The sequence below is a fragment of the Allochromatium palmeri genome, assembly GCF_009720725.1.
Classification (GTDB): Bacteria; Pseudomonadota; Gammaproteobacteria; order Chromatiales; family Chromatiaceae; genus Thermochromatium; species Thermochromatium palmeri.
Genome location: NZ_WNKT01000022.1, coordinates 1 through 57,671 on the forward strand (window position 1 = coordinate 1; position 57,671 = coordinate 57,671).

General features: G+C 63.1%; 44 protein-coding genes (1 of these 44 running past the window's edge). 24 read left to right on the forward strand and 20 right to left on the reverse strand.

Annotation, left to right across the window (positions count from 1 at the left end; all coding sequences use genetic code 11):
* Nucleotides 1–242: 242 nt before the first annotated feature.
* Complete coding sequence (locus GJ668_RS11105) at nucleotides 243–2,300, forward strand: response regulator (protein ID WP_155450221.1); 2,058 nt, start codon at nucleotides 243–245, stop codon at nucleotides 2,298–2,300.
* 19 nt (nucleotides 2,301–2,319) lie between these two features.
* Here the strand turns inward: GJ668_RS11105 and GJ668_RS11110 are convergent, their stop codons facing one another.
* The 4 genes from GJ668_RS11110 to lon form a co-directional block, all read right to left on the reverse strand.
* Entirely contained in the window at nucleotides 2,320–3,996 is a 1,677-nt protein-coding gene (locus GJ668_RS11110) for a methyl-accepting chemotaxis protein (RefSeq protein WP_155450222.1), read from the reverse strand.
* Between the two features lie 226 nt (nucleotides 3,997–4,222).
* A complete protein-coding gene (locus tag GJ668_RS11115; RefSeq protein ID WP_186343044.1) occupies nucleotides 4,223–5,188 on the reverse strand; it encodes a diguanylate cyclase in 966 nt (321 codons plus the stop codon).
* A gap of 195 nt (nucleotides 5,189–5,383) precedes the next feature.
* Nucleotides 5,384–5,641, reverse strand: a complete 258-nt coding sequence (locus GJ668_RS11120) for a hypothetical protein (protein WP_155450224.1) — start codon at nucleotides 5,639–5,641, stop codon at nucleotides 5,384–5,386.
* Nucleotides 5,642–5,772: 131 nt separating this feature from the next.
* Nucleotides 5,773–8,226: an endopeptidase La gene (gene lon, locus GJ668_RS11125; protein ID WP_155450225.1), complete on the reverse strand. Its 2,454-nt coding sequence runs from the start codon at nucleotides 8,224–8,226 to the stop codon at nucleotides 5,773–5,775.
* A 124-nt stretch (nucleotides 8,227–8,350) separates the two neighbouring features.
* On the opposite strand from lon, the gene GJ668_RS11130 reads away from it, so the two are divergent.
* The 3 genes from GJ668_RS11130 (at nucleotide 8,351) to GJ668_RS11140 (ending at nucleotide 14,556) form a co-directional block, all read left to right on the forward strand.
* Nucleotides 8,351–11,032, forward strand: coding sequence for a calcium-translocating P-type ATPase, PMCA-type (locus tag GJ668_RS11130; RefSeq protein ID WP_155450226.1), 2,682 nt, complete (start codon nucleotides 8,351–8,353; stop codon nucleotides 11,030–11,032).
* A gap of 104 nt (nucleotides 11,033–11,136) precedes the next feature.
* On the forward strand, nucleotides 11,137–12,825 hold the full coding sequence (locus GJ668_RS11135; protein WP_155450227.1) for an ATP-binding protein: 1,689 nt from the start codon (nucleotides 11,137–11,139) through the stop codon (nucleotides 12,823–12,825).
* A 63-nt stretch (nucleotides 12,826–12,888) separates the two neighbouring features.
* A complete protein-coding gene (locus GJ668_RS11140) occupies nucleotides 12,889–14,556 on the forward strand; it encodes an ATP-binding protein (protein ID WP_155450228.1) in 1,668 nt (555 codons plus the stop codon).
* A gap of 15 nt (nucleotides 14,557–14,571) precedes the next feature.
* Here GJ668_RS11140 and GJ668_RS11145 read toward each other — a convergent pair whose 3' ends face one another.
* From GJ668_RS11145 to sucC, 4 genes are all read right to left on the reverse strand, one after another.
* Nucleotides 14,572–15,618 (reverse strand): ABC transporter permease, encoded by a 1,047-nt coding sequence (locus GJ668_RS11145; RefSeq protein WP_155450229.1) that lies wholly within the window; start codon nucleotides 15,616–15,618, stop codon nucleotides 14,572–14,574.
* A gap of 3 nt (nucleotides 15,619–15,621) precedes the next feature.
* Nucleotides 15,622–16,503, reverse strand: coding sequence for an ABC transporter ATP-binding protein (locus tag GJ668_RS11150; protein ID WP_155450230.1), 882 nt, complete (start codon nucleotides 16,501–16,503; stop codon nucleotides 15,622–15,624).
* A gap of 87 nt (nucleotides 16,504–16,590) precedes the next feature.
* Nucleotides 16,591–17,463, reverse strand: a complete 873-nt coding sequence (gene sucD, locus GJ668_RS11155) for a succinate--CoA ligase subunit alpha (RefSeq protein WP_155450231.1) — start codon at nucleotides 17,461–17,463, stop codon at nucleotides 16,591–16,593.
* Nucleotides 17,460–18,668 (reverse strand): ADP-forming succinate--CoA ligase subunit beta, encoded by a 1,209-nt coding sequence (gene sucC, locus GJ668_RS11160; protein WP_155450232.1) that lies wholly within the window; start codon nucleotides 18,666–18,668, stop codon nucleotides 17,460–17,462. The genes sucD and sucC overlap by 4 nt, the downstream gene beginning before the upstream one ends.
* Before the next feature lie 132 nt (nucleotides 18,669–18,800).
* Between sucC and GJ668_RS11165 the strand changes: the two genes are divergently transcribed.
* The 5 genes from GJ668_RS11165 (at nucleotide 18,801) to amrS (ending at nucleotide 28,387) form a co-directional block, all read left to right on the forward strand.
* Nucleotides 18,801–20,381 carry a sensor histidine kinase gene (locus GJ668_RS11165; RefSeq protein ID WP_155450233.1) on the forward strand — a complete coding sequence of 527 codons (1,581 nt, stop codon included), beginning with the start codon at nucleotides 18,801–18,803 and terminating at the stop codon, nucleotides 20,379–20,381.
* A gap of 483 nt (nucleotides 20,382–20,864) precedes the next feature.
* Nucleotides 20,865–23,369: a glycogen/starch/alpha-glucan phosphorylase gene (locus GJ668_RS11170; RefSeq protein ID WP_155450234.1), complete on the forward strand. Its 2,505-nt coding sequence runs from the start codon at nucleotides 20,865–20,867 to the stop codon at nucleotides 23,367–23,369.
* Nucleotides 23,370–23,893: 524 nt separating this feature from the next.
* Nucleotides 23,894–24,328 carry a type II toxin-antitoxin system VapC family toxin gene (locus GJ668_RS11175; protein WP_155450235.1) on the forward strand — a complete coding sequence of 145 codons (435 nt, stop codon included), beginning with the start codon at nucleotides 23,894–23,896 and terminating at the stop codon, nucleotides 24,326–24,328.
* Nucleotides 24,329–24,444: 116 nt separating this feature from the next.
* The gene (locus GJ668_RS11180; RefSeq protein ID WP_186343045.1) at nucleotides 24,445–27,246 is read left to right on the forward strand and encodes an AMP-binding protein; all 2,802 of its coding nucleotides are present in this window, start codon (nucleotides 24,445–24,447) and stop codon (nucleotides 27,244–27,246) included.
* Nucleotides 27,247–27,289: 43 nt separating this feature from the next.
* Complete coding sequence (gene amrS / locus GJ668_RS11185) at nucleotides 27,290–28,387, forward strand: AmmeMemoRadiSam system radical SAM enzyme (RefSeq protein WP_155450237.1); 1,098 nt, start codon at nucleotides 27,290–27,292, stop codon at nucleotides 28,385–28,387.
* Between the two features lie 268 nt (nucleotides 28,388–28,655).
* Here the strand turns inward: amrS and GJ668_RS11190 are convergent, their stop codons facing one another.
* Both GJ668_RS11190 and GJ668_RS11195 read right to left on the reverse strand, forming a co-directional pair.
* Nucleotides 28,656–29,087: a type II toxin-antitoxin system HicB family antitoxin gene (locus GJ668_RS11190; RefSeq protein WP_155450238.1), complete on the reverse strand. Its 432-nt coding sequence runs from the start codon at nucleotides 29,085–29,087 to the stop codon at nucleotides 28,656–28,658.
* Between the two features lie 3 nt (nucleotides 29,088–29,090).
* Nucleotides 29,091–29,237: a hypothetical protein gene (locus tag GJ668_RS11195; RefSeq protein ID WP_155450239.1), complete on the reverse strand. Its 147-nt coding sequence runs from the start codon at nucleotides 29,235–29,237 to the stop codon at nucleotides 29,091–29,093.
* A gap of 124 nt (nucleotides 29,238–29,361) precedes the next feature.
* Here GJ668_RS11195 and nifV point away from each other — a divergent pair, with 124 nt between their 5' ends.
* From nifV to nifM, 5 genes are all read left to right on the forward strand, one after another.
* Entirely contained in the window at nucleotides 29,362–30,516 is a 1,155-nt protein-coding gene (gene nifV, locus GJ668_RS11200; protein WP_155450240.1) for a homocitrate synthase, read from the forward strand.
* A gap of 11 nt (nucleotides 30,517–30,527) precedes the next feature.
* Complete coding sequence (locus tag GJ668_RS11205) at nucleotides 30,528–31,049, forward strand: hypothetical protein (protein ID WP_155450241.1); 522 nt, start codon at nucleotides 30,528–30,530, stop codon at nucleotides 31,047–31,049.
* A 62-nt stretch (nucleotides 31,050–31,111) separates the two neighbouring features.
* Nucleotides 31,112–31,450, forward strand: coding sequence for a nitrogenase-stabilizing/protective protein NifW (nifW, locus tag GJ668_RS11210; protein ID WP_155450242.1), 339 nt, complete (start codon nucleotides 31,112–31,114; stop codon nucleotides 31,448–31,450).
* Nucleotides 31,440–31,892 (forward strand): nitrogen fixation protein NifZ, encoded by a 453-nt coding sequence (locus GJ668_RS11215; RefSeq protein WP_155450243.1) that lies wholly within the window; start codon nucleotides 31,440–31,442, stop codon nucleotides 31,890–31,892. The genes nifW and GJ668_RS11215 overlap by 11 nt, the downstream gene beginning before the upstream one ends.
* Nucleotides 31,893–31,991: 99 nt before the next feature.
* Nucleotides 31,992–32,873 (forward strand): nitrogen fixation protein NifM, encoded by an 882-nt coding sequence (gene nifM, locus GJ668_RS11220; RefSeq protein ID WP_155450244.1) that lies wholly within the window; start codon nucleotides 31,992–31,994, stop codon nucleotides 32,871–32,873.
* Here nifM and GJ668_RS11225 read toward each other — a convergent pair.
* Nucleotides 32,870–33,316, reverse strand: coding sequence for a hypothetical protein (locus GJ668_RS11225; protein ID WP_155450245.1), 447 nt, complete (start codon nucleotides 33,314–33,316; stop codon nucleotides 32,870–32,872). The two genes, nifM and GJ668_RS11225, sit on opposite strands and share 4 nt — an antisense overlap.
* 364 nt (nucleotides 33,317–33,680) lie before the next feature.
* Between GJ668_RS11225 and GJ668_RS11230 the strand changes: the two genes are divergently transcribed.
* Nucleotides 33,681–33,872 (forward strand): Trm112 family protein, encoded by a 192-nt coding sequence (locus GJ668_RS11230; protein ID WP_155450246.1) that lies wholly within the window; start codon nucleotides 33,681–33,683, stop codon nucleotides 33,870–33,872.
* 23 nt (nucleotides 33,873–33,895) lie between these two features.
* Here GJ668_RS11230 and rapA read toward each other — a convergent pair whose 3' ends face one another.
* Together rapA and GJ668_RS11240 are read right to left on the reverse strand one after the other, a co-directional pair.
* Complete coding sequence (gene rapA / locus GJ668_RS11235) at nucleotides 33,896–36,676, reverse strand: RNA polymerase-associated protein RapA (RefSeq protein ID WP_155450247.1); 2,781 nt, start codon at nucleotides 36,674–36,676, stop codon at nucleotides 33,896–33,898.
* A 45-nt stretch (nucleotides 36,677–36,721) separates the two neighbouring features.
* The gene (locus GJ668_RS11240; protein ID WP_343032209.1) at nucleotides 36,722–39,283 is read right to left on the reverse strand and encodes a CHASE domain-containing protein; all 2,562 of its coding nucleotides are present in this window, start codon (nucleotides 39,281–39,283) and stop codon (nucleotides 36,722–36,724) included.
* 135 nt (nucleotides 39,284–39,418) lie between these two features.
* Between GJ668_RS11240 and polA the strand changes: the two genes are divergently transcribed.
* Nucleotides 39,419–42,142, forward strand: a complete 2,724-nt coding sequence (gene polA / locus GJ668_RS11245) for a DNA polymerase I (RefSeq protein ID WP_155450249.1) — start codon at nucleotides 39,419–39,421, stop codon at nucleotides 42,140–42,142.
* Nucleotides 42,143–42,168: 26 nt separating this feature from the next.
* Here polA and GJ668_RS11250 read toward each other — a convergent pair whose 3' ends face one another.
* Nucleotides 42,169–42,387, reverse strand: a complete 219-nt coding sequence (locus GJ668_RS11250; protein WP_155450250.1) for a hypothetical protein — start codon at nucleotides 42,385–42,387, stop codon at nucleotides 42,169–42,171.
* Between the two features lie 91 nt (nucleotides 42,388–42,478).
* On the opposite strand from GJ668_RS11250, the gene GJ668_RS11255 reads away from it, so the two are divergent.
* On the forward strand, nucleotides 42,479–42,790 hold the full coding sequence (locus GJ668_RS11255; protein ID WP_155450251.1) for a hypothetical protein: 312 nt from the start codon (nucleotides 42,479–42,481) through the stop codon (nucleotides 42,788–42,790).
* A gap of 161 nt (nucleotides 42,791–42,951) precedes the next feature.
* Nucleotides 42,952–43,311 carry a PilZ domain-containing protein gene (locus GJ668_RS11260; protein WP_155450252.1) on the forward strand — a complete coding sequence of 120 codons (360 nt, stop codon included), beginning with the start codon at nucleotides 42,952–42,954 and terminating at the stop codon, nucleotides 43,309–43,311.
* Nucleotides 43,312–43,323: 12 nt separating this feature from the next.
* On the opposite strand, the gene GJ668_RS11265 is transcribed toward GJ668_RS11260, so the two are convergent.
* A complete protein-coding gene (locus GJ668_RS11265) occupies nucleotides 43,324–43,578 on the reverse strand; it encodes a DUF2782 domain-containing protein (protein WP_246194802.1) in 255 nt (84 codons plus the stop codon).
* Nucleotides 43,579–43,788: 210 nt separating this feature from the next.
* Here GJ668_RS11265 and GJ668_RS11270 point away from each other — a divergent pair, with 210 nt between their 5' ends.
* From GJ668_RS11270 to GJ668_RS11280, 3 genes are all read left to right on the forward strand, one after another.
* Entirely contained in the window at nucleotides 43,789–45,798 is a 2,010-nt protein-coding gene (locus tag GJ668_RS11270) for a UvrD-helicase domain-containing protein (RefSeq protein ID WP_155450253.1), read from the forward strand.
* 61 nt (nucleotides 45,799–45,859) lie between these two features.
* Entirely contained in the window at nucleotides 45,860–46,828 is a 969-nt protein-coding gene (dusA, locus tag GJ668_RS11275) for a tRNA dihydrouridine(20/20a) synthase DusA (RefSeq protein WP_155450254.1), read from the forward strand.
* On the forward strand, nucleotides 46,825–47,700 hold the full coding sequence (locus tag GJ668_RS11280; protein ID WP_155450255.1) for a DMT family transporter: 876 nt from the start codon (nucleotides 46,825–46,827) through the stop codon (nucleotides 47,698–47,700). Before dusA ends, GJ668_RS11280 begins: the two co-directional genes overlap by 4 nt.
* 33 nt (nucleotides 47,701–47,733) lie before the next feature.
* Here GJ668_RS11280 and GJ668_RS11285 read toward each other — a convergent pair whose 3' ends face one another.
* A complete protein-coding gene (locus GJ668_RS11285) occupies nucleotides 47,734–48,963 on the reverse strand; it encodes an EAL and HDOD domain-containing protein (RefSeq protein ID WP_246194804.1) in 1,230 nt (409 codons plus the stop codon).
* An 88-nt stretch (nucleotides 48,964–49,051) separates the two neighbouring features.
* Nucleotides 49,052–50,665: a bifunctional aminoglycoside phosphotransferase/ATP-binding protein gene (locus GJ668_RS11290; RefSeq protein ID WP_155450257.1), complete on the reverse strand. Its 1,614-nt coding sequence runs from the start codon at nucleotides 50,663–50,665 to the stop codon at nucleotides 49,052–49,054.
* Nucleotides 50,666–50,827: 162 nt separating this feature from the next.
* Between GJ668_RS11290 and GJ668_RS11295 the strand changes: the two genes are divergently transcribed.
* Nucleotides 50,828–51,028, forward strand: a complete 201-nt coding sequence (locus GJ668_RS11295) for a YgaP family membrane protein (protein WP_155450258.1) — start codon at nucleotides 50,828–50,830, stop codon at nucleotides 51,026–51,028.
* 12 nt (nucleotides 51,029–51,040) lie between these two features.
* Here the strand turns inward: GJ668_RS11295 and rimO are convergent, their stop codons facing one another.
* Nucleotides 51,041–52,408 (reverse strand): 30S ribosomal protein S12 methylthiotransferase RimO, encoded by a 1,368-nt coding sequence (gene rimO / locus GJ668_RS11300; RefSeq protein WP_155450259.1) that lies wholly within the window; start codon nucleotides 52,406–52,408, stop codon nucleotides 51,041–51,043.
* Between the two features lie 172 nt (nucleotides 52,409–52,580).
* Here rimO and GJ668_RS20135 point away from each other — a divergent pair, with 172 nt between their 5' ends.
* Nucleotides 52,581–52,718 (forward strand): hypothetical protein, encoded by a 138-nt coding sequence (locus GJ668_RS20135; RefSeq protein ID WP_186343047.1) that lies wholly within the window; start codon nucleotides 52,581–52,583, stop codon nucleotides 52,716–52,718.
* Between the two features lie 131 nt (nucleotides 52,719–52,849).
* Nucleotides 52,850–55,237, forward strand: a complete 2,388-nt coding sequence (locus tag GJ668_RS11305; protein ID WP_155450260.1) for a phosphoketolase family protein — start codon at nucleotides 52,850–52,852, stop codon at nucleotides 55,235–55,237.
* A gap of 6 nt (nucleotides 55,238–55,243) precedes the next feature.
* Here the strand turns inward: GJ668_RS11305 and GJ668_RS11310 are convergent, their stop codons facing one another.
* Nucleotides 55,244–56,743 (reverse strand): helix-hairpin-helix domain-containing protein, encoded by a 1,500-nt coding sequence (locus GJ668_RS11310; RefSeq protein WP_155450261.1) that lies wholly within the window; start codon nucleotides 56,741–56,743, stop codon nucleotides 55,244–55,246.
* A gap of 2 nt (nucleotides 56,744–56,745) precedes the next feature.
* Nucleotides 56,746–57,671: the 3' portion of a PP2C family serine/threonine-protein phosphatase gene (locus tag GJ668_RS11315; protein ID WP_246194805.1), read on the reverse strand. Its footprint extends 931 nt past the window's final position; only the last 926 of its 1,857 coding nucleotides appear in the window; its start codon lies beyond the right edge, outside the window; it ends in the stop codon at nucleotides 56,746–56,748.

Below are 57,671 nucleotides of genomic sequence, written 5' to 3' on the forward strand. Positions count from 1 at the left end.
AGAGGACTTGTCTACTCCAACTGTATGTGAGCGAACGATTTTTGCCAGCTGGTAAGATACTTTGTCCAAAGTCCAAAGTTTAGCCAACGCATCAGTTATGGTCGCACCCCGCTCATCGTCCCGAGATGACGAAGCGGGTCGACTTGATTATAGTGAGTCGTTGAATAGGCTCGACGGGCGCGCTCAAGCGCCCGGAGCCATCCGAACATCGCGCAACGCCCCCGCTCGGACCATCGACGACCATGACCCCTTCCAACGCTTACGAGCTGCTGCACGAGTTGTCGCGAGTGATCGATGACTCCATCGCGCTGGAGCCCATGCTCCAACATTTTCTAAGCGCGCTGCTTCGCGTGCTCGGTGGCAGCGGTGCCGCCGTGCTGGAGTCTCCAGCGAGCACCCCGCCCGGACAGACACCCACCGTCTGCCTGAACCCCGAGCATCTGCCGCGCGACCCACTCTATGGCGCGTTCTGGGAAGACTGGTCGCCTGCCACGCTGGAAACGGCGCTGGCCGAGCGCCCGCCTGGAGGCCCCGTCATCCTGAGCCGCGAAGCCGGCCAGGTGCTGGCCTTGCGACTCCCTGGATTTGGTCTGTTGATCCTCGTGCGTCCAGAGACGGTTGGCGTGTTGCCGCCTGAGCTGCAACAGGGCTTGGGCCTTGTAGCCACAACCCTGGCCATCGCCGCACGTGGCGCGCGGCGCGCGGCTGAGACTCGATACCGGGCCGAAAACATGCATCTGGCCAAGAGCCGGCGAATCGCCGATATCAGCCGTGAGATCCGCGTTCCGCTCAAGGACATCCTGGAGCTCAGCGAGTTGACACTGCACACGCCAGTCGACCCGCCCCAGCGCGATTACCTGCACCTCATCCGCTCATCGGCCGCCAGCTTGCTTGTTCAGATCGACGACCTGCTCGATTTTACCCACATTGAGACCGGGCAACTGACCATCGAGCAGATTCCCTTCAATCCCTCGGTGTTGATCGCTGATCTCGTCGACACGCTTGCGACCGCCGCCCAACGCCAGGGACGCGAACTCCACTATGAGCCAATCGACGCGCTGCCGACACATAGCCAGGGCGATCCAGGCCGAATCCGTCAGGTGTTGACCACGCTCTGGAATGCCGCGCTCGCCTTCGGCCACAGCGACAGGCTCTGTCTTCGAACACAGTCGCTCGCGACCGAGGATTCGGAGCTGGACGTGGACTGGCTCCAGGTCTCGTTGCTAGTGGATCTCGGGCTTCAGCAGGCCGAGCTCCAGGCCCTGATCGATCCGGACACGACCGCTGGCGAGATCAGCGCGCATCGATTCGGCGACACTGGATTACGTCTGACCACCTGCGCGCGTCTGATCGAGTACATGGGCGGACGGATCTGGCTCGACACCCAGGACGCTGGCGGTCTGCATTTCACGCTTCCGCTCCCCCGACTGAGTGCCAGTGGCACTACACCACAGCCGCAAGCGAACTGGCCGGGTCGACGCGCGCTGCTCGTCGACAACCAGGCTGTCACACGACGCACGCTCGCCTATTGGTTCAGGCACTGGGGATTTGAGGTCCAGGAAGCGAGTACCGGACGTCAGGCACTCGAACTGGCACGCACCTACCAGCAGCGGGGACAGGAATTCGACGTCTATGTCTTCGACTCCACACTGCCTGAATTCGATGGATTCGAGCTGGCAGCACGGCTGAGAGAGTCGGTCACGATCGAGCGGAGGGCGCTCTTGATGCTGGCATCGATTGGTCAGCGCGGCGACGCTCAACGCTGTCGCGCGGTCGGCATCGACGCTTTTCTCACCAAGCCCGCCTCGCCACGCGAGCTGCGCGAGTTGCTCACGCGCCTGCTCGCGCCTGGGGACTCGCCCCAGGAACACGCGCTGCTGACACGACACAGGCTGATCGAGGACCGTCAGCGCTTACGCATCCTGCTCGTCGAGAGCGGTCTACTGCACCAAAAGCTGGCCAGTACGCTTCTCCAGGAGTGGGGGCACGAGACGCTGATCGTCAATAGCGGTGGACTCGCCGTGGAGCAATTTAGATCCGAGACCTACGATCTGGTCTTCCTGGATCTTTATTTGCCGGACGTCGATGGGATCGAGGTCGCGCGTGCCATGCGCCGACTGGAAGAACCAGGCGCCTACCGCACACCCATCATCGGCATGAGCACCCTGGGCCTGGACAGCGAGCGCGCGCGTTGCCTGGAGTCCGGACTCGACGAATACATCACCAAGCCACTCAATCCAGTGGTGCTGGAGGCCTTGATCCAGCGGCTCGTGAAGCGCGGCGACGAATCGCCGCTGTGACTGACTCCACGAACGTTCGCTAGAGCCTGAACTGAGCGACCCGCTCCTGAAGCATGCTGGCCAGGCGCGCGAGTTCTTCGCTGGCACTGGCGATATGTGCCGAACCTGTGGCGGTTTGATCGACCGTGGCCGAAATCGTGTGGATGTTGCGATTGATCTCCTCGGCGACCGCGGTCTGTTCCTCGGCGGCGCTGGCGATCTGGCGGTTCATGTCAGTGATGCTGGTAATGGCGGCGCTGATGGCCTGGAGCGATTCGCCCGCCCGCTGAGCCTGAGCCACGCTCTCGCGCGCCATCTCCTGCCCCTTGGCCATCACCGCGACCGCGCCCGCCGAACCGTTTTGCACCCGCTCGATCTTTTCCTGGATGTCCTGGATCGAGGACTGCGTCCGGCTGGCCAGGGTGCGCACCTCAGCGGCCACCACGGCGAAGCCGCGTCCCTGCTCGCCGGCGCGTGCGGCCTCAATCGCCGCGTTGAGCGCCAGCAGGTTGGTCTGCTCGGCCACGCCCCGGATCACATCCAGCACGGCGCCGATCTCGGTGCTGTCCTCGGAGAGCCGCGTGATCACCTGCCCGGCTGATTCGACCTCCTGGGCCAGTAGATCGATCGCCGAGATCGTCTGCGCGACCACCTGACCACCGGCCTCGGTCTCGCGGTCGGTCTCCTGAGCCGCATGCGCGGCGGAAGCCGCATGACGCGCGACCTCCTCGACGGTGGCGGTCATCTCGTTCATGGCGGTCGCAACCTGATCAGTCTCGGACTGCTCGACGCGTACCTGCTGACTCGTCTCTTCACTGGTGGCCGAGAGCTCGACCGCCGCCGCCGACACCTGCGAGCTGGCGCTCGACACATCGCGCAGGACACGTCGCATATTCTCAACCATGCGCGACATGGCCGCCATCAGGCTGGTCTGGTCTCCAGAACGCAGATGGATGTGCGTCGTCAGATCGCCCTCAGCGAGCTTGTTGACAACGGCGACGACCTGCGCGGGCTCACCACCCAACTGTTTCAGTGTCCCGCGAGTGATGAAAACGCCGAGGATCAAGGCCAGCGCCAGGCCCAGGGCCATGGAGATGCCATAGAGCATGACCATGAAGTTGCTTTCATGCTCGGCTTTGGCCAGCGTATTGGCAGAAGACGTGTTTTTGAGCGCGACCAGGGATTCGATCAGCACGGCCACCCGGTCTGAGACTAGAAAGATCTCGTCGACCTGCTGCGCAAACTGCGCCAGCACGGCTGAATAGCTCTCCTGACTGGGCGCATTGAGCATCGCGCGTGTCAAGCGATCGAGCTCAGTGTAATACTCGCGCCAGCTCGCGTAGTCGCTCTTGAGTACCGAGAAGATCGCCTGCTCGTCGACGGACTGAGGGAGCTGTTCAAATTGAGCGAGCGCGTCCTCAATGACGTTCCATGAGGCAACACGCTGGCGCATGATCTGCTCGATCAGCTCGCGGGTGCGAGCACTCCAGGTCGTCAGCCCCTTGAGCTCGTACGTTTGACTGCGAATCTGGACACGTTCGTAATTGAGCCGATTGAGCTGCACGATCGCCGGCAGGCTTTCCTGGCTCATGGAGATGAGATGGTCGCGCATACTCAGCTCACCCCGAATCCCAAGGAGACCGAGGATCAACACAATCGCCGCCATCGCCAGAAAACTGGCGGCCAGCTTCACGCTCAATCGAATGTTCTTCAACATGCTGCTTGCTGTCCCGATGCTTATTGTCTAGGAGATGGCCCGAACGCCAAGCGCCCCGGAAAAACGCGGGTTCAGCGACGGGGCAGCCACTGTAACGGCGCTGATTTCGTGTCGTCGAGGCGCGCGGGTCGATGATAGACCCAAACTGTCGAGCACTGAAACCGGCACGGCCGCTCAGCCAGCGGAACAGTTTAAACGAAGTCGCTGTCGAGAAGTGTCGATCCGGTCACTCTGCGCGTAATGTTTCGGCGGCTGACGCGCGCCTGGATGAAGCACTACGGCTCGTCGCTTGGCAGGTCCGCACTGGACGATCGTGCGCTGATTTGGCGACATACAGCGCCTCATCGGCCTGACGATAGAGCTGCTCGAAGTCCATGCCTGAACGGTAGGCTGCCGCGCCAATGCTGGCGCTGATCCCGATGTGATGATCGGACTCCGTCTCGACGAACTGTTGCGACAGGGCATGCTGGATGCGTTCGGCGCATTCCAGGGCATTGGTGAGATCACTATCGGGCAAGAGTACGACGAACTCGTCGCCGCCCAAACGCACGCAGAGATCGGCTGTGCGCGTCACGGCCAGGAGCGTTTCGGCAACCTTGCACAACACGCGGTCGCCGACTGGATGGCCATAGGTGTCGTTGACCGCCTTGAAGCGATCCAGATCCAGCACCAGCATCGAGATCGGATGCCGATGACGCAGACTATCGGCCAGCCACTGTTCGCCCTGAACCGACAGGGCGCGACGGTTACCGAGTCCCGTCAGTGGATCGCGCTCCAACTGACGGTTGACCTGCCAGAAGCGCAAGGCGTTCTGAATGGCGGGCGTGGCCAGGGCCAGCAATCCTTCGATGCGACGCTGATCCTCCTCACTGAAGCGGCGCCCACGCTTGATCCTGAACACGCCGAGATTCTGGGCGTTGAGCGTGAGGCTATATTCGACGCGGTGCGGATCACTCTTGCCGCCCGAAAAACAGGGTTCTCCGGTCGGACACTGGTACTCCCATCCGCTGTGGGCCACCAGGTCGTATAGGAAATCATTGAGCGCGTTCAATACCTCATCCAATTCGAGCGACGCCGTGACAGCTTGCAGAAAGCGGATGGTATCGATCGGCTCGGAAGGTTGCCGATGGCTCGGACCCGCCGTGGAAACGAGCGTCAGAGGGGGCGTATCGGGCTGATTATTGGGTTGCACATGACATCCCCGGAAAAATGGTGCATGTTCCGGTTGATGCAAGGTACGAGCCAATTGATAGGAGCCATGGATTGGGACGAAACGGTGTGCCAGATGACTATGTAGCGACGAATCACTGACACTTGCCGGCCCGGAATGACATGAACTCGGCGCCTCGATAGACATTTAGGATCTCCCCGACCAAACCAGCGTCAGTTAAAACAGCGTATCCGCGCCGCGCTGGACAGGAGTCCGTGCGCGGCAGGCCAGCGTATTCAACGCCTGACTCAACGTAATTTGGCGCAGTCGGCGATCGCCGCTCTGGTTCAGTATGCTCACCGACCAGTGGCAGGTCTTGGGATCGGAGACGAGTTCCAGCAGCAACCGGTCGTTCTGCCAGTGCGCGGAGATCGATTCGACCACCGCGCCGGTTCTCTGCGTGGATTTCAGTCCGCTCTCTAATCTGTTGTTCACCGATGACTCCAGGCAAGGCGCCGATTGTTGGTCATCGGGTCGAGCTGCCGTGGTACCGACACTCGCCCCGCTTCATGGCGAGTGTAACGGCGAGGGTCGGTATTCCTTGAGGCTGAGCGTTCAGGCGAGGTTCAGGTCTTGAACAACCAGGGCAGCACATCCTCGAAGCGTGAGGCGAAATGAACGTCCAGCCCCTTGCGAACGTGTGCGGGGACTTCCTCGAAGTCGCCCTGATTGTCGGCGGGCAGGATGATTTCTTTGATTCCGGCACGGCGCGCCGCAATGAGCTTTTCGCGGATGCCGCCGACCGGGAATACTTCGCCGGTGAGGGTGATCTCGCCGGTCATGGCGATGCGGCGTACTGGCTGCTGGCGCGCCAGCGACAGCAGCGCCGAGGCCAGGGTGATGCCCGCCGAAGGGCCATCCTTGGGCGTGGCGCCGGCCGGAACATGGACATGGATGAAGGATTTTTCGAAGAACTCGGGATCGACGCCGAAATCCTGAGCATGGCTGACCACATAGCCATAGGCGATCTCAGCCGACTCCTTCATGACATCACCGAGCTGGCCGGTGAGCTTGAAGCCGCGCGTGAAGCTGTGGGTGTGCGCGGCCTCGATCGACAGCGTCGCCCCGCCCATGGCGGTCCAGGCCAACCCTGTGACCACGCCCGGCCCCGAGAGCTTGCGTTCGTCGCGGAACACCGGACTGCCGAGATAGCCCTTGAGATCTGGCGCACGCACCTGGATCGGCGTCTCCTCACCTTCGAGCATCCGTACCGCTACCTTGCGCACGATCTTGCCGAGCTGCTTTTCGAGCCGCCGTACCCCGGCATCACGCGCATAGCCCTCGATCAGCGCGCGCAGGGTCGAACTGTCGAGCTTGACCACCTTTTTGCCCAGTCCGGCGCGCTCGATCTGGCGCGGCAGCAGATATTTCTTGGCGATCTGGAGCTTTTCCTCGGCGATATAGCCCGAGAGCTTGATGACCTCCATGCGGTCGAGCAGCGGCCCCGGAATGGTATCGAGCTGATTGGCGGTGCAGACGAACAGTGCCTTGGACAGATCGAAGCGCAGATCCAGGTAATGATCGAGGAAGTCGGTGTTTTGCTCCGGGTCGAGCACTTCCAGCAGCGCCGAGGCTGGATCGCCGTGGTAGGAGGCGCCGATCTTATCGATCTCGTCGAGCAGGATCACCGGGTTGGAGGTCTCGACCTCCTTCATGGCTTGCAGGAACTTGCCCGGCATGGCGCCGATATAGGTGCGCCGATGGCCCTTGATCTCGGCCTCATCGCGGATGCCGCCGACTGAGAATCGGTAGAAGCGCCGCCCGAGCGCATCGGCGATGGAGTGTCCGATCGAGGTCTTGCCCACGCCGGGCGGACCAACTAGCAGAATGATCGAACCTGAGATCTCGCCCTTGTGGATGCCAACGGCCAGGAATTCCAGGATGCGGTCCTTGACGTCTTCCAGTCCATAGTGGTCGCGGTCGAGGATACGCCGCGCGCGCTTGAGATTCAGGATGTCGTCCGAGTGCTTGCCCCAGGGCAGGAGCGTGATCCAGTCCAGATAGTTACGGGTCACGGCATACTCGGGCGAACCGGTCTCCAGCATGCCGAGCTTGTCGAGTTCCTCGTCGACACGCTTCTGGGCCTGCTCGGTCAGGGTGAGGCTTTCGAGCCGCTCGCGGAACTTGTCGATCTCGGCGGTGCGGTCGTCCTTGGCGATGCCCAGTTCCTTCTGAATCGCCTTGAGCTGCTCGCGCAGAAAGAACTCGCGCTGCTGCTTGTGCATCTTCTCCTCGACCGTGCGCCGGATCTTCTGCTGGGCGCGGGCGAGTTCGAGTTCGTTGTTGAGCAGGACCAGTACCTTTTCCATGCGCTGCAACAGCGGCAGGATCTCCAGTACCTCCTGGAGCTGATCCTTGGTCGAGGTCGTCAGACTGGCCGCGAAATCGGCCAGATGCGAGGGATCCTCGGGGCCAAAGCGGTCGAGGAACATGCGCAGTTCTTCGACATAGAGCGGATTGAGCGGCAGCAACTCCTTAATGGTGTTGATGACGGCCATCGCGTACGCCTTGACCTCAGCGTTGGGCGGACCGTCCGGCTCAGGCAGATAGGTCACGCGGGCACGGAAAGGCGTCTCGGGATTGACCCAGCCCTCGATGCTGAAACGCTGTAGACACTCGACCAGCACTTGCAGATGACCATCCTGCTGATGGATGCGATGCACGCGGCAGGCGGTGCCAATCTTTCTGAAGTTAGCCGTGGTCGCCTCCTCCGAGGTCTCGCTGTCGACCAGAACCACACCGAGGATCTTGTGATCGGTCTTAGCCACGGCTTTCATGGTCGGCGCCCAGGGTTCGGCCGACATCATCAGCGGCACCGCCTGACCGGGGAAGAAGGGACGCGAGGCGACGGGGAGCAGATGGATCTCGCCGGGCAGCACGTCGTTGGCGCGCGCCAGTTGAATCGGGGTCGATTCCTCGCCCAGTTCCTGATCCTGCTCCAGATCTAGATCCAGATCGGCGCTCGACTCCAGGGTCTCGTCGTGCTCCGCGTTCGTCACCTGATCCTCATCATCCGACATGCTGTTGGCCTCACTCGAAATACCACACACAGGGCTGGTCAATTTCAGGTTTTCGCCGCCGATTTGCAAGCGGCGGTAAGATAGTTGATCTATTTCTCACCGATGCCGATGGAGATTTCGCACCATGAAGTTTAGCTATCCGGGACTGTCCGACCATGAGGCCGCGCGCGCGCGCGCGCAGTATGGATCCAACGCCGTTGCCAGCCAGGAGACCGAGACCTTCTGGGACAAGCTGGTCGGCAATCTCAAGGATCCGATTATTATCATCCTGATCGTGGCGCTTGCGATCACGGTGCTCCTGACCGTTCTGGGCTATGCCGAGTGGTACGAGAGCGTCGGCATCGGCTTCGCGGTCGTCATCGCGACCTTCGTGGCGACCTGGTCAGAGTACAGCAACGAACAGTCCTTCCAGCGGTTGCTGGAAGAAGCCTCACTGATCCAAGTCAAGGTATTCCGCAACGGCCGCCTGACCGAAATCCCGATCAACGATCTGGTGGTCGGCGACCATGTCCTGCTGCAACCGGGCGATACCGTCCCCACCGATGGGCTGCTGATCGGCGGTCATGCCGAGGTCGATGAGGCGGCCCTGACCGGTGAGTCCGAGCCGATCAAGAAAAGCGCCCTGCCCGCCGGCACGGCCGATGACGCGGCGTCCGAGGACCAGCGTCTGTCGCGTGCCGGGCTGCTGGTCGATGGCGAGTGCGTGATGCGCGCCACCGCCGTGGGCGACCAGACCCGCTACGGTCAAACCATGAAGGAACTGCTCTCGGCCGAGGATCGGCTCTCGCCGCTTCAGCACAAGCTCACCGTGCTGGGTGGTCATATTTCGACCTTCGGCTATGTCGGCGCGTCACTCATCTTTGTCGCCTTCATGTTCAACACCGTCTTTCTGCAGGGCGGCGGTCTGGAAACCTATTGGACCCATGATGGCGGACTCATCGCCAAGGACGTGGTCACAGCCCTGATCCTGGCGATCATCGTCATCGTCGTGGCCGTCCCCGAGGGGCTGCCGATGATGATCGCCATGGTGCTGGCCATCAACATGAAGAAGCTGCTGCGCGAAAAGGTGCTGGTGCGCAAACTGCTCGGCATCGAGACCGCCGGCAGTCTCAATCTACTGTTCACCGACAAGACCGGCACCCTGACCCAGGGCAAGCTGTCGGTGAGCGCCTTCCTGACCGGAACCGGCGAGCGTTTCGAATCGCTGGAGGCGATTCCCCAGGCACTGCGCGATCAGGCCGGGTTTGCACTGCGCAACAACACCAGCGCCGTGATCGATGCCAGTGACCCCAGTGATCCCAAGCTGGTCGGCGCCGACCGCACCGAGCAGGCCCTGCTGCGCTTCGTCACGCCCTATCTGGCGACGAATGGCTCCGATGTCGTGGACATGATCCCGTTCAGCAGCAGCCGCAAGTTCTCGGCCACCCAGGTCGGGGGCGAACGGGCGCTGACCCTGGTCAAGGGCGCACCGGAAGTCATTCTGAAGAACTGCGTGCGCTGGCTCGATGGCAACGGCAACGCCCATGAGTTGAGCGACCCGGCCGCGCTCCAGACCGCGATGAGCGAACTCTCAGCGCGTGCGATGCGGCTGCTAGGGGTCGCGATCACTGACAGCCCGATCGACTCCGAGACCAATGCCCTGCCCGAGTCGCTGACCCTGATCGGCGTGTTCGGCATGCGCGACGAGCTGCGCACGACCTCCTATCACTCGGTCAAGACCGCCAAGCAGGCCGGCATCCATGTCGTCATGATCACGGGTGACGCCAAGGAGACAGCCCAGGCGATCGCCAAGGATGTGGGTCTGCTGGAGGACGACCCGCAGGCCATCGTCATGACCTCGGCTGAACTCGCTGAGAAGTCGGACGACGCGGTCAAGGCGATCCTGCCGCATCTCTATGTGGTCGCGCGCGCCTTCCCCACCGACAAGAGCCGGTTGGTCAAGCTGGCCAAGGAGCTGAATCTGGTGGTCGGCATGACCGGCGACGGCGTCAACGACGCGCCAGCGGTCAAGAATGCGGACGTGGGCTTTGCAATGGGCAGCGGCACCGAGATGACCAAGGAGTCGGGTGACATCGTTATCCTCGACGATAACTTCTCGTCGCTGACCAAGGCGGTGCTCTACGGGCGCACGCTGTTCAAGTCAATCCGCAAGTTCCTGATCTTCCAGTTGACGGTGAACGTCTCGGCGATCCTGGTGGTGTTCCTGGGGCAGTTCTTCGGCTTCGACCTGCCGCTGACCATGACCCAGTTGCTGTGGCTCAACATCATCATGGACACTCTGGCCGGTCTGGCCTTCGCCGGCGAGGCGGCGCTCGGGCGCTACATGCACGAGCCACCGCTACGGCGCGACGAGCCGCTCATCAACAATGATATGTGGTCATCAATCCTGATCAATGGCGGATTGATCGCCGCCATCAGCATCCTGTTCCTGACCAGCGATCTCACCCATAGCTGGTTCGATGGCGGCTATGCAGCCGGCACCCCTGAGGCCGACGCCAAGTTCCTGACGGCGTTCTTTGCCTTCTTCGTCTTCGTGCAGGTGTTCAACACCTTCAACGCCCGCACCCAGGGGCTGAACCTGTTCGAGCATCTGCTCGACAACCGGCTGTTCTCGATCATCATTCCGTCGATCATGGCGATCCAGGTGTTTTTCATCACCTTCGGTGGCGAGATCCTGCGCACTGTGGGGCTGTCGCTGCATGAATGGCTGCTGGTGCTGGCGCTGGCGATCCTCATCGTTCCGGCGGATCTGACCCGCAAGAGCGTCCGCAACCGGTTGTTCGGGAATCCGGTTGCTGTGAGCTGAGCATGCACTGAAATCGTAGGGTACGCCATGCGGCGTGCCCTGCAGACAGGATGACGGCTTTGGAAGCCATAAGCACCTCAACATCCGTCAACGAGAACGCCACCATGACCGCCCGTAAACTGCCCATCGGCCTTCAGACCTTCAGCGAAATCATCGAACAGGGCTATGCCTATGTCGACAAGACCGCGCATGCCTGGGCGATGGCCAGTCAGGGCAAGTCGTACTTTCTGTCGCGTCCGCGCCGTTTCGGCAAGAGTCTGTTTCTCGACACGCTCAAGGAACTGTTCGAGGGGAGTGAGGCGCTGTTTCGTGGGCTGTATATCCATGAGCGCTGGGACTGGAGCCGGCGTCATCCGGTGATTCGGTTCGATTTCTCCGCCGGCGTGCTGCGCAACCGTGAGGAACTCGATCAGCGTATCGACTGGCTGCTGCGTGACAATGCGCGGCGTCTGGGGCTGATCGAGGCGGAGCGGGACACGGACATTCCCGGGCGCTTCGCTGGACTCATCCAGGGGGCACGGGCGGCTACCGGCCAATCGGTCGTCATCCTGGTCGATGAATACGACAAGCCCATCCTCGACAACATCACTGATCCGACCGGCGCAGCGGCCGAAATCCGCGAGGGACTCAAAAATCTCTACTCAGTGATGAAGGGCCATGATGCCGACATCCGCTTCGTTTTCATGACCGGGGTGACCAAGTTCAGCAAGGTCAGTCTGTTCTCGGGCCTGAACCAGCTCGAAGACCTCACCCTGGATGAGCGCTTCGCCACCCTGTGTGGCTATACCCAGTCCGATCTTGAAACCACTTTCGGCGAGCATTTGCGCGGAGTCGACTGGGCGCGGCTCAAGCAGTGGTACAACGGCTATGGCTTTTTGGGCGAGCCGGTCTACAACCCCTTCGATATCCTGCTCTTTATCGCTAAGGGGCAGCGATTCCGCCCCTACTGGTTCGAGACCGGCAATCCGAGCTTTCTCATCGAGCTGCTGCGGGCGCGGCAGACCTTTCTGCCGAGTCTGGAAGGGATCGAGGCCAGCGAGGAGATCCTCGATTCATTCGACATCGAGCGCGTCGATCCGGTGACGCTGCTGTTTCAGACCGGCTATCTGACCATCGACAGCACGCGCTGGCGCCGCTCGCGCTTGCTCTATCGGCTGCGTCTGCCCAATCAAGAAGTGAAGATGGCGTTGGCCGATCACCTGATCGACGCCTATCTCGGCACGCTCGCCAGTGGGCGTGATGCGCGTCAGGATGCACTCTACGACTGTCTGCGTCAGGGCGATGTCGACGGACTGATCGAGGCGATCCGGCGGCTGTTCGCCGGTATTCCCTGGCGCAACTTCACCGGCAACGATCTGCCGGAGAGCGAAGGCTACTACGCCAGCGTGCTCTATGCCTTCTTCGTTAGTCTCAACGCTGAGATCATCCCCGAGGACATTTCCAATCATGGACAGGTCGATCTCACCGTCAAGCTCGAAGGCTATGTCTATGTCATCGAGATCAAGCTCCAGCGTGGTTCGCGTCCAGCCCGCTTGAGTTCAGGCGGCACCGTCCATTCCGATGCCGAGACCCAGGCCAAACCGAAAGGTCGTCAGTCCAGGAAAACCGACGACGCGACGCCGACCGGGGAACCCGCCAATCCGGCCCTGGCTCAGATCCGGGCGCGCGACTACAGCGCCAAGTATCGCGGTCTGTCCAACAAGGGACTGTTCGAACTGGGACTCGTCTTCGACAGTCAGGCGCGCAATCTCGCGCAGGCCGACTGGCGGGCTGATCATCACAACGCGTCCTGAATCGCAGACATAGCGACGCTGTTCCTGTGCCCAGGTTGTCACTCCGTCAACGAGAACGCCACCATGACCGCCCGCAAACTGCCCATCGGCCTCCAGACCTTCAGTGAGATCATCGAACAGGGCTATGCCTATGTCGACAAGACCGCGCATGCCTGGGCGATGGCCAGTCAGGGCAAGTCGTACTTTCTGTCGCGCCCACGCCGTTTCGGCAAGAGTCTGTTTCTCGACACACTCAAGGAACTGTTCGAGGGGAGTGAGGCGCTGTTTCGTGGGCTGTATATCCACGAGCGCTGGGACTGGAGCCGGCGTCATCCGGTGATTCGGTTCGATTTCTCCGCCGGCGTGCTGCGCAACCGTGAGGAACTGGACGAATCGATCCGCGAGCAGTTGGCGTTTAATCAAGAGCGACTCGGGATTCGCTGCAACGCGCACAGCATCCCCGGGATATTCGGCGAATTGATCCGGCGCGCTTGCAGATCCAGTGGTCAGGGTGTTGTCATCCTGGTCGATGAATACGACAAGCCCATCCTCGACAACATCACTGATCCGGCCGGCGCGGCAGCCGAAATCCGCGAGGGCCTCAAAAACCTCTACTCAGTGATGAAGGGTCATGACGCCGATATCCGCTTCGTTTTCATGACCGGGGTGACCAAGTTCAGCAAGGTCAGCCTGTTCTCGGGAGTCAACCAACTGCGCGATCTCACTCTGTCGGCACGCTTCGCCACGGTCTGCGGCTATACCCAGTCCGACCTGGAAACCACCTTCGGCGAGCATTTACGCGGAGTCGACTGGGCACGGCTCAAGCAGTGGTACAACGGCTATGGCTTTTTGGGCGAGCCGGTCTACAACCCCTTCGATATCCTGCTGTTCATCAGCGAAGGGCAGCGATTCCGCCCCTACTGGTTCGAGACCGGTAATCCAAGCTTTCTCATTGACCTGTTGCGGGCGCGGCGGACCTTTCTGCCGAGTCTGGAAGGGATCGAGGCCAGCGAGGAGATCCTCGATTCATTCGACATCGAGCGCGTCGATCCAGTGACGCTGCTATTTCAAACCGGCTATCTGACCATCGACAGTACGCGCGACAGTTTCGGCCAGTGGCTGTTTGCGCTGCGCGTGCCAAACCAGGAAGTGCGTCAGGCGCTGGCCAACCATCTGGCCGATGCCTACACCGCGCGCCTGCCCAGCGAGCGGCTGCCCTGGCAGCAGGCGCTCTACGACTGTCTGCGTCAGGGCGATGTCGACGGACTGATCGAGACGATCCGGCGGCTGTTCGCCGGTATTCCCTGGCGCAACTTCACCGGCAACGATCTGCCGGAGAGCGAAGGCTACTACGCCAGCGTGCTCTATGCCTTCTTCGTCAGTCTCAACGCCGAGATCATCCCCGAGGACATTTCCAACCACGGACAGGTCGATCTCACCGTCAAGCTCGAAGGCTATGTCTATGTCATCGAGATCAAGCTCCAGCGCGGTTCGCGTCCAGCCCGCTTGAGTTCAGACGGCACCCTCCATTCCGATGCCGAGACCCAGGCCAAACCGAAAGGTCGTCAGTCCAGGAAAACCGACGACGCGACGCCGACCGAGGAATCCGCCAACCCGGCCCTGGCTCAGATCCGTGCCCGCGACTACAGCGTCAAGTATCGCGGTCTGTCCAACAAGGGGCTGTTCGAACTGGGACTCGTCTTCGACAGTCAGGCGCGCAATCTCGCGCACGCTGACTGGCGGGCGGTGTAATCCCGGTTCACCGGATCACTCCCAGCGAAACATCCAGGTCGCCAGAGTCAGAAAAGCGACCGCCAGCACCAGCAGTACGCTGATCTCCGGCAAGACCTCAACCACCCCTGCCCCATCGATCATAACCGCGCGCGCCGCCGCAACCAGATGCGTCAGCGGCAACGCCTGTGCCGCCCACTGCGCCAGCGTATTGGTGCCTTCCATTGAGAACCACACCCCCGACAGCAGCAGCATCGGCCAGGACATCAGATTGAGCAGTCCATCGGCCAGTTCCTCGGTGCGCAGACGCGCGGCGATGATCAGGCCCAGACTGATCAGACACAGCGACCCGGCGACATAGACCAGCGCCAGCGCCAGATAGGAGCCGCGCATCGGCACGTCCAGCAGCCAGGCGGCACCCAGATAGACGATCAGACTCGCCACCAGCACCACCAGCAGCCGCGAGAGCACCTGCGCGGTCAGGAACTCCCAGGGACTCAGCGGCGTGGCCTTGAGCCGTCGCAGCACGCCGTTCTTGCGATAGCGCACGATCACCCAGCCCACGCCCCACAGGCTGGAGAACATGATGTTCATCGCCAGCACGCCCGGCAGCACCCAGTCGACATAGCGCAGAGCCGCGCCGCTCAGGGTCTGACGCTCTGGTCCTGTATCCGTGTTAGCGCCCGACTCGCTCCCGGATGACCCAGCCGCCAGCAACAACCGCTCGGCCAGATAGCCCTTGGCCGAGTCGCCATTGACCCAGTAGCGCGACGCCGCGCCCGGATCGAGCAGCAGATCCAGTTGATGCCGCTCGACCTTGACGATGGCCGCCGCCAGATCCGTCACGGGTACGGGGACGAAGGTCACATGCTCCAGGTCGAGCACCGGCGACTCGACGCCGCTCAGCGTCCCGCTCGACGTCAGCACGCCGATCTTGAGCAGATCGGACTCCTCGTCCTGGAAGATGAAGGCAAAGGCCAGCACCATCAGCATCGGCATCAGGAGGTTCCAGCCCAGACCGGCGCGATCACGGTAGAACTCCCGGTTGCGTGCGACCAGGATGGCGCGGATGCGTGTCCACATGAGTCAAGTCCTGAGTGTGTGTCCGGTGAGCTTGAGAAAGAGGTCTTCCAGATTGGGCGTGGCCACGCGCAGGGCGCTCAGATCGGCGCCGATGCGCTCCAAGGCTTCGAGCCGGGGCGTGACCTCTTCGGCCGGCAGCTCGATCTCGCCATTGCGCACCAGCGCCTCGGGCGGCAACGGCACGCCGGCCGGCCAGGCCGAGTCCGGCAGCCGGATCAAACGCGCCGGGAACTGGTCGCGAATCAGCGCCTCCGGGCGTCCTTCGACCAGGATCCGCCCCTGATCGACGATCGCGACCCGGTCGCACAGCCGCTCGGCCTCTTCCATGTAGTGGGTCGTGATCAGCACTGTGGTGCCGCGCCGACGCACCTGCTCGATCAGGCCCCAGAAATTGCGCCGCGACTGCGGATCGAGTCCGGTGGTCGGCTCGTCGAGGAACACCAGTTCGGGATCGTTGACCAGGGCGATGGCCAGCAGCAGCCGCTGGCGCTGACCGCCGGAGAGCTTGCGGGTGTCACGGTCGAGGATGTCGCCCAGATGACAGAGCCGGATGAGTTCATCGCGATCGGCGTGGCGTCGATAGAGACTGGCGAACATGGCCAGCGACTCAGCGACGGTCTGGAAGTCCTGGAGCGCCGTGGCCTGGAACTGGATGCCGATCGACTCGCGATCATCGCGTCCCAGCGGCCGACCCTTGAACAGCACCTGACCCGAGGTCGGGGTCTGGATGCCTTCGAGCATTTCGAGCGTGGTCGTCTTGCCCGCCCCGTTCGGCCCCAGCAGCCCGAAGCACTCGCCGGGCGCGACCTGGATGCTGAGGCCATCGACGGCGCGCACGCCGGGATAGAGACGGACCAGGTTCCGGGCTTCGATCAGGGCGGTCATATATCGGGTTCCTTGGTTTGCGGCTCGCGGTTCGACTCCGCCTGACAACGTCGGTTCCAAAGTCGGTTCGCTATCATCGGGGCGTCGTCAGCGGTCCAGCCGCTCGGCCAGACGCACGCCCATCTGAGCCGGCGAGCGGACGGTCAACACCCCGGCCGCCTCCAGCGCCGCATACTTGCCCTCAGCCGTGCCCGCGCCGCCGGTGACGATGGCGCCCGCATGCCCCATACGCTTACCTGCCGGCGCCGTGACCCCGGCGATATAGGCCACCACCGGCTTGCTGATCTCAGCGCGGATGACCTCGGCGGCCGCCTCCTCGGCCTCGCCGCCGATCTCGCCAACCAGGATCAGGCCCTCGGTCTGGGGATCGCGCTCGAACAGACGCAAACAGTCGATGAAGTCCAGCCCATGGATCGGATCGCCGCCGATGCCGACACAGGTGCTCTGACCGAGACCGGCCTGGGTGGTCTGATAAACCGCCTCATAGGTCAGGGTGCCCGAGCGCGAGACGATGCCGACCCGTCCCGGCTGATGGATATGGCCCGGCATGATGCCGATCTTGCACGCGCCCGGCGTGATGACACCCGGACAGTTGGGGCCGATCAGCACCGCGTCCGTCCCGGCGAGCGCGGCCTTGACCCGCAGCATGTCGAGCACCGGGATGCCCTCGGTGATGCAGACGATGACCCGAATACCGGCATCGGCCGCTTCCAGGATGGCATCGGCGGCGAAGCGCGCCGGCACATAGATCATGCTGGCATCCGCACCGGTCGTGCGCACCGCCTCGCTGACAGTGTCGAACACCGGCCGGTCGAGATGATACTGACCGCCCTTCCCTGGGGTCACACCGCCGACCAGATTGGTACCATAGGCGAGCGCCTGCTCGCTGTGGAACGTCCCCTGCTTGCCGGTGAAGCCCTGACAGATGACACGGGTATTGGCGTCGACCAGGATGCTCATGCGCGGCCCCCCCCTTCCACGGTGTTCGATGATGAGCCGCTACCACGCCGTGCGGCCGCGACCGCCAGCGTCGCCGCCGCGTCAAGTTCGCTGACCGTCTCCAGCGCCAGACCGCTGTCGGCGAGCATCCGCAGACCCTGGGGCGCATTGGTGCCTTCGAGCCGCACCACGATCGGCACCGACACCCCGACCTCGTGCACGGCCTGAATGATGCCCTCGGCGATCAGGTCACAGCGCACGATGCCGCCGAAGATGTTGACCAGGATCGAGGCGACCTTGGGGTCGGAGAGAATGAGTTTGAACGCCTCAGCCACCCGCGCCGCCGTTGCCCCGCCGCCGACATCGAGGAAGTTGGCTGGCTGCCCGCCCTGGAGCTTGATCAGGTCCATGGTCGCCATCGCCAGCCCGGCCCCATTGACCATGCAGCCGATATTGCCGTCGAGACTGATGTAGTGGAGATCGTGCGCCCGCGCTGCCGCCTCGCGCGCATCTTCCTGGCTCGGGTCGCGCAGCGCCGTGAGTGCCGGATGACCCAGGAGCGCGTTGTCGTCGAGCGTGATCTTGGCATCGAGCGCCAGCAGTTCGCCGCTGTCGGTCACGACCAGCGGGTTGATCTCGATCAGGCTCGCATCACTGTCGATGAAGAGCCGATAGAGTCCATCCAGGAGCGTGCCGAGCGCCTTGATCTGGGCGTCGTCCAGACCCAGCCCGAAGCCGAGCCGACGCGCCTGATACGGCTGAACGCCGACCACCGGATGCACAGCAACGCGCAGAATCTGCTCGGGCGTTTGCGCCGCCACCGTCTCGATGTCCATGCCGCCAGCCGCCGAGGCGACGAACAGCAACCGCTCGCTGGCGCGATCGACCAGCAGACTCAGATAGAGCTCGCGCGCGATAGCGGTCGGACGCTCGATCAGGACCGCGTTCACCGGCAGTCCATCCGGACCGCTCTGCTCAGTGACGAGTCGCGAACCGAGCAGACGGCGCGTTTCGGTCTCGACCCGCTCGGGGCTGTCGACCAGCACCACGCCACCGGCTTTGCCGCGACCGCCGCTGTGGACCTGAGCCTTGACCGCCCAGCGTTCGCCGCCAAGTCGGGCACAGGCGTCGCGTGTGGCTTCGGGCTGCTCGGCAAGGATTCCATCCGGGACCGCGAGTCCGCGCTCCCGCAATAACTGCTTGGCTTGAAATTCGTGTAAGTTCATCGACTGGACCAGAATAAGGCGTGCGATCCCATGCGGTGACGGTGATCGGCGAAACGGCTTGAACGGCGCATAATACCCGAATGCCCGCTGAGTCTGACGGGTCGCGTCTTCGATCGAATGCGGTCTCTCTCAATGAATGCCGAACCCGGAACAGAAACCATCTATCCGAGCTGGGGTGCACTGCGCTGGCTCTTTCTCTTCCGGCTGCTGATGGTGGTTGGTCTGGTGCTGGCGTTCTCACCGGCCGCCACCGACCCGGCACTCGCGCGCTCCAACACCCAGCTCGCCTGGAACGTCCTGGTCGTCTATGCGCTGCTGGTGCTGATCAGCGGCGCGGGGCTTTCGCTCCGCTGGCCGCCGCGGATCAATCAGGTCCAGCTCGCCATCTTCGTCGACATCCTCGCCTACACCGCGCTCATGCACACCGCCGGTGGCGTCACCAGCGGGCTGGGCATTCTGCTCGCCGTGGCGGTGGCCGCCGGCGCGCTCATGCTGGAGGGGCGACTCTCGCTGCTGTTCGCGGCCCTGGCCTCGCTGGCCGTCATCAGCGAGCAGATCTACAGCACCATGCTCGGCGGCAGCCGGGCGATTTCCTTCACCCAGGCCGGTTTGCTGGGTCTGCTTTTCTTCACGGTCGCCTTGCTGGCCCATGTGCTCTATCGCCGGGTGCGCTCGGCCGAAGCGCTCGCCGCGCGGCGTCAGGTCGATATCGATGATCTCTCCCAGCTCAACGAATTCATCATCCAGAGCATCGGTACCGGCATCCTGGTTGCCGATGGCGCACAGCGACTGCGACGGATCAATGCCGCCGCCCTGAATCTGCTCGGTGCTCGGCACGTCAAGCCCGGTATCACGCTCCAGAATCTCTCGGCTGAACTGGGTCGCTGGCTCGCCAGTCAGATCCGCACGACCGCGCCGCGCGAGGGCCGTCTGGCCATTGCCAACCGCGAGGTTTGGGTCTCACTCAAGCGACTCGGACAGGATTGTGCCAATGGCGTGGTGATCTATCTGCGCGACGGCCAGGAGGCCGAACGCGAGGCTCAGCAGATCAAGCTCGCCTCGCTCGGCACCCTGACCGCCAGTATCGCGCACAACATCCGCAATCCGCTGAGTGCCATCAGCCATGCCGGTCAGCTACTCTCGGAAGGCCCGACCTTGTCGGACGAGGACCGGCATCTGCTCGACATCGTCCAGCGCAACAGCGCGCGTATCGAGGAGACGGTGCGCAGCGTACTCCAGCTCTCGCGCGGCAGTCAGATCGAGCCGCGTCCGATCGAACTGGCCGCCTGGACGCTGGCCTTCGCCGAGGATTTTCGCGAACAGCATGGACTCGACGAGACCGGGTTGCACGTACTGATCGAAGCGCCGCCGCTCGACATCGAAACCGACCCCCGTCATCTCCATCAGATCCTGGCCAATCTCTGCGAGAACGCGCTCGTACACGGCGGCCGGCCCGACGAGGCCGCGCACATTCAACTGCGCCTGGGTCGACGCGCTGCACCGGACGGGATCTATCTGGAGGTCCAGGACGCCGGTCCGGGGATCGATCCGACGACCGTGCGCGACATCTTCAACCCCTTCTTCACCACCAAAAGCCAGGGCACCGGACTCGGACTCTACATCGCCCGCGAGCTGGCCGAGTCCAACGGTATCCGTCTAACCTATGCCGCCGCCCGGCCGCATGGCAGCCGCTTCATCCTGACCTTCGGTTAGGCCGGTCAGCCGTCACAGGTTCGTGGTGGACGCTCGAATCAAGGCGTTTTAGAGTGCATGCAGAATCGACATCGCCCGAGAGACCGGTCAACTACCCCGCCCTGAAGGGCGGAGCTTGTGAGAGCAAGCTGGGTTGACCAGCCTCAGCCCGCCTGACCAGGAGGGTCGAAAGGGGCTACGTGTGCCACAGGTCGCCAAGACTCACCGGCGGATGCTTCCTCAGTCCGCCGCTCTGAAAGGTCGAGATCATGCAGGCGAAAGGTAAAGCGTCGAAGGTTTTGATCGCCGCGCCAGCGGGAGCCGGTTGCACACATTGGCGAGGGGAGCGTGTCGCGTCGTGAGACGCCGCACCGTCACCAGGCCCTTACGGGCAGAGCCTCACGGCCCGGCAGGTGGAAAGCCTGCACCTGTTTCCGGTGGCTGCACAGTCGTAGCCGCTATCCCTCCCCGCCCTGAAGGACGGGGTTTCTCGCGGAGGAACCGATGAGCACGCCGAACACCCCGGAGTCCCTGGACAGCGAGCGTGAACGCACCCGCACTGGCATGTCCAAGGCCGCGCTGAAGCAGGACTTTCTCGACAATCTGTTCTATATCCAGGGCCGTTTCCTGGAAGTGGCCACACCGCACGATCTCTACATGGCCGCGGCCTTCACAACTCGCGACCGGTTGCTCGAACGTTGGGTCAAGTCGGCGCAGCTCTTCAAGAGCAGCCATGCGCGCACCGTCTGTTATCTGTCAGCCGAATATCTGCTCGGCCCGCATCTGGCCAGTAATCTGGTCAACCTCGGCATCACCGAGAACGCGCGCGAGGTCAGCGAGGAGCTGAAGCTGGATCTCGATTCCATCATCGAGGAAGAAGAAGAACCGGGTCTGGGCAACGGTGGACTCGGGCGGCTGGCAGCGTGCTTCATGGAATCGCTCTCGACCTGTGAGGTGCCGGCCATCGGCTATGGCATCCGTTACGAGTTCGGCATCTTCGATCAGGCCATCGAGGACGGCTGGCAGGTCGAGAAGACCGACAACTGGCTGCGCAACGGCAATCCCTGGGAAATCCCGCGCCCCAAAATCTGCTTTCCGGTCGGCTATGGCGGACACACCGAGTCCTATCGCGACGAGCGCGGCCAGATGCGCCAGCGCTGGCAGCCCGAACTCGAGATCAATGGCGTGGCCTATGACACCCCGATCCTGGGGTACGGCACCGAAAACGTCAATCTGCTGCGGCTGTGGAAAGCCGAGGCATCCGAGTCGTTTGACTTCCAGGCCTTTAATACCGGCGACTACTATGGCGCGGTCTATGCCAAGATCGAGGCCGAGACCATCTCCAAGGTGCTCTATCCCAACGACGAGCCGGAAATCGGTAAGGAACTGCGGCTCAAGCAGCAGTATTTCTTTGTCTCCTGCTCGATGCAGGACATGATTCGCTTGCATCAGAACACCGTCGGCCCGTTGGAGAGCTTCGCCGACAAGTTCGTCGCCCAGCTCAACGACACCCATCCGGCGCTCGCCGTCGTCGAACTCATGCGACTGCTGCTCGATGCGCATGGCATGAGCTGGGATCAGGCCTGGGGCATCACCCATCGCACCTTCTGCTACACCAACCACACACTCTTGCCCGAGGCACTTGAAACCTGGTCGGTGAACCTGTTCGAGCGCTTGCTGCCGCGCCATCTGGAGATTATTTACGAGATCAACCGCCGCTTCCTCGACGAAGTGCGGGTGCACTTTCTCGGCGATGAGGCGCGGATCTGGCGCATGTCGCTGATCGCCGAGGGCGACGAGCGGCGCGTGCGCATGGCCAATCTAGCGGTCGTAGGCAGCCAGGCCGTCAATGGCGTAGCCGAGCTGCATTCCAAGCTGGTCAAGGCGACACTGTTCAAGGACTTCGCTGAACTCTGGCCAGGGCGTTTTCATAATGTTACCAATGGGGTCACGCCCCGTCGGTTCATGGTGGTGGCCAACCCGCGTCTGGCCCAGCTCATCACCAAGACCTGTGGTCACGAGGACTGGATTCGCGACCTGGAGCGCCTGCGCGAGCTGGAGGCGCATGTCGATGAGGCCGGACTGCAAGAACAATGGCTGACCGTCAAGCGCGCGGCCAAGCAGGATCTGGCCGCCTGGATGAAGCAGGCGACCGGCGTCCAGCTCGACCCCGAGTCGCTGTTCGATGTTCAGGCCAAGCGCTTCCACGAGTACAAGCGCCAGCATCTCAAGGTGCTGCACATCATCCGCTGCTATCAGCGCATCAAACAGGGCCTGTCTCAGGATCTGGTGCCGCGCGCCTTTATCTTCGGCGGCAAGGCCGCGCCTGGCTATTTCATGGCCAAGCTCATGATCAAGCTCATCAATGCCGTCGGCGCCGTCATCAACAACGACCCGCACGTCAATGGCTGGATCCGGGTGGCCTTCATGCCCGACTTCAACGTCAAGAATGGCCAGCGCCTCTATCCGGCCGCCGATCTCTCCGAACAGATCTCGCTCGCCGGCAAGGAGGCCTCGGGCACGGGCAACATGAAGTTCTCGATGAACGGGGCGCTGACTATCGGCACGCTCGACGGGGCCAATGTCGAGATCCGCGAGGCGGTTGGAGAGGACAATTTCTTCCTGTTCGGGATGACCGCCGAGGAAGCGCTGCAACGGCAGATGACCGGCTATCGGCCCTGGGAGCACTATCAGAGCGACGCCAAACTCAAGTCCGACATCGACCTGATCAACTCGGGACTCTTCTCGCACGGCGACACTCAGATCTTCCGCCCGCTGACCGACAATCTCGTCAACCACGATCCCTTCATGGTGCTTGCTGACTACCGCGCCTATCTGGACTGTCAGAAGACGGTGAGCGAGACGTACAAGGACACGCAGCGTTGGACGCGAATGTCGATTCTGAATGTCGCGCGCATCGGACACTTTTCATCCGACCGCGCGATCCGCGACTATGCCGAGCACATCTGGAAGATCACGCCCAAGCCGATCGAGCCGGCAGCCGGTTGAGTCTCCTAGCGCCGTGCGATCCGAGGGGATGCCGCAGACAAGGCGTGGTTTACAGTGATGTTCAGTTGAATCAACCACTTGAATCGCGCGCGGCGCTCTTTGGCACACAAAAAATGCGCATGCCTCAAAAATGGCTTGTGTGAACTGGATCACAGTTTAGAATACGACTCTTCGATGACAACGAGCAGGGATATCTAAAGGAAATGCTCAGCCTCATCCAGGAGCGGCCCCCCCGACGACGCTCACTGCCCAGGGGCCATACACGGATATGCACCTCCGGGAGGTCAGGTCTCGCCAGCCTCCCGTCTCTAACTCGCCCATCTCGCCTTACCTCGCTCGGGCGAATCGTCCTGTTTCGAGATCGCAAGACACCCCGCTTCAACCACCCGAGCGACTGGAGTCGCCCGGGTTCTCATGGCGCGAGCGTACCGAACGGGCGATGGAAACGCGCAGTCCGTCCGGAGCACTCACGGGACCAGTTTGACGGTCCCGGCGGATCATCGACGTAGAAAAGGAGTGACACCATGAACCCACCTCTTAAGACGCTGTTCGACGTCAGTGTACTGGTCGACGCCCTGACCAATGACGAGCACCACACGCCCGAATCCTCCGCTGCCTTGACGCTGGCGGCCAACGGCCAGATCACCGGCTATGTCAGTGCGACGACCATCGAATTGCTCCACGACCACCTCACACGCGCTCATGGTGACCTGAGCGCGCGCGCGAGGCTGAACGAATTGCGCGCCATGCTCGAAATCGCCCCGGTCGACGCGCAGGTGATCGATGCGGCCATTGGGCTTGGCTGGCGTTATTTTGACGATGCGCTGCTTCATGAGTGCGCGCGTGTCAATGGACTCGATCATGTCATCACGCTCAATGCACCCGACTTCGACGAAGCCACGCTGCCGGTGCTCGCTCCGGGCGACCTGCTCCGGCAGATGCAGTCGGCGGTTGCCTGAGGTTAAGCGACCCGACCAGCCGTAGGGGACGTCATGCGTCCCCTACGGCGCTTTGCGTATCCAGGTCTTTGCGGTTCAAATGTCTCTCCGGTTTCAGCCATCCGAGACTCCACACCGTGACGACACCCTCGCCCACCCCCGATGAGCCTGCCCGCCCGCTCCTGACACTCCTGCGCGACTTCGCGCGTGAATCGCGTCTGCCCGAGCCGCGCGAGGGGCTGACGCTCGACACCCGGCTCGAATCGGATCTTGGACTCGACAGCCTGAGCCGCGCCGAGCTGATCGCCCGTATCGAGCGCGGTCTGGACGTCCAGTTACCCGATACGGCGCTGCTCGCCTCCACACCGCGCGATCTGCTGGCGCTGATGCACGGGGCGTCGGACTCGGTGGACTCCGAGAGACCGAGTGTCGATGCCGCCACGCCGACGACGGGCACGCGCCTGGATCATCCGGCCGACGCGCGCACCCTGCTCGACGTACTCGCCTGGCATCGCGACCGCCAGGGCGAGCGCGTCCATCTGACCTATTACGACGGCGACGACCGGCCGCATCCGCTGACCCATGCCGCGCTGGCCGAGGGTGCCGCGCGCGTCGCCGCCCGTCTGCGCGCCGCTGGAATCAAGACCGGCGCGACGGTCACGATCATGCTGCCGACCGGATTGGACTATTTCTTCGCTTTCTTTGGCGTGCTGATCGCCGGTGGCGTGCCGGTGCCCATCTATCCACCGGCGCGGCCCCAGCAGCTCGAAGACCATCTGCGCCGTCACGCCCGACTGCTCGATAACGCCGGCGTGCGTGTGCTGATCACGGTCCCCGAGGCGCGCCCCGTCGCCCGGCTGCTGCGCGCTCAGGTACCGTCGCTGCATGAGATCCTGACGCTGGAGGGGCTGGACGCGACGGAGCCGTTGAACCGCGCCGACTGGGCCGATCCGAGGCCGGACGATCTGGCGTTTCTGCAATACACCTCCGGCAGTACGGGCGACCCCAAGGGCGTGATGCTCACCCACGCCGATCTGCTCGCCAACATCCGCGCCATGGGCGAGGCCATCGCCATTGCGCCCGAGGATGTCTTCGTCAGTTGGCTGCCGCTCTATCACGACATGGGCCTGATCGGCGCCTGGCTGGGCAGCCTCTATTTCGGCGTGCCGCTGATCTCGATGTCGCCGCTGGCCTTTCTCGCGCGTCCCCGGCGCTGGCTCCAGGCGATCAGCACCCATCGCGGCACGCTGTCGGCAGCGCCCAACTTCGCCTATGAGCTGTGTCTGACGCGACTGTCGGACAGCCAACTGGAGGGGCTGGATCTCCGTTCCTGGCGGCGGGCGTTCAACGGCGCCGAGCCGGTCAGCGCCGACACCCTGCGCCGCTTCGCCGAGCACTTCGCGCCCTGCGGCTTGCGGCCCGAGGCGCTGGCGCCGGTCTATGGTCTGGCCGAGGCCGCCGTCGGTCTGGCCTTTCCGCCGGTCGAGCGCGGGCCGCGTATCGACTGCATCGACCGCGTGCGTTTCGCCGGCTCGGGCTATGCCCTGCCGGTGGCCTGTGACGATCCGGACGTGCTGGAGGTGGTCGCCTGTGGTCGTCCGCTGCCGGGCTATCAGGTGCGGATCGTCGATGAGTCGGGCCAGCAGGAGCGACCCGAGCGGCACGAGGGATTGCTGCAATTCCAGGGACCATCGGCGACCCAGGGTTACTATCGCCATCCCGAGGCCACCGCGCGTCTGATCCGCGACGGCTGGCACGAGACCGGGGATCGCGCCTATCTGGCCGGCGGCGACATCCATCTCACCGGGCGGGTCAAGGATCTGATCATCCGCGGCGGGCGCAATCTCTATCCCTATGAGGTCGAGCAGGCGCTCGGCGAGCTGCCGGGCATCCGGCGCGGTTGCGTGGTGGCCTTCGCCGCGCGCGATGCGCGTCAGGGCAGCGAGCGGCTGGTGATCGTGGCCGAGAGCAAGGAGCGCGATCCCGAGCGACGGGCGGCGCTGGCCCAGCGGGCGCGCGAACTGGCCACCGAGGTGCTGGGTCTGCCGCCCGACGAGATCGTCCTGGCCCCGCCGCATGCCGTGCTCAAGACCTCCAGCGGCAAGCTGCGCCGGGGCGATACGCGCGCGCGGTATCTGGCCGGGCGGTTGTTCGAGGCCCCACCGGCGCCGGTCTGGTCATTGGTGCGGGTGAGTGCACGGGCGATTGGGGGGCGACTGCGTGATGGGTTCGCCCGGCTGCCTGCGACCCTCTATGTCGGCTATGCCTGGCTGGTGTTCTATGTGCTCGCCCCCTGGGTTTGGATGGGCGTTATGCTCAGTCCACGCCTGGCCTGGCGCTGGTGGCTGGCGCGTGGCGGTGTGCGGCTCCTGCATCGGCTCACCGGCGTGCGCCTGAGTGTGACCGGGCAGGCGCAGTTGGCGGCGCTCGACCAAAGCCTGGTGCTGGTCGCCAATCATCAGAGCTATCTCGATGCGCTGGCGTTGATCGCGGCCATCCCGCGCCCGGTGCGCTTCGTCGCCAAGCGTGAGCTGACCGTCAACCCATTGGTCGGACGCTTTCTGGAGCGGATGGGGACACTGTTCGTCGAGCGGTTCGATCTCCAGCGGAGTCAGCGCGAGGGCGAGCGGTTGCGGGCGGCCTTGCGTGATGGGTCGAGTCTGGCGTTCTTTCCCGAGGGGACCTTCCGCGAGCAGCCGGGTCTGCTACCCTTCCGTATGGGGGCCTTTGCGGCGGCGGCTGAAGCCGGTGCGCCCATCCTTCCGATCGCGATTCGGGGCACGCGCGAGGTCATGCCGGGGGACAGTTTTCGGCCGCGTCCTGGGAGGATCGAGGTCGTCATCGGTGCGCCGATTGCACCGCAAGGAGCGGACTGGGAGGCGGCCAGCGTGCTGCGCGATGCAGTCCGCGCCGTCATCGCCGCTCAGGTCGAAGCCTGAGCGTCTGAATAGACCGACCATATCCCAGCGGGAGGGCCACGACATGAAGGAGGCACGTTTCTACGACCGGCTCGACGCCAAACGGGTCCAATGCCGGCTCTGTCCACACGACTGCATCATTCCGAACGGCGGTCGCGGTGTCTGTGCGGTGCGCTACAACAGTCAGGGCACGCTGTTTACGCTGGTGGCCGATCGGGTCGTGTCGCGCAGTCTCGACCCGATCGAAAAGAAGCCGCTGTTCCACGTCCATCCTGGATCGACGACCTATTCGATTGCCACCGTCGGTTGCAACCTGCGCTGCACCTGCTGTCAGAACTGGGAGATCTCGCAATGGCCGCTCGATCGTCTGCCCAAGCATCTGGAGCCGGGCGAGGTCGCGTCAGCGGATGGTCTGCCACTCTGTCCGCAACTGGCGCGACTCGGCGACCGGGTGCCGGGCGAGCCGATAACCCCGGCTCAGATCGTGCAAGCGGCCCAGGCGTCGGGGGTGCGCTCCATCGCCTACACCTACACCGAGCCGACGATCTTCTATGAGCTGGCTTACGAGACGGCCTGTCTGGCGCGCGCGGCGGGACTGGCCAACGTCTTCGTCACCAACGGCTACATCAACGCGGCGCCCCAGCGCGAGCTGGCCGGCGTGCTGGATGCGGCTAATGTGGATCTCAAGTTCTTCCGCGATGAGAGCTACCGTCATATCAGCCGCATCAAGCTCCAGCCGGTGCTCGATGCCATCGTTTGCTATCACGCGCTCGGGGTCTGGGTCGAGGTGACGACCCTGGTGATTCCTGGGGTCAATGACTCGGATGAGGAACTGCGTGAGATCGCGCGCTTCATCCACTCGGTCTCGCCCGACATCCCCTGGCATGTCTCGCGCTTCCATGGCTCCTATCAGATGACCGATGTGGCGACTACGCCGGCGGCAACCCTGAGACGCGCGGCGGCCATCGGACTGGAGGCTGGCTTGAACCATGTCTATGTCGGCAATCTGCCCGGCGATGGCGGCGAGGATACGCACTGCGCCGGATGCGGCGTGCGGCTCATCCAGCGTCACGGTTTCCAGCTACTGGAGAACCGGATCCTGCATGGCGTCTGTCCGGATTGTGGAACGCTGGTGGCGGGGATTGGGATGGGGGCGCGCTGAGGGCGGCGGCCTGATGCACCAATCGAGTGCGAAACAGTCGAATCCGGGGCAGAAATGACGCTGATTGGAAGAGACTCAGTCACATGCCCCATCGGTCTTTGTTTGTAGTGGATTGATAAAACGGTAAAAACAGCTATCAGATCAAAGCTGGCACTGATAATGCTTAATTAAAGGCGGCAGAGTTGAGACTTTTCCCTCTGTCTCGTTCTCTGACCTCCTCAGTGGTGATTGCGCCCCGCCTTCCCTGGCGGGGCTTTTTTATGATGGATCAACCATGGTCAGATCGCTCAACGCGAACCTTAACCCGATGCCCTAGGACGCCAGCCGCCGCTTCGATTTGGTCTAAACGCGAGGCGTGGCGCAAGTCGAGGAGTCGATCGACCTGCGGCATGTGCCAACCCAAGCGGCGTGCCAGTTCAGCCTTGCGGATGCCCTGCTCGGTCATAGCCTGATAGACACCCAGCTTCGCGCACTCCAGGGCCGATGGGCGAACTGTCGGACGCCCGTTGGCGGGAGATACCTGGGGAAGCGGCTGGCGCGCGTCGATATAGAACGACAACGCGGTTTCCAAGGCATCCACAGCATAGAGCAGTGCCTCATCGATATCCTCACCTTGTGTGATGGCCTCGGGGACATCGGGAAAGGTCACGACGAAACCACCTTCCGGCTGGGCCTCAAGCAAGACAGGATAATCAAACATCGTTTATTGCCCCTTCAGACCAAGTTGTTTCTTGATGGCCTCGACCGTGCCGGTTTTCAGCTCGGTGGCATGCATCGGCAACACCGGTTCGAACTCATGGCGACTCCAGTTCAGTCGGCTGACCTTTGGTGCGAAATGATCAGAACCCATTGGTCTTTGTGCTAAATAACACACGGCATCACTCAATCAAAAAACATAAATAGCTGATATATAAAAATAAAAAATACGGCCCGATATATGCATAAGCACTTGTAGTGTTATTTCGGAGCCAGCCATGCCCACCCTTCATCATCCGGTCATCATCAACGATACCACTCTGCGCGACGGCGAGCAGTCGGCGGGTGTGGCCTTCTCGCTCGACGAGAAGCTGGCCATTGCGCGTGGTCTCGACGCGCTCGGCGTCCCGGAGCTGGAGATCGGCATCCCGGCGATGGGCGAGGAGGAGCGCGAGTCGATCCGCGCCGTGGCCGCGCTTGGACTCTCAGCACGGCTCATGGTCTGGACCCGAATGCTCGCCGACGACATCGCCCAGTGCCGCGATCTCGGGGTGCAACGGGTCGATCTCTCCATTCCGATCTCGGATCAGCAGATCGCGCGCAAGCTCGGGCGCGACCGGGACTGGGTGCTCGCCCAGATCGCGCGCAAGGTTCGCCTGGCCCTGGATCTGGGGTTGGAGGTCTGTGTCGGCGGCGAGGATGCCTCACGCGCTGATCCCGAATTCCTCTGGCGTGCCGCTGAGACCGCCCAGGCGGCCGGCGCACGGCGCTTCCGCTTCGCCGACACGGTCGGACTGATGGACCCCTTCGGTCTCTACGAGCGTCTGCGCGATCTGCGCGCCCGCGTGGATCTCGAAATCGAGATGCACGCCCACGATGATCTCGGGCTGGCGACCGCTAACACCCTGGCCGCCGTGCGTGCCGGCGCGACTCACGTCAACACCACGGTCCATGGTCTCGGTGAGCGGGCCGGAAACGCGGCGCTCGAAGAGGTCGTCATGGGCCTCAAGCACGTCCACGGTCTCGACTGCGGCGTCACCCTGAAAGGCTTTTCCAGCCTCTCGACCCTGGTCGCCCAGGCGTCCGGCAAACCGATTGCCTGGCACAAAAGCCTGGTCGGTGCCGGCGCCTTCACCCACGAGGCCGGCATCCATGTTGATGGTCTGATCAAGGATCCACTGAATTATCAGGGCGTCGATCCGGCCGAACTCGGACTCAACCACCGGCTGGTGCTCGGCAAGCACTCGGGCCGCCACGCCGTGCAGCGCGTCTATGCCGAGAGCCTGTGCTTCGAGCTGGACCAGGACCAGGCTGAGCGCGTGTTGCCACTGGTGCGCCGCTTCGTCACCGAGACCAAGCGCAGTCCAGAGACCGGCGACCTGCGCCGCTTCCTCGCCGAGATCGGCTATCCGCAAACAGCGCGACTTCAATAGGGGCATAGATCATGGATCTACTGGATTTCAGCGGCGAGGACATGTATTTCGACGAGCCGGTCAGCCCGGACGTCGAGGCCCTGCTCCTGGACGCGGCACACCGCTATGGCGAGGAGGCCGCCGAGCGCAGTCTGCTCCAGGCCTATTTCCTGGAACCCAGTCATCTGACGGTACTGGTCGCGCTCTATCGCTATTTCTATTATCAGCATCGCTATCGCGAGGCCCTGATCACCGCCGACCGGGCGATCCTCATCACGGCGCAACGGCTGGAACTGCCGACCTCGTGGCGCGATCTGTCCGAAGCCAATCTGGCACAGTCGGCCCTGACGTCCATGTCGCTGACGCGCTTTCTGCTGCTCGCGCTCAAGGGATCGAGCTATCTGCTATTGCGGCTCGGCGAACCGGTCGAGGCGCTGGAGCGACTCGAAACGCTCGTCCTGATCGACACCAGCGACCGGCTCGGACTTCAGGAACTGCTGCAACTGGCGCGCTCGGCCGTCGCTGAGCATCAGGCCACAGCGCCCGCACGATGAGATCCATGTTCGGCGCCAATGACCGTTCGCCCTATCTGATTGACAACGACCCGGAGAGAGCCATGACCGACGACGACTTCGAACTCGACCTGAGCGAACTGATCAGCGCGGAGGATTTCCTGGAGTATTTCGGGATCGATTACGTGCCGTCCGTGGTGCAGATCAACCGTCTGCACATCCTGCAACGCTTCCACGACTATCTCGGTCAGGTCGATGAGATGCCGGACTCGATCCAAGCCAGGTGGGCGCTCTATGCCGATCGGCTCAGCACGGCCTATCAGGACTTCGTGACGTCTGACGCCCAGACCGAAAAGGTGTTTCGGGTGTTTCGGATGCACGAGCCAAAACAGGTCGCCATCCCGCTCAATGATCTGATGGAGAGCCGCCCCCATGCGACCTGAGTATGACTATGGCGACGAGGTGCGGGTGCTACGCAATGTGCGCAACGACGGCACCTATCCGGGCGAACCGACCGGCGCACTCCTGATCCGGCGCGGCAGCACCGGCTATGTGCGTGATGTGGGCACCTTTCTGCAGGATCAGATCATCTATTCGGTGCATTTTCTCGACAGCGACCGCATCGTCGGCTGCCGCGCCGAGGAACTTCAACGCGCCGATGCGCCCTGGACTCCGAGCCGCTTCGAGTTTCGCGATCAGGTCGCCACCCGGCTGCCGCTCGGTCTCCAGGGTCGTGTTCTGGTCGAGGCCGGCGAGGTCGGCGAGGTGATTCGGGTCTTGCGCGATCATCCGGGCGGCGTGGCCTATCACGTCCACTTCCCCAATCGCAACACCCTGATCGTGCCCGAGACGGCCCTGACCGAAACCGAGGCTCTGGTCGAGTAACGGCCGGTGCCATCCTGGCGCTGGAACGGATCGCCACGACGCCAGCCCAATGGAGACCTGGAGATTCCGATTGTGTCAGCACGAACTGAGCGCCCTGTCATGTACCAAGCCACACTGGATCAGCCACACGAAGCCTGCGCCGAGTATCGCTACCACCTGCTGCGTGCCGCCAGCGAGCGTTTCCAAGCCTCGATCGCGGACCTCGATCCCGAACAGCGCGCCGAGGTCGAGCACCAGGCCGAGCGGACCTGGGCCTTAGAGTCGTTGGTCCTGACGACGAGCGAGGCACGCGACACACTGATTTCGGAGCGACACCTTGCCGAGGCCGTGGCGGAGGTTCGGCGGCGTTATCCGAGTGAGTCGGCGTTCGTGGAAGATCTGGAGCGCAACGGGCTCGATGAGGCGGGGCTCGGTCGCGCACTTCAGCGCGAGCTGATGTTCGATGCGGTGATGACCCGTATCGGGGCACAGGCCGAGCCGGTCAGCGAGGACGACGAACGGCGTTTTCACGCCGAGCATCGCGACCGCTTCGAAACCCCGGAGCGACGCCACGCCCGTCATCTTCTGATCACCATCAATGACGATTACGCCGAAAACAGCCGCGAGGCTGCACGCGCACGTATCGAGCGCCTGGCGGCTGAACTCAAGGAGCATCCGGAAGCGTTCGGTCAACTGGCGCGCCAGCACTCCGAGTGTCCGACAGCGATGGAGGATGGGCGTCTCGGCCTCCTACCCCCTGGTCAGCTCTATCCTGAACTCGACGCGGCGCTCTTTGCGCTCGGCGAAGGTCGGATCAGTGGCGTGATCGAGTCCGAGATCGGTTTTCATCTGCTCTGGTGCGAGCGCATCGAACCGGCGCGCGTGATCACGTTCGAGCACGCGCGCGCGCGCATTCGCACGCACCTCGAATCCTACCGCCGCCGGGAGTGTCAGAAGGCCTGGATCGCACATTTGAAACAGGCCGGAGGCCGCGCGTCCTAGGCGACTTGCCGCTCCTGCCCCTCAAGATTGCGGATCAGTGGATAGAGATACTCAGTCTCGCGCTGCAGGCGATCCATCACTAGCGCGAACATCTGCTCGGTATCCTGGAGAAAGGAGGCGTGATCGTCGATCGTCAGCGCGTGACGCTTCTCCGAGCACCACTGCTTGACGTAGGAGGCGAAGATGCGCTTGATCTCGGTCGAGCCTGAGAGAAAGCGGTTGGCGGTGTTCTTGACCGACTGATCCGGATAGGACAGCAGCTTGCCGCACAGATCGCGATCGACGACCTCCATGTGCTCGCGGATATGATTCGTGAGATCGAAGAACACGTCGCAGGCGACATCGGTATCGCACATGGAACGCTCGCTCACCAGATAGAGAAAAACGTTCGAAAGCTCAGTGATCTTGTGGTTCTGAGCGTGTAATTGTTCAAAAGCGACCATGTTTGAGACTCCTCCTGTTCGATCGATGGCAAGGACGATTATTTTAGTGGCTTCCGCCGTAAAACGACGGCCTGACGGTGTTGGTGGCTGGCACAGGTCGCGTTATCAGGCCTCGCGACTCGAGTAAACCATGGAGCCTCTTGCATTTTACGCGAAATGCCGAGGATGAATATAGATTCCGTATGCTCAATATTTATGTTTGTCACGGCATACGCCAACAAAATAGTCGGACATGATGGGCCGTCATCGGCGGAGGCGCGCGACCGGCAAGACCACACATCCGCCGAGCCTTTCCGGGCGCGATACAGGTTAAACTGCGCGACCTATCCAACATTGTAGGTCTCGCCCAAGGAGCGAACGCCCCATGCTCGACAAAAAACTCCTCGACATCCTCGTCTGCCCGGTCACCAAGGGTCCGCTGATCCTCGACAAGGCGCGCGGAGAACTGATCTCGCTGTCGGCCCAGCTCGCCTATCCCATCCGGGACGACATCCCCATCATGCTGGAGGACGAGGCACGGCACCTCACGCTGGAAGAACTCGACAGCTATCGTTGAAGACGGCCCAGTAGCGTCAAGGCTCAATGGGCGATGATCAGCCGCAGCGCATCGAGTCGAAGATGGGTCTTGCCGAACAGCGCCTCAAGCCGTTCGCGCCGGTATTTCAAGCGTGCGATCTCGTCGGGGCGGACTGTGGGGTTGACCTTGGCTAAGGTTAGCAGACGCTCCAATTCGTTCCCAAGCACCTGATCCATCCGCGCTCTGGCGTCCTGTTCCAGACGCCCAAGTGCTTCATGCGCCAACGCCTCGCCCTGCTCCAGCATTCCGGCCAGACGCACGGCCTGTGATTCGATCAGGGCGCGGGCGAGCTTGGCGTTGTGACTCAGACAGTCGCCGCGCAGGCTCGCGTGCGCAATCTCGCCGGCGCGATCGCGTCCCTCGGCATCGAGCAGCAGACGCACCGGAGTCGGCGGCAGAAAGTGGCCCATCTGGAGTTCGGGTGGGGCCGGACATTCGGCGACGTAGAGGATCTCCAGCAGCAGCGTTGCGCGCGCGAAGCGGGCGTCGTTCTGGATCAGGATCAGCGCCGCGCTGCCCAGTTCCGAGGCGGTCAGCAACTCCATCGCTTCGCGTGTCATCGGATGCTCCCAGGTCAGGAACTCGCGGTCCTCATGGGCCAGCGCCTGGGCGCGGTCGAAGGTCACGGTCAGCCCATCCTCGGGCAGACGCGGGAAGGTTTCTTGCAGCATCTGCGGACCGGGGCGCACCACCAGCGAGCCGCCGGGGCCGGGTTCGTGCTCAACGCCGAAGGCGTCCCAGAAGTCGGTCAGATAGTCCGCAACCGTGCGCTCGGCATCGAGGGCCGCGATCGACTCGACCAGCGCGGCATCGCGTGTAAGCCGGTGTGAATGCAGTTCGAGCAGCCGATCGCGTCCGGCGGCCAGGTCGCTGTTGAGCTGAGCGGCCAGCGCACGGGTCTCCGCGATCAGGGCGTCAGTCAGCCCAGGCTCGCTCAACGCCGTGCTCAGACGCCCATCCAAGCGCTCATGCACGGCCGCAGCGGCTGGACACAGATGCTCGAAGGCGCCCAGTCCCTCGGCATACCAGCGACACAGCACCTCCATGGGACCGCCGCTCAGATAGGGCACATGCAGGCGGATGGTCTGGGTCTGGCCGATACGGTCGAGCCGGCCAATGCGCTGTTCGAGCAGATCCGGCTCCAGCGGCAGGTCGAACAGGATCAGATGATGAGCGAACTGGAAGTTGCGCCCCTCGCTGCCGATCTCTGAGCACAGCAGGATCTGGGTGCCATCCTCGACAGCGGCGAAATAGGCTGCGGCGCGGTCGCGCTCGACGATCTCCATGCCTTCGTGGAAGACGGCGGCATGGAGTCCGGCGCGCTGACGCAGCGCCTCGCGCAGTTCGAGCACGGTGCGCGCCTGGGCGCAGATCAGCAGCACCTTGGCCGGACGCAGGGCGCGCAGAGTGGCGATCAGCCAGTCGAGGCGTGGGTCGAACGCCTCCCAGCCGGGGCCATGCGCATGCTCGGGCGTCAGACGCGCCAGTGGGTCCGCGAGCGCACGATAGGCGTCAGGCTCCGGCAGCGGATGCGCCATCAGCTCACGGCGCGGAAAGCCGGGGATGGTGGCGCGGGTGTTGCGAAAGAGCACGCGCCCGGTGCCGTGACGGTCGATCAGACGTTCGATGAGCGTCTCGCGATCCAGTCCGTCGAACTCGCCGAGCAGCGAAGCGAGCCGTGCCCGGTCTTCGTCGTCGAGTGGTTCGTCATCGAGCAGCCGGGCGGCCAGCGCAGCAATGGGTGCATAGCGCGCCTCCTCATCCTGGAAGGCGATTGGATCATGGAAGCGCGCCGGGTCGAGCAGACGCAGGCGTCCGAAATGACCGGCGCGGCCGAGCTGTTCGGGCGTGGCCGTCAGCAGCAGCACCGATGGAATCCGCTTCGCCAGTGCCTCGACCAGCCGATAGGCCGGACTCGACTCGGTCTCCGACCAGGTCAGATGATGGGCTTCATCGACGATCAGCAGATCCCAAGGCGCCTCCAGCACCGCCTGCCCGGCCGCCGGCTGCTCGACCAGCAGCTCCAGCCCGCAGAGCACGCGCTGCTCAGACAGAAAGGGGTTGTCGTCCTGGATCGAGTCGAAGCGTTCCTGGTCGAAGAGCGCCAGCGCCAGATTGAAGCGGCGGCGCATCTCGACCAGCCATTGATGGAGCAGCGGCTCGGGGGTGAGGATCAGCACCCGGTGCGCGCCGCCTGTGAGCCGCATGCGGTGCAGGATCAGCCCGGCCTCGATGGTCTTGCCCAGCCCGACCTCGTCGGCCAGGAGCACGCGCGGGGCCTCGCGGCGCGAGACCTCGGCGGCGATATGCAGCTGATGCGGGATGAGCGCCACGCGCGCACCGACCAGCCCCAGGGTCGCTGAACCGGCCTCGCGCCTCCCCTGCGTCCAGGTCCGATGACGCAGCCGGAACCAGTGATCGCTGTCGAGCCGTGCCGCCAGCAGGCGCTGGCCCGGGCGGTTGAAGATCAGGCGGTCGTCGAGTTCGGCCTCGGGCAGGTCGTGGATCAGTCCGGCCTGATCTTCGCCACGATAGGTGATGAGTCCATGCGCGGTACGCACCTCGATCACCCGCAGCTCACGCCCGGCGCGGTCGCGGATCCGCTCGTTGCGTCCCACCACCAGCCGGGCCAGCGGCGCCTCGTGCCGCGCATAGAGCCGGGTTTCGCCAGTCGCCGGATAGGCGATGCGCACATGACGGCCCTCGACGGCCTCGACCAGGCCGAGTCCAAGCTCGGTCTGGGTCTCGCTCAGCCAACGCTGACCGGGTACGAAATCTTGCATACAGAACGATCACTCAAATCATCTAGTGGTAGCCAAGCCGAGCACTCAAACGGAACGCCGGGCCTGGATGTCGCGCAAGGTGTGCGCCGCCCGCTCGAACTCGAAGCCCTGGATCTGGTCGATGAGCTCCTGGGCACCCTCGCCGAGCACTGTGTTCAGAAGTCCCGTTTTATCACGCACGAACCGCAGGGCGCGCACGTCATTTTCAGCCAGGAGGACGGACAGTTCGGCGAGTAGCGAGTCAAGTTGTTCCAGATTCACCGACCCCGTCCGCTCAGCGACATGAGGCACCGGACTCGTCGCGCCACCCTCGAACACCTGCGGGGACGAATCGACGTCGCTGACCTCCCCTTCGAGCCTGAGCTGCTCCGGTTGGAGCGATGTGCGCAGCCGCACGCTCATCCAGAAGGTACTGCCCTGGCCCGGCTCGCTCACCACCCCCACATCCCCTTGCATGAGGTTGGCCAGACGGCGCGCGATCGCCAGACCCAGACCCGTGCCGCCATAACGTCGGGTCGTCGACTCATCGCCCTGCATGAATGGCATGAACAGACGCGCCTGCTGTTCGGCGCTCAAGCCGATCCCCTGATCCTCGACCTCGAGACGTAGCTGAATCCAGTCGGCTTCATTGGCTTCCAGCCAGGCACGGACCCGGATCTCGCCCTGATCGGAGAACTTGATGGCGTTGGCGACGAAATTGAGCAAAACCTGTTGCAGACGCAGGGCATCGCCGGTCAGATACTCGGGTAAGTCGGGGGCGATCTCGGCGCGCAGCCGCAGCCCCTTCTTCCGTGCCCGCTCGCCGAGCAGGCTGAAGGTCTGTCCAATCAGATGCCGGAGCGAGAAGTCGCTCAGTTCAAGCCTGAGATGCCCGGCTTCGATCTTGGACAGATCCAGGATGTCGTCGATGATACGCAACAGATGGATTGCGGCCTCGCCCATCTTGTGCAACCAGTCCAGCGCGCGCGGGTTCGTGACGTCGCGTTGGAGCAGATGATTCAGACCGATGATGGCATTCATCGGCGTGCGGATCTCGTGACTCATGTTGGCCAGAAAAGCACTCTTGGCGCGGTTGGCCGCCTCGGCCGCATCGCGCGCCTCGCTCAATTCCTGGGTGCGCGCGGCCACCAGTGACTCCAGGTGCTGACGATAAAGCGCCAACTCGGCTTCGGCGCTTTTGCGTGCCGTGACATCGAAGAAGGTCACGACGATCTGCTGGAGGCGTCCCTGCTCGTCCCACAGCGGATGCGCCTCGCATTGCAACCAGGTCAGTCTGGCGTCATCGGGCTTGAGAATTCCCAGCACGAGATCCTGCAAAACCTCCCCGGTATTCGCGACACGGCTGACCGGATATTCGGTCAGCGGCATCGGTGCTCCATCCTCGCGGAAAAAGTGCCAAGCCGGATCGATGGCCGTGCGACCGTGCAACTGATCGAGCGTCAGCCCCATGAGGCGCGAGGCCATGGGGTTGGCAAGGAGGATGCCGGTATCTGGACCATGCACCACGACACCCACATGGAGATTGTCGAGCAGCTCGCGATAATCGCGCTCACTCTTGCGCAGAGCAATCTCGGCTTCCTCGCGCGCCTTGAGTTCCATGGCCAATCGCACGGCCAGCAGACGAAAACGGTTCATGGCGAGCAACAGTGCCGCGATCAGCAGACTGAGGAGTGTCCCGCTAGCGGCGACCATCCAGACTCGAACGTCCCAGCGCAACACCGCCCGCAGATTGGGCTGGGTCAGATACAGGGTCCAGCGCTGGCCATTGAAGTTGATCGGGATGGACTGAGCGCCCAAGCCTGAGCCGTCCCAGTCAGCGGACGCCGTTGGATCGCTGTCATGCATCAGCGCCTCGGGTGTTGCCCGATCGCCCGTGTAGAGCCGCAGATGGATGTGCCGTTCAAGATCCCAGTTCCCGAGGATGCCGCGCATCAGGTCGTCCATGCGGTAGGGGCTGTAGACCCAACCGATCAGAGCCGCACGACGTTGTTCGATGGTTTCGGTCGGCATCCCGACACGATAGACCGGAACATACATCAGGGCTCCGGCCTGGATGTCCTCATCGGTTTCCTGGACCAGCAACACCTTGCCGGAGAGTGTCGCCAAATCCAGATCGCGCGCCCGCTCCATTGCCGCGCGACGCACAGGCTCGGAGAACATGTCGTAGCCAAAGGCCCGCAGATTACGCCCCGAGAAGGGTTCCAGATAGACGATGGCGGTATAAAACGGACGCGTCCCCTCGGGCCAGACGCGATAGTCCGGAAAACCCTCGGCGCGAATCATCTGCTCGTGCTCGGCCAGCCGCTCGGGCGCCATGGCCAGCGCGAAACCGAAACCCAGCACGCCAGGCAGGTTCAGGTGAACCTTCGAGTGCTGGACGAACGCGCGCCACTCCGCCCGGCTGACCTGCTCCGACCCCATGAAAAAAGCGGCCCCGCTGCGCAGCAGCAAGGCGTGGTCATGCAACCGGGCCTGGATCTTGGTGGCGCCCTCCTGGCCGATCAGCAGCAGTTCACGCTGAAACAGTGATTCGACATCCGCCCGTGTATAAAACGTAGCGAGCAGCGTCAACAGCAGCCCAAGAACGAGCGCGATGGCAGCAATCACAAAACGTCTTTGAGGGTCCAGCATAAATCTCGCCTAGAGGCACACTGAGTCCGAGAGCGTCCAAGGCCAGTGATAGCGCCGATTGTGCTACCGTTGAGCGTCCGTTGATGGCCAACGTATCCGAGCACGCGCCTGATGACAACCCAATATCCATTGATCCTCGTTGATGCCTCCGGCTATCTGTTTCGAGCCTATCATGCCCTGCCGAAGCTGACCAACTCGCACGGCGAGCCGACCGGTGCCCTGGTCGGCGTGCTCAACATGCTGCGCAAGCTCATCGAGGATCATCGGCCCGAATATATCGGCGTGGTCTTCGATGCCGGTGGGCGCGGTTTCCGTCACGAACTCTATCCCGACTACAAGGCCAACCGCCCGCCGATGCCGGAGGATCTGCGTGCCCAGATCGAGCCGCTGCTGGCGATCATCCGCGCCATGGGACTGCCGCTGCTGGTGGTGCCGGGCGTGGAGGCTGACGATGTGATCGGTACGCTCGCCACTCAGGCCGCCGCAGTGAACCTGCCGACCCTGATCTCGACCGGGGACAAGGATCTGGCGCAACTGGTCGGCGAGCATGTGACCCTGATCAACACCATGACCGGTATCGTGCTCGACCCGGAGGGGGTGCGCGAGAAGTTCGGCGTGCCACCCGAGCGCATCGTCGACTATCTGGCCCTGATGGGCGATAGTGTCGACAACGTGCCCGGCGTGCCCAAGTGCGGACCCAAGACGGCGGTCAAATGGATCGCCGAATACGGTGATCTCGATGGGGTCATCGCCCAGTCTGATTCGATCAAAGGCAAGATCGGCGAGTCGCTGCGTGCGGTGCTCGATCAGCTTCCACTCGCGCGCCAGCTCACCCGCATCAAACGTGACGTCGCGCTCGATCTGGGACCAACCGATCTGCGCCCGGCTCCGCCCGATGTCGAGACGCTGCGCGACTGGTACGAACGGCTAGGGTCGCGCCGTCTGCTGGCGACACTCGATGGGGTTGGAGTCGCCGGAGCGTCATCTGCGGCAAATACGCACCATCCGGAGCACCAGACCGAGTCTGGGGCCGAGTATGAGCTGGTGCTGACCGAAGCCGCCCTGGAGGGCTGGGTGAGTCGTCTGCAAACAGCCGCACTCTTCGCCTTCGACACCGAGACCACGGCGCTCGACGCCATGCAGGCCGAACTGGTGGGCGTTTCGTTCGCGCTCGAACCTGGACAGGCGGCCTATGTCCCGCTTGCGCATGTCTATCCGGGCGCCCCCGATCAACTCGACCGTGACTACGTTCTGGCCCGATTGAAACCGCTGCTGGAAGACGCCGACCGCCTCAAGGTCGGCCAGAACCTCAAGTACGACATGAGCGTGCTCGCCCGCTATGACATCACAGTGCGCGGCATCGCCCACGACACATTGCTCGCCAGCTATGTGCTCGACAGCACCGCGCGCCACGACCTGGACTCGCTCGCCAAACGCTTTCTGAATCACGACACCATCCGCTTCGAGGATGTCGCCGGCAAGGGCGCCAAGCAGCTCGGGTTCGATCAGGTGCCGCTGGAACAGGCTGGACCCTATGCCGCCGAGGACGCCGAGGTCACACTACGCCTGCATCAGCTCTTCCAGCCGCGTCTCGCCGCCGTGCCGGCACTCGAACAGCTCTATCGCGAGATCGAGATGCCGCTGGTGCCTGTACTCTCGCGTCTGGAGCGCGCCGGGGTACTGATCGACAGCACTCAGCTCGCCAAACAGAGCGCCGACCTGGCTCGCCGGATCCTCGAACTGGAGGAAACCGCCTACCGGGTCGCGGGCCGGCGCTTCAATCTCGGCTCGCCCAAACAGATCGGTGCAATCTTCTTCGACGAGCTGGGTCTGCCGGTCGTGGCCAAGACGCCCAAGGGTGCGCCCTCGACCTCCGAGGACGTGCTCGAACGTTTGGCCAGTGACGGCCATGAGCTGCCCCGGATCATCCTCGACCATCGCGGACTGTCCAAGCTCAAGTCGACCTATACCGACAAGCTGCCGCGCATGGTCGACCCAGATACCGGGCGTGTCCACACCTCCTATCATCAGGCGGTCACGGCCACCGGGCGGCTCTCTTCCAGCGATCCCAATCTGCAGAACATCCCGATCCGCACCGAGCAAGGGCGACGCATCCGCCACGCCTTTATCGCCGCTCCCGGCCATCGACTGCTCGCCGCCGACTATTCGCAGATCGAATTGCGGATCATGGCGCATCTCTCGGGCGATGAACGCCTGCTCGCCGCCTTTGCCAGCGGCCAGGACATCCACCGCGCCACCGCCGCCGAAATCCTGGGGCTGGCGCCTGAGGCCGTGACCAGCGAACAGCGCCGCTCGGCCAAGGCCATCAACTTTGGACTCATCTACGGCATGTCGGCTTTTGGACTGGCGCGTCAGCTCGGCATCGAGCGCGGCGCGGCTCAGGAATATGTCGATCGCTATTTCGCGCGCTATCCGGGCGTGCGCGCGTTCATGGACCGCACCCGCCGGCAGGCGCGCGAAGACGGCTATGTCGAGACGCTCTGCGGGCGCCGGCTGCATCTGCCTGAGATCGGCCATGGCAACCAGGCCCGGCGCGCGGCGGCCGAGCGCACTGCCATCAACGCACCGATGCAGGGCACGGCGGCGGACATCATCAAGCGCGCCATGATCGCCGTCGATGCCTGGATCGAAGTCGAGCGGCCCGCCGCGCGGCTCATCATGCAGGTCCACGACGAACTGGTGCTGGAGGTCGCTGAGTCGGTGGTCGAGGAGGCAAGCGCGCGTGTTCGCACCGCGATGGAAGCCGCCGCCGAACTCGCTGTGCCCCTGGTGGTGGACGTCGGTGTGGGCGAGAACTGGGACGACGCACACTGAATCAGGCAGGGGAACCAAATCCAAGCTCAATAGTCAGAGTTATCGAGCGAAACGGGATCGCTCATCATCCCCCCTGGATGGCGATCCCAATCCCCGGCTACCCCAACCGGGGCGTGTTCCCCCGAGGCCCCACATCCCGGACCTCGGGGGTTCTTTTTGATTTCAGTCAGCGCCTCAATATTGGCGCTTTTTTTGCCTTCAAAATGACATGCTAAACCTGTTTTACCTGACAGGCCGCCGCTCATCGACACGAGCACCTGTCACATAAGCTTAATAAATTTGCTCTATAAATAGCTTCATCGCAGAACATTGATTTTCAAAAGGGGCAGACGTGTCATGACTGAACTCATTCGTATGGGGCGAGGTTTCTTCGAAGACCTGGCAGCGGTCCCGGAGATCGAAGCGCAATTACTCGCCGACGGTTGCCTGACGGAACAGGAATTTGTGAACAAGCATACCGCGACCATCCTCGATCACTACATGCGGCTCTTTCGCTTCGACTTTCTACCCGAGGATGCGGCCTTCTTTGCCGGTACGATCTGGGGGTATCTACAGGTGCGAAGCCTGCGCGAGACCAGCAGGCCGGTCAGCCCGCGTCAAGATCTGCGGGCGACGACCTGGGGGCACGAGACCTGTCAGGCCGCTTGAGCGCAGATTGGCTTCAGGCTCCTGCCACCCAGGATCGTGCAGGCTGCACCAGTCTGGTGCATGCGCCGTCAGGCATTCATCGTCTCGTCACACGCACTGAACGCAGTCGTCAAGATTGACGCTTAACATATCGGAACATGAAGAAGAATCAGGAAGCATCCATGAGTATTGAGCACCGCTACGGTCAGCGTCGTCCGCGTGACATCGACGTTCAGATCCAGTACCGCAACCGTCGTTTCCGCAGCGCCAAGGGGCGTAACCTATCCGACCAAGGGATGTATCTCGAAGTCAGCAATCTGACATTGCCGACCGGCACCCTGGTGGTACTTGAGGTGCGGGACATGGGTCGGGAGTGGCGCATCCCCGCCATCGTGATCCATCAGGACAGCACGGGGATCGGCGTCATGTTCCGCGACATGTATCCCGAATTTCTGGCGGCGAGCGCTGAGTCGTTCATGCCGCCGATGTCGCAACAACCCCCGAACGGCCACGCCGTCGGCCCGGGATGCGCGACCGCCTGAAGCGCCCGCCACTCAATCCCACTCGAACAGCACCCACTGCGGCACCGAGATATTGCGTGCCGAGCGTTCCTGGGCGTCGATCAGCCCATCCCCATTGATGTCATAGAGATAATACGGCGGCCCGACCGGCGGCTGTACCCGCACCAGGTAGAGCACGCCGCGCACCCGATATTCGTAGACGAGATCGCCGCCGGATTCCTTGATGGTGATATCCGGCTCGACGGCCTCGCCTGTGATCGGGGACGGCACGACCTCGGGCGCTTGCAAGAATCCGCTATCCTCTGCGGCTTCGTCTTGAGCATGGACGGTCGTCAGGCAGGAGGCGAGCAGCAAAACAGCAAGTCGTCGATTTGGCACGGGTCACCCGGAGTGTCGGAGAACATGACGCAAATGGTAGTACGAACCGCTCCGGATTGCTTCCCCAATCGGGCATAATGCCCTCCCCTCACCTGCCCCCACGCGAGCGCACTCAACAGGATGGCCGGACTCAATTCGCGACAACTCGAAGCGGTTCGCTACACTGCTGGCCCCTTGCTGGTGCTCGCCGGTGCCGGTTCGGGCAAGACCCGTGTCATCACGCAGAAGATCGGCTATCTGATCGAGGACGTCGGTCTGGCGCCCCGCCACATCCGCGCCCTGACCTTTACCAACAAGGCCGCACGCGAGATGCGCGAGCGCGTGAGCCAGCAGCTCAAGGGCACCCAAACACGCGGGCTGACCATCTCGACCTTCCACCGGCTCGGACTCGAAATCCTGCGTCGCCATCCCGAGGCCGCCGGCCTGCATCCTGGATTTGCGCTGCTCGACGCCCAGGACACCGAGTCACTGCTCAAGGAACAGATCCGTGGCTCAACCGAGGCCGATGCACTGAGTCCGGGAGCGGTCCAGCATCGGATCTCGCGCTGGAAGAATGATGGCGTCGACCCGGAGCAGGCCGCGCAGGGGGCCGAGGATGCGTTCGAGGCCCGGCTCGCCGCACTCTATGCCGACTATGAACGTCGTCTGCGCATTTACAACGCCGTCGATTTTGACGATCTCATCCTGACGCCGACGCGCCTGTTCCGCACCCGGCCCGCGATTCTGGAGGAGTGGCGCGCGCGTCTGCGCTATCTGCTGGTCGACGAGTATCAGGACACCAACAGCGCCCAGTACGATCTGGTGCGCCAGTTGACCGGTACGCGGGGCGCCTTCACCGTGGTCGGCGACGACGATCAGTCGATCTATGCCTGGCGCGGCGCGCGGCCCGAAAATCTGGCGCGGCTCCAGGAAGACTATCCGGCCCTGAAGGTCATCATGCTGGAGCAGAACTATCGCTCCAGCGCCCGCATCCTGGGTCTGGCCAATACGCTGATTGCCAACAACCCGCACGTCTTCGAGAAGCGGCTCTGGAGCGAGCACGGTCCCGGCGAGCGCGCGCGCGTCATCCGCTGTCGCGACGAGACCGACGAGGCCGCGCGTGTGGCCTCCGAGATTCTGCATCTGAAGTTCACCGAGAGCCGTGCCTTCGGCGATATCGCCATTCTCTTTCGCGGCAACTATCAGGCCCGCCCCTTCGAGCAGGCGCTGCGCGAGCATAACATCCCCTATTTTCTGAGCGGCGGCACCTCCTTCTTCGCGCGCGCCGAGATCAAGGATGTCATGGCCTATCTGCGTCTGCTGGCCAATCCCGGCGATGACACGGCGTTTCTGCGCGTCGTCAACACGCCCAGACGCGAGATCGGCCCGACCACGCTCGAACATCTCGCCGCCCACAGCCGCCAGCAGGGCCTGAGTCTGCTCGCCGGTTGCTCCGATCCCGGACTGGCTGCCTGTCTCAATGCGCGTCAGCGCGAGCGGCTCGCGGCCTTTACTCAACTCATCGACGCGCATCAACAGCTCGGCCAGAGCGACCCGGTCGGCACAGCGCGCGCGCTCGTCCAGGCCATCGGTTATCGCGCCTGGTTGCGCGAGAATGCCTCCAGCCAGCCCGTCGCCGAACGTCGGCACGACAATGTCGAAGACTTGCTGGCCTGGCTCGGTCGTCTACGCCAGGGCGAATTTCAGAACCGCACGCTGGTCGATCTGGTCGATCATCTCACGCTGATGGATGTGCTCGACCGTCAGGACGAAGACGAGGGCGGCGATCGCGTCCATTTGATGACGCTGCATGCCGCCAAAGGGCTGGAGTTTCCGCAGGTGTTTCTGGTCGGCATGGAAGAAGAATTGCTGCCGCATCGCACCAGCATCGAGGAGGACAGCATCGAGGAGGAACGTCGGCTCGCCTATGTCGGCATCACGCGCGCGCGCGAGGCACTCACATTTACGCTCGCCCGCCGGCGGCGGCGTTATGGCGAATGGGTGCACGGCGAGCCGAGCCGCTTTCTCGGGGAGCTGCCCGAGGATCAGCTCGATTGGGACGGCGAGCGCCGCGAGGACAGTCCAGAGAATCGCAAGGCCCGTGGCCTGGCCCATTTGAAAGCGCTCAAGGAATTACTGGCCTCGGATTGATCAATCCGTTTATCAAAACAAACCGAGCGTGCTTCGTTCCAACCAAGAGTCAGCCTGACCTATGCATTCAATCGATAGAAAATTGAGTGTCGCTCCGATGCTGGACTGGACTGACAGACACTGTCGGTACTTTCTGCGTCTGATCAGCCGTCACACCCTGCTCTATACCGAGATGATCACCACCGGCGCCCTGATCCACGGCGATCGGGAGCGTTTTCTGCGTTACGATCCGACTGAGCATCCGGTGGCGCTACAGCTCGGCGGCTCAGACCCCAAAGACCTGGCACAGTGTGCGCGCATGGCCGAGGATTGGGGCTATGATGAGATCAACCTCAACGTCGGCTGCCCCTCCGATCGGGTCCAGAACGGACGCTTCGGCGCCTGTCTCATGGCTGAACCGGCGCTGGTGGCCGAGTGCGTGACGGCGATGCGCGCGGCCGTCCGGGTGCCGGTGACGGTCAAGCATCGCATCGGCATCGACGAGCGCGACAGCTATGCTGAGCTGGTCGATTTCGTCGGTCATTTGAACGCGGCCGGTTGCGACGCCATCATTGTGCATGCGCGCAAGGCCTGGCTCAAAGGCTTGAGCCCCAAGGAGAATCGCGACATCCCGCCCTTGCGCTACGAAGTCGTGCGCGCTCTCAAGCGCGACTTCCCGGAACGTCCGATCATCGTCAACGGCGGCATCAAGACCCTGGACGAGACCACTGACTTCCTGCGCGATCTCGATGGGGTCATGATCGGGCGCGAGGCGTATCACAATCCCTGGATCCTGGCCGAGGCCGATCAGCGCGTCTTTGGCGACGATCATCCGGTGCCGACACGCCGGCAGGTACTCGAATCCTTCATCCCCTATGCCGAGCGTCAGCTCGCGGCTGGTGTGCCGATGAACGCCATGAGCCAGCACCTGCTCGGACTCTTCCAGGGCCAGCCCGGCGCGCGTGCCTGGCGTCGGCGTATCAGCGAACAGGCCCATCGGCCGGGCGCCGGGGTCGAGGTGCTCGGGGTTGGTGATCACGCGCGTTTATGAGCTGGATCGCGCTGGCGCTGATCTGCGCCTTCACCCTGGCCAGTGCAGATGCAGCGGCCAAAGCCTGGTTGCGTGATCTCACAGCCAGCGAGCTGCTGGTGGTGCGCTTCTGCCTGCCGGGGCTGCTGATGACGCCCCTGCTGGTCGGTCTGCCGCCGCTTACAGCGCTGCCCCTGGCGTTCTGGGGCTGGATGGCGGTGATGCTGCCGCTGGAACTGGCGGCCATGTGGCTCTATGTGGCGGCCATTCGCGACCACCCGCTCTCACTCACCCTGCCCTATCTGGCCTTCACGCCGGTGTTCGTGATCGCCGTGGCCTGGCTGCTGCTTGGCGAACAGGTCTCGGCGCACGGAATGCTCGGGATCCTGCTGGTGGTCGCAGGCGCCTGGCTGCTCAACAGCGCCCATGCCCACCGGCGCAACTGGCGCGGCTGGGTCGCGCCCTTCGCGGCCATCCTGGATGAGCCTGGGTCACGGATGATGCTCGGAGTCGCGGCGCTCTACGCGCTCACGGCGACCCTGGGCAAGGGTGCGATGCGCTATCTGCCGCCTGAGTCGTTCGGCGCTTTCTATTTTGCGCTGCTCGGGATCGCGGTCGCGGTGGTGATCGTGTTGCCGTGTCCGCGCCGCTTGCGTGCACTCGCCCGCCATCCCTGGGCGGTGCTGACGGTCGGCGGACTGCTCGGGATCATGGTCTTCACCCATTTCCTGGCCATCCAGAAGGTCGAGGTCGCCTATATGATCGCCGTCAAGCGCACCAGCCTCTTGTTCGGCATTCTCTATGGCGCGCTGATCTTTCGCGAACCGGGCTTGGCGGCGCGGCTGCCGGCCGGCGCACTCATGTTGAGCGGGGTGGTCGTGCTGCTGATCTGAGACGACGGAGGAAGGCTTCGGCGCTCTGATGTCTCAGTTGATTATCGCGCTTTCGACCTGACTCTGAAGCTCGCGCGCCCAGGCAAAGGCTTCGAGAAAATAGAGCGCGAGCGTTTCTTCTTCCAGCCCCGGCACGACCACGTCGGGAGGGGGCGTGCTGCACTCGAAACGCTTGGCTTTCACCAGCACGGCCCCAAGCAACCCCTCGTGTTCAAGGATGGCGTTCTTGATACGCGGGTCCAGGGGCAGATTCTCCAGGGCCTCACTCAAGGGGATCAACAGAATTTCATCGAGGTTGGAGAACAAACCCACAGTGAACAGCGCGTCCTTGTCCTGATTGAAATGGTGCTCGCCGACGAGCTGGCAGAACCGCGCATAGGTCAGCGAGCGTGTGAAACTATAGGGGTTGCCCTCCTCCAGTGACCCCAGGGTCAGCAGGGCCGCCCACTGCCGCACGGTGCGTAAACCAACGAGTGAAATGGCCTGCATCAAGGTCTGAATGGGCCGCCCCTGAGAGATCGCCGCATTGCTGATGAAGCGCAGCAGACGATAGCTCAGGGTGACGTCCTGACTGACAATGTGCTCGACCTCCTGCAAGCCGATTGCCTCATCATTCAATCGGGCCAGCAAACGCAGCGACTGCAGTCGATTGGCCGGCGGTCGCTTGCCGGTGAGCACTTCGGGTCGGGCCAGGTAATACCCTTGAAAGAGTTCGAAGCCCAGATCGATACAATCCTGAAACTGCTCGTATGTCTCGATCTTTTCGGCCAGCAGGTGTGGACGATAGATCGCGGGCAGTGACGCGACCTTGGCTGCGATTGCGGCGCGATCATCACCGAGCACGTCAAATTTGACGATGCGAGCGATCTCAAGCAGCGGATCCCAGTCGGGTGTATAGACGAAATCGTCGAGGGCGAGCGTAAAGCCTTGATCAACCAACTGTCTGGCCGCTTCGACCAGGGCGGGTGTGACCTGCACTGTTTCCAGCACCTCCAGCACTACCCGCTTGGGCGGCAGGGTCTGAATGAGATCGCTGGTGAGCCAACTCGTGGTCAGATTGAGAAACAGGCGCTTGTCGCGCCCCAGGCGCTCGACACCGATGTCGGTAAAGGCATTGACGATGACTTGTGAGGTCGCGGCATCCGCGCCGATTGGATCGTCGTCGAATCCGCCGGAGACACCGCGAAATAACAATTCATAGGCCAGGATGCGTTGCTTGCGGTCAAAGATCGGCTGTATACCGAGGAAGGTGTCTGACATCATTGCCTGCCGATCAGGTAAGAATTCCATTTGAAGATAGCCGATATTGTGACGACTCGCGCGACAGCACGCCAAATACTGAAGACACGACTCACGCTGAACCCGGCGGACGATCCTGAGCCGGGTCGGCTGGAAGTCTCTCAGCGTCGAGCAATTCACGCACACGGTCGAGCAGTTCAGAGAGCGCCGCATCACGACTGGTATCGATGACGAGCGCGCGCCTGTATTCCTGCTCGCTCAGGGGCTGACGGCTTGCGTACTGACGCTCCAGCACCGAGAGATCGGCCTCAGAGACATCGGCGCCACGGGCCAGACGTCGCGTTACCCGTTCGCGCAAGACATCGAGCGGCGCATCGAGCGCCAGAATCGCGAATCCAGCGCCATGTCGCTGTGCCAGCGCCTGAAAACGCTCGCGCCGATGGCGAGCGATGAAGGTCGCATCGACCAGCACGTCATAACCGCTGGCCAAAATATCATCGGCCAGACGGTGCAGACGCTCATAGGTCCAGTCGGTCGCACGCGGAAAATAGATACCACGGTCGACGCTACTGGCGGTGCGCGCCAGCTCTCCCAGCCCGAACAGACGCTTGCGCTCGACGTCCGAGCGCAGATGAATCAGCGGCAGTGCCTCGCGCAGTCGAGAGGACAGCCGGCTCTTGCCCGATCCCGGCAGACCGCAGGCGATCAGCAGATGCCGGCGGCGCATCCGGGTGTAGGACAGCGCCAGATCGAGATAGCGCGCGAAATCGTCGCGGATGATGGCCGCGTCCGAGTCGGGCAGGTCGTCCTGGCTCCAGCGGATCGCCAGCACCTTGGCACGCACCAGGGCACGATAGACTTTGTAGAAATCGAGCATGGTCAGCGCGCCATAGTCACCACTGCATTCCAGATAGCGGTTGAGGAAGCGATGGGCGGCGCCGCGTTCGCCTTCCTGCTCCAGATCCATGACGAGAAAGGCGATTTCGCTGGCGGTGTCGATCCAGCGCAGATTGGGGTTGAACTCGATGGCGTCGAAGATCTGGATCTGGTCGTCGACGAGGGCGATGTTGCCGCGATGCATGTCGCCATGACACTCGCGCACGAAGCCCTCGACGCGGCGCCGCTCGATCATCGGTGTCAGCACTTCGAAGCGGGCCTGAATCCAGGTTTCGAGCATCTCCAGTCGCGCCAGATCCTCGGAACTGTCAATACAGGCGCGGATCTGGGTCAGGTTCTCCAGCATGGGTTCGAGCACCTGCGCAGGCGTTCCAAACGTGCGGCCCAGACCAGAGACGGGGATGCCGGCATGGAAGTCGGCGATGTGCTCGGCCAGCCGCGTCATGAGTGCGTCCGTCACGGGCTGACGATCGAGCAGGGCCGACTGCGGAAAACGGCGCATCCAAACGCCATACTCAAGGATCGGTCCCGCGCCGTCGATGCGCGGCGCGTCGAGCGTGCCGTTGACCGTGATGACGTCCAGATAGAGATCCGGCGCCAGACGGCGGTTGAGCCGCAGTTCTTCCTCGCAGCAGAACCGGCGCCGCTCCAGGGTCGAGAAGTCGAGAAAGCCCAGATTCAGGGGTTTTTTGAACTTGTAGGCCGAATCACCTGCCAGCAGCACATGCGAGATATGGGTTTCGATGTGCTCGACGGTGTCGACGGCATGCGGATAGGCGCTGGGGTGTCGCAGTCCCGCGATCAAAACGGCAAGATCGTCATGCGTCATGCAGCTACCCTGTGACCTGGCCTGTGCTGGAGTGCGCACACAAAGAGGTGTCCATGCACGGTGATATGTGGTGACTCGAATCCCGGCTTGGTTGAACAAAGCCGCCTCGACTCAGTAAGATCCACGCGTCCTTCCATTCCACGATCAAGTGTAGAGAATTTCATGTCGATTGAACGCATCGTTTTTGCCGTCGCTGGCGGCTTTATCCTGATCTCTCTGCTGCTGGCTCACTATGTCAGCCCCTACTGGCTGTGGTTTACCGCCTTCGTCGGCGCCAATCTCTTTCAGTCGGCCTTCACTGGCTTCTGTCCGCTGGCGCTGATCCTCAAGAAGCTCGGCAAGCAGAGCGGGCCGGCGTTCTGAGACTGACGCCCGTCACTCCTCGTCCTCGACCGGCTGCGCCCAGAGGTCGTGTTCACCGGCTTCGGTGATCACGACCTCGATGAAGTCGCCCGGATCGATCTCCCAGGCACCCTCGATGATGACCTCGCCGTCGATCTCGGGGGCGTCGCCATAACTGCGGGCGATGATGGCGTCTTCCTCCACGGCATCGACCAGCACCGTGAGCCGCTGACCGACGCGCGCGGCCAGTTTCTCGCGACTAATATCGGCCTGGACCTCCATGAAGCGCTCCAGACGTTCCTGTTTGAGCGACTCGGGCACCGGATTCGGAAGCTCATTGGCCGCCGCACCCTCGACGGCCGAATAGGGGAAGCAACCGACCCGGTCGAGCCGCGCCTCGCGCAGAAAGTCCAGCAGCCGTTCAAAATCGTCCTCTGTCTCGCCCGGAAAGCCGACGATGAAGGTACTGCGTAATACCAAGTCAGGACAGTCGGCGCGCCAGCGGGTCAGACGGTCCAGCACCTTCTCGGTCGCCGCCGGACGACGCATGGCACGCAGGACAGATTCGCTGCCATGCTGGAGCGGCATGTCCAGATACGGCAGGATCACCCCATCGGCCATCAGTGGGATGAGCGCGTCGACGTGCGGATAGGGATAGACATAGTGCAGCCGGATCCAGGCCGACAACTCGCCCAGGGTCCGCGCCAGCTCGGTGATCTGGGTGCGCAGCGGACGCCCGCCCCAGAAATCGGGCCGATGGCCCAGATCCAGCCCATAGGCGCTGGTGTCCTGCGAGACCACCAGCAGCTCGCGCACCCCGGATTCGACCAGACGCCCGGCCTCGTCGAGGATCTCGCCGATCGGGCGGCTGACCAGATCGCCGCGCAGACTCGGGATGATGCAGAAGCGACAGCGATGGTTGCAGCCTTCCGAGATCTTCAAATAGGCATAGTGCCCCGGCGTCAGACGCACGCCCTGGGGCGGGATGAGACTGGTGAAGGGATCGTGCGGGGCCGGCAGATGGGCGTGCACGGCGGTCATCACCTCTTCCAGTGCGTGGGGTCCGGTGACGGCCAGCACCTCGGGATGCCGCTCGCGCACCAACTCCGCGCGCGCGCCGAGACAGCCGGTGACGATCACCCGTCCGTTCTCGTCGAGCGCCTCGGCGATGGCGTCCAGGGATTCATCAACCGCTGAATCGATGAAGCCGCAGGTGTTGACGATGACCAGATCGGCCTCGGCCTGGGTCGCCTGGAGCTGATAGCCCTCGGCGCGCAGCCGGGTGAGGATGCGCTCGGAGTCGACCGTGGCCTTGGGACAGCCGAGACTGACGAAGCCGACACGCGGGGCCGTTGCGTGCGGATGAGCCGGCGTGCCACTGGAATTGGATGAAGTCTTCAAGGGATGACGAGGCCTGGGATTGAGATTGTGGACGGACGACGCCATTGAACCTGGCGCGAACTTGGGTAAGGATAGCGTCTCTCGCGAGGAGACCCGAGACCGATCATCGCCTCAGCCCGTCCACCGGCGAGCCGAAGCGCCATACACTACAGACGAGCGGACAGAAAGACTGATGAGAAGCTGTAAACTCTGCAAGTACAGTCGGTTCTGCAACGACCTGCCGGGCATCTGCATTCTACTCCCTTACGTGGCCATCGCCGTGGTCACTGTCGCGCTGGGTTATCTGTTCGTCACTCAGGAACTCATCTGAGCCGCGACGGCGGCGCCGTTATCAGCGGTCAAATCCACCAGCAGTTGAACGATCAGGCTCTCTGGTCGTCAGAAGGTCACGATCGGTCTGTATCTTAGATGCGATCTCAACCAGGACTCAGGAGGAAGACCATGACGCACGACACCACGCCAGTGACCGCCACCCCGCTCACACCCGAGCAGCTCGACCGGATCGACGCCTACTGGCGCGCCTGCAACTATCTGGCCGTCGGCATGATCTATCTGCGCGACAATCCGCTGTTGCGCGAACCGCTCAAGCCGGAGCACATCAAGCAGCGCCTTTTGGGTCATTGGGGTGCGAGTCCCGGACTCTCGTTCATGTATGTCCACATGAACCGGATCATCCGCGAGCGCGATCAGGATGCGATCTTTCTCGCCGGTCCCGGTCATGGTGCGCCGGGCGTGCTGGCGCCAGTCTATCTGGAAGGCACCTATTCCGAGATCTATCCCAACAAGAGCGAAGACGAAGAAGGTCTGAAGGCGTTCTTCAGGCAGTTTTCCTTCCCCGGCGGGATCGGCTCGCACTGCACACCCGAAACGCCCGGCTCGATCCATGAGGGCGGTGAGCTCGGCTACTCGATCTCGCACGCCTTCGGCGCGGCCTTCGACAATCCGGATCTGTTGGTCACGGTGGCGGTCGGTGATGGCGAGGCCGAGACCGGACCGCTGGCCACCTCCTGGCATTCGAGCAAGTTTCTGAACCCGATCCGCGATGGCGCGGTGCTGCCGATCCTGCATCTGAACGGCTACAAGATCAACAATCCGACCCTGTTGGCGCGCATCCCCGACGAGGAGCTGGCCAGTCTCATGCGCGGCTATGGCTGGACGCCGTATTTCGTCGAGGGCGACGACCCGCTGACGCTGCACCAGACCATGGCCGCGACCCTGGATGCCTGTCACGACCAGATCCGCGCCATCCAGCAGCAGGCACGCACCAGCGGCGAGGCCACGCGCGCCCACTGGCCGATGATCGTGCTGCGCACGCCCAAGGGCTGGACCGGACCGGACGAGGTCGACGGCCATAAGGTCGAGGGTTTCTGGCGCGCCCATCAGGTGCCGCTCTCCGGGATGCACGACAATCCGGCGCATCTCAAACAGCTCGAAGACTGGATGCGCAGTTACAAGCCCGAGGCGCTGTTCGACCAACAGGGACGGTTGATCCCCGAACTCAAGGCGCTCGCACCTACGGGCACGCGGCGCATGAGCGCCAGTCCGCACGCCAACGGCGGCCTGCTGCGCCGGGCGCTGCGGATGCCGGATTTCCGCGATTACGCCATCCGCGTCGACAAACCCGGCACCACGCGCGCCATGAACACCAAGCCGACCGGCGCCCTGCTGCGCGATGTGATGGCGAAGAACATGGACAACTTCCGCGTCTTCGGCCCGGACGAGAACACCTCCAACAAGCTCGATGCGGTCTACGAGGTCTCAAAGAAGCTCTGGCTGTGCGACTACAAGCCCGAGGATAGCGACGGCGGCGAACTTTCGCCCGACGGGCGGGTGCTGGAAATGCTCTCCGAGCACACCCTGGAGGGCTGGTACGAAGGCTATTTGCTGACCGGGCGTCACGGCTTCTTTGCGACCTATGAAGCCTTCGTCCATGTCATCGACAGCATGTACAACCAGCACGCTAAGTGGCTGTCGATCTGCGAAGACATCCCCTGGCGCGCGCGTGTCTCCTCGCTCAATCTGCTCATCACCTCGACTGTCTGGCGCCAGGACCACAACGGCTTCACCCATCAGGATCCGGGCTTTCTGGATGTGGTGGTCAACAAGGATCCCGAGGTCACGCGCATCTATCTGCCGCCGGACGTCAATACCCTGCTCTCGACCGTGGATCACTGTCTCCAGAGCCGTGACAACATCAATGTCATCGTTGCCGACAAGCAGAGCCATTTGCAGTATCTGGACATGGATGCCGCCATCAAGCACTGCACCAAGGGCATCGGCCTCTGGGAGTGGGCGAGCAACGATCAGGGCGCGGAACCCGATGTAGTGATGGCCGGTTGCGGCGACATCCCGACCAAGGAGGCACTGGCGGCCACGGCACTGCTGCGCGAGCATTTCGAAGATATCAAGATCCGCTTCATCAATGTCGTGGATCTGTTCAAGCTCCAGCCCGCCGGCGAGCATCCGCACGGGCTTTCCGACGCCGATTTCGACAGTCTTTTCACCAAGGACAAGCCGATCATCTTCAACTTCCACGGCTATCCCTGGCTCATCCATCGCCTGGCGTACCGGCGCACCAATCACCGGAACCTGCATGTGCGCGGCTACAAGGAGAAGGGCAATATCAACACGCCCCTGGAGCTAGCGATCAACAACGAAATCGACCGTTTCAGTCTGGCGATCGATGTCATCAACCGGGTGCCACGGCTCCAGGTCGCCGGGGCGCATGTGAAGGAAAAGCTCCGCGATCAGCAGATCGAGTGCCGCAACTACGCCTATGAGCACGGCATCGACAAGCCGGATGTGGATGAGTGGGTGTGGCCGTTTTGAGCGCGCTCAAGCCTCAACCATCTGCACCACGACCAGCCGTCCGCCCTCGCCCTTGGCCAGCAGGATCTGCTGGCTATCTCTGAGTTCGAGCTGGCCGCCGATTGGCACCTGGGTGCGAGTGGAAACGTCGAGCAGATCCGGCAGATTCTCGTTGACCAGCCACCAGCGCCCCTCGTGCAGGACGAAATAGCCGACACGCCGCTTTTGGTCCTCGCTGAGCTTCTCGTTGGGGGCGATCAGATTGTTGGCGTGCCACTGAAACAGCGACTGGCCGGTCCAGACCATGAGTCGGTGGTCGTCCGGCCGAAACTGCCCTTCCTTGCGCGATGAATAGAGGTTGAGGATCGGCAGCTGGCCGCGAAAGGGCGTGCCGCAGAAGGGACAGGCTGGGCGCGTGCTGTTGTCGAACACATACCACTGCTGCTCGCAGTCGGGATTGTGGCAGGGCTGCACCAGATCGACCGTCTTGACAAGCGCCGTCTCCCAGTCATTGGCCGAGGGGCGGCGCGCCGGATCGTGCAACCCGTCGATGAATGCCTGCTCGAACAGCCGTGCCAGATAGGGGCCGGTGAGCCGATAGGGCCGTGCCTCGGTGTCGGCCCAGGGCAGCTCGGTCGGCTTGACGTCGGCGAGCCGGATGCGGTTGCGTGGATCCTGCGGATGCTCGACGAAGAGCGCCCGCTCACCCATGGAGAGCGACTCGTCGCGCTGTTCGTCGTCGAGGTCGTGGACCTTGCCGCCGCGCAATGGGTGGCGGTAGAGCAGATACATATAGATCAGCACCGCCAGGGCGTGCAGATCGGTCTCGCGCCTGGGCAGATGACGCGCCGGATCGTCCTTGGGCAGATGGCTGGTCATGACGACTTCCGGGGCGATGAAATCCGGCGTGCCGACCACATCGGGCGGATACTTGCCCGGCACCACCAGGCCGTCGACGTCGATGACGCAGGACAGCCCGCGCGAGGGATCGATCAGGACATTCTTGTAGGACAGATCCGAGTGCGCCAGTCCGGCCATGTGCAGCCGGCGCACGGCGCGCGCCAGCAGTAGACAGGCGCGGAGATGACCGAGCCAGTCACCCAGCTCGCGCGGGTCCATGAAGCGGTTGCGCAGATTGGCGGCGGCGAACCATTTGCCTTCCTTTTCGCGGCCCCGGATCTTGAGCATGTCGTCGTTACGGGAACCGTGCTCGAAGAAGAAATGACGCGGATAGGCGGGCGCGACCAGCCCGAGCCGACCCTCGTGTTCCAGCATCGCCGTCGGCCAGCAGAAGAGGTTGCGCCAGTAGTCGCCGCCGGTCTGCTCGAAGATGCTCTCGCGATACTTGCCGGTGATCATGCCGAGCCGTTCGCGTGCCGCATAGTCCTGGGGCGACTTGTAGAAGGCGACCACATAGGAGCGGTCGGGGGCGAAATAGACGTCTTTCATGGCGCCCGAGCCGATGATGTCGTCGACGAACTCCAGCGGCTGGCCGTCGAGCGTGCGGCAGGTGATGACCCTGGCCATTGTTACTTCTCCTTCGCGCTCACCCAATGCAGGGCGAGGGTCCGATCGTCATGGTTGCCCGGCGAGAAGAAGCCCAGCCAGTCAACGATTGTCTGCTCCGGCTCGGCGGCGTCGAGGATGGGAGCGAGTTCGTCCCAGAGGGCGTCCCAGCGGCTTGGATCGGCCAGCCCGCTGTCGGTCTCGAAACGCGGGTCGGAGACGCCATCGGTCATAAGCAGAACGGCGGTCAGATCCTGGAAATAGCCCAAGCCGATGCGCTTAGCGAAACCCTGATCGGCGAGCGCGGCGCGATCGAGGAAGCGGGTCTGACCGGCGAACTCGCCGCCGTCGGGTGTGCCCATCAGCCGCACTCGACCGCGCGGACCATAGGCGGCGATGGCGCCGTCGCCCATCCAGAAGCTGGCGACGAAGGTCGAGGTGCCCTGGCGTTTGACGACAGCGGCTAGAACGGTGGTCGCATAGTCGCGGGGCTTGGCGCCCTGAGTCGCGGCCTCCTGTTCGATCGATTGGATGGCGAGGCTCGCGGCTTCGTGGAAGAGATAATGGAACGCGGTGCCCAGGGTCTTGGCGCTGGCTTCTGGTTCAGCGTCCCAGTTGGCCAGGGCGGTGCTCAGGCGTGCGCCCTGCTCGCCCGTCAGGTTCGATAGCAGATGAGCGCCGGCGGTGGTGACGGCCAGTCTGGAGCCTTCACGCGAGAATTGGGCGCTGCCGGCGCCATCGGCCACGATCAGCAGGCTCCAGCCGTTCTCGGCGTCCAGTTCGATGAGGTAGTCGTCGTCGCGAAAGCTGCTGGCGTGTTCGTGCGAGCGTCCGCGACGGCTGGCGGCGATCAGGCGGATATCGTTGGTCTGAATCAGACGGCCATCAGTGTGCGACTTGGGATAGGGCGCGTCTTCGGGCGGCTCGATGATCTTCCACAGACTTCGGG

What these genes read in the sequence shown, in the direction of transcription:
- rapA (WP_155450247.1), bottom strand. Translation starts at nt 36,676, where the DNA reads ATGCAAGATTTCGTACCCGGTCAGCGTTGGCTGAGCGAGACCCAGACC.
- GJ668_RS11135 (WP_155450227.1), top strand. Translation starts at nt 11,137, where the DNA reads ATGACCGCCCGTAAACTGCCCATCGGCCTTCAGACCTTCAGCGAAATC.
- GJ668_RS11145 (WP_155450229.1), bottom strand. Translation starts at nt 15,618, where the DNA reads ATGTGGACACGCATCCGCGCCATCCTGGTCGCACGCAACCGGGAGTTC.
- polA (WP_155450249.1), top strand. Translation starts at nt 39,419, where the DNA reads ATGACAACCCAATATCCATTGATCCTCGTTGATGCCTCCGGCTATCTG.
- GJ668_RS11255 (WP_155450251.1), top strand. Translation starts at nt 42,479, where the DNA reads ATGACTGAACTCATTCGTATGGGGCGAGGTTTCTTCGAAGACCTGGCA.
- GJ668_RS11230 (WP_155450246.1), top strand. Translation starts at nt 33,681, where the DNA reads ATGCTCGACAAAAAACTCCTCGACATCCTCGTCTGCCCGGTCACCAAG.
- amrS (WP_155450237.1), top strand. Translation starts at nt 27,290, where the DNA reads ATGAAGGAGGCACGTTTCTACGACCGGCTCGACGCCAAACGGGTCCAA.
- GJ668_RS11295 (WP_155450258.1), top strand. Translation starts at nt 50,828, where the DNA reads ATGTCGATTGAACGCATCGTTTTTGCCGTCGCTGGCGGCTTTATCCTG.
- nifM (WP_155450244.1), top strand. Translation starts at nt 31,992, where the DNA reads ATGTACCAAGCCACACTGGATCAGCCACACGAAGCCTGCGCCGAGTAT.
- nifW (WP_155450242.1), top strand. Translation starts at nt 31,112, where the DNA reads ATGACCGACGACGACTTCGAACTCGACCTGAGCGAACTGATCAGCGCG.
- GJ668_RS11175 (WP_155450235.1), top strand. Translation starts at nt 23,894, where the DNA reads ATGAACCCACCTCTTAAGACGCTGTTCGACGTCAGTGTACTGGTCGAC.
- GJ668_RS11110 (WP_155450222.1), bottom strand. Translation starts at nt 3,996, where the DNA reads ATGTTGAAGAACATTCGATTGAGCGTGAAGCTGGCCGCCAGTTTTCTG.
- GJ668_RS11215 (WP_155450243.1), top strand. Translation starts at nt 31,440, where the DNA reads ATGCGACCTGAGTATGACTATGGCGACGAGGTGCGGGTGCTACGCAAT.
- GJ668_RS11225 (WP_155450245.1), bottom strand. Translation starts at nt 33,316, where the DNA reads ATGGTCGCTTTTGAACAATTACACGCTCAGAACCACAAGATCACTGAG.
- GJ668_RS20135 (WP_186343047.1), top strand. Translation starts at nt 52,581, where the DNA reads ATGAGAAGCTGTAAACTCTGCAAGTACAGTCGGTTCTGCAACGACCTG.
- GJ668_RS11305 (WP_155450260.1), top strand. Translation starts at nt 52,850, where the DNA reads ATGACGCACGACACCACGCCAGTGACCGCCACCCCGCTCACACCCGAG.
- GJ668_RS11250 (WP_155450250.1), bottom strand. Translation starts at nt 42,387, where the DNA reads ATGAGCGGCGGCCTGTCAGGTAAAACAGGTTTAGCATGTCATTTTGAA.
- GJ668_RS11290 (WP_155450257.1), bottom strand. Translation starts at nt 50,665, where the DNA reads ATGACGCATGACGATCTTGCCGTTTTGATCGCGGGACTGCGACACCCC.
- sucD (WP_155450231.1), bottom strand. Translation starts at nt 17,463, where the DNA reads ATGAGCATCCTGGTCGACGCCAATACCCGTGTCATCTGTCAGGGCTTC.
- GJ668_RS11195 (WP_155450239.1), bottom strand. Translation starts at nt 29,237, where the DNA reads ATGGGTTCTGATCATTTCGCACCAAAGGTCAGCCGACTGAACTGGAGT.
- GJ668_RS11280 (WP_155450255.1), top strand. Translation starts at nt 46,825, where the DNA reads ATGAGCTGGATCGCGCTGGCGCTGATCTGCGCCTTCACCCTGGCCAGT.
- nifV (WP_155450240.1), top strand. Translation starts at nt 29,362, where the DNA reads ATGCCCACCCTTCATCATCCGGTCATCATCAACGATACCACTCTGCGC.
- GJ668_RS11310 (WP_155450261.1), bottom strand. Translation starts at nt 56,743, where the DNA reads ATGGCCAGGGTCATCACCTGCCGCACGCTCGACGGCCAGCCGCTGGAG.
- GJ668_RS11170 (WP_155450234.1), top strand. Translation starts at nt 20,865, where the DNA reads ATGAGCACGCCGAACACCCCGGAGTCCCTGGACAGCGAGCGTGAACGC.
- GJ668_RS11130 (WP_155450226.1), top strand. Translation starts at nt 8,351, where the DNA reads ATGAAGTTTAGCTATCCGGGACTGTCCGACCATGAGGCCGCGCGCGCG.
- GJ668_RS11165 (WP_155450233.1), top strand. Translation starts at nt 18,801, where the DNA reads ATGAATGCCGAACCCGGAACAGAAACCATCTATCCGAGCTGGGGTGCA.
- GJ668_RS11285 (WP_246194804.1), bottom strand. Translation starts at nt 48,963, where the DNA reads ATGATGTCAGACACCTTCCTCGGTATACAGCCGATCTTTGACCGCAAG.
- lon (WP_155450225.1), bottom strand. Translation starts at nt 8,226, where the DNA reads ATGTCGGATGATGAGGATCAGGTGACGAACGCGGAGCACGACGAGACC.
- GJ668_RS11105 (WP_155450221.1), top strand. Translation starts at nt 243, where the DNA reads ATGACCCCTTCCAACGCTTACGAGCTGCTGCACGAGTTGTCGCGAGTG.
- GJ668_RS11270 (WP_155450253.1), top strand. Translation starts at nt 43,789, where the DNA reads ATGGCCGGACTCAATTCGCGACAACTCGAAGCGGTTCGCTACACTGCT.
- GJ668_RS11205 (WP_155450241.1), top strand. Translation starts at nt 30,528, where the DNA reads ATGGATCTACTGGATTTCAGCGGCGAGGACATGTATTTCGACGAGCCG.
- GJ668_RS11260 (WP_155450252.1), top strand. Translation starts at nt 42,952, where the DNA reads ATGAGTATTGAGCACCGCTACGGTCAGCGTCGTCCGCGTGACATCGAC.
- sucC (WP_155450232.1), bottom strand. Translation starts at nt 18,668, where the DNA reads ATGAACTTACACGAATTTCAAGCCAAGCAGTTATTGCGGGAGCGCGGA.
- GJ668_RS11150 (WP_155450230.1), bottom strand. Translation starts at nt 16,503, where the DNA reads ATGACCGCCCTGATCGAAGCCCGGAACCTGGTCCGTCTCTATCCCGGC.
- dusA (WP_155450254.1), top strand. Translation starts at nt 45,860, where the DNA reads ATGCATTCAATCGATAGAAAATTGAGTGTCGCTCCGATGCTGGACTGG.
- GJ668_RS11140 (WP_155450228.1), top strand. Translation starts at nt 12,889, where the DNA reads ATGACCGCCCGCAAACTGCCCATCGGCCTCCAGACCTTCAGTGAGATC.
- GJ668_RS11190 (WP_155450238.1), bottom strand. Translation starts at nt 29,087, where the DNA reads ATGTTTGATTATCCTGTCTTGCTTGAGGCCCAGCCGGAAGGTGGTTTC.